Annotated in this window: 53 protein-coding genes and 1 pseudogene (1 of these 54 running past the window's edge); 23 read left to right on the forward strand and 31 right to left on the reverse strand. The window is 65.1% G+C overall.

What is annotated here, in order from left to right; translation table 11 throughout:
* Positions 1–127: 127 nt before the first annotated feature.
* The 3 genes from SAS01S_RS04335 to SAS01S_RS04345 are packed head-to-tail and all read right to left on the reverse strand — an operon-like array spanning position 128 to position 3,720.
* Positions 128–958: an FAD:protein FMN transferase gene (locus SAS01S_RS04335; RefSeq protein WP_066805411.1), complete on the reverse strand. Its 831-nt coding sequence runs from the start codon at positions 956–958 to the stop codon at positions 128–130.
* Positions 959–966: 8 nt separating this feature from the next.
* Positions 967–2,280 carry a Gfo/Idh/MocA family protein gene (locus tag SAS01S_RS04340; RefSeq protein ID WP_066805413.1) on the reverse strand — a complete coding sequence of 438 codons (1,314 nt, stop codon included), beginning with the start codon at positions 2,278–2,280 and terminating at the stop codon, positions 967–969.
* A 21-nt stretch (positions 2,281–2,301) separates the two neighbouring features.
* Positions 2,302–3,720, reverse strand: coding sequence for a 3-keto-disaccharide hydrolase (locus SAS01S_RS04345; protein ID WP_084238501.1), 1,419 nt, complete (start codon positions 3,718–3,720; stop codon positions 2,302–2,304).
* A 205-nt stretch (positions 3,721–3,925) separates the two neighbouring features.
* Between SAS01S_RS04345 and SAS01S_RS04350 the strand changes: the two genes are divergently transcribed.
* From SAS01S_RS04350 to SAS01S_RS04365, 4 genes are all read left to right on the forward strand, one after another.
* The gene (locus SAS01S_RS04350) at positions 3,926–4,669 is read left to right on the forward strand and encodes a FadR/GntR family transcriptional regulator (RefSeq protein WP_066805417.1); all 744 of its coding nucleotides are present in this window, start codon (positions 3,926–3,928) and stop codon (positions 4,667–4,669) included.
* Positions 4,670–5,085: 416 nt separating this feature from the next.
* Positions 5,086–8,094 carry a TonB-dependent receptor gene (locus SAS01S_RS04355; RefSeq protein WP_066805419.1) on the forward strand — a complete coding sequence of 1,003 codons (3,009 nt, stop codon included), beginning with the start codon at positions 5,086–5,088 and terminating at the stop codon, positions 8,092–8,094.
* 209 nt (positions 8,095–8,303) lie between these two features.
* Positions 8,304–9,509 carry a mannonate dehydratase gene (uxuA, locus tag SAS01S_RS04360; protein WP_066805600.1) on the forward strand — a complete coding sequence of 402 codons (1,206 nt, stop codon included), beginning with the start codon at positions 8,304–8,306 and terminating at the stop codon, positions 9,507–9,509.
* Positions 9,502–10,806: an MFS transporter gene (locus SAS01S_RS04365; protein WP_066805421.1), complete on the forward strand. Its 1,305-nt coding sequence runs from the start codon at positions 9,502–9,504 to the stop codon at positions 10,804–10,806. Before uxuA ends, SAS01S_RS04365 begins: the two co-directional genes overlap by 8 nt.
* Before the next feature lie 25 nt (positions 10,807–10,831).
* Here the strand turns inward: SAS01S_RS04365 and SAS01S_RS04370 are convergent, their stop codons facing one another.
* From SAS01S_RS04370 to SAS01S_RS04380, 3 genes are read right to left on the reverse strand one after another with little or no spacing between them, the layout of a single operon-like run.
* Entirely contained in the window at positions 10,832–11,536 is a 705-nt protein-coding gene (locus SAS01S_RS04370) for a gluconate 2-dehydrogenase subunit 3 family protein (RefSeq protein WP_066805423.1), read from the reverse strand.
* The gene (locus SAS01S_RS04375) at positions 11,533–13,233 is read right to left on the reverse strand and encodes a GMC family oxidoreductase (RefSeq protein WP_218016245.1); all 1,701 of its coding nucleotides are present in this window, start codon (positions 13,231–13,233) and stop codon (positions 11,533–11,535) included. The genes SAS01S_RS04370 and SAS01S_RS04375 overlap by 4 nt, the downstream gene beginning before the upstream one ends.
* Complete coding sequence (locus SAS01S_RS04380; protein WP_169804897.1) at positions 13,230–13,961, reverse strand: 3-keto-disaccharide hydrolase; 732 nt, start codon at positions 13,959–13,961, stop codon at positions 13,230–13,232. Before SAS01S_RS04380 ends, SAS01S_RS04375 begins: the two co-directional genes overlap by 4 nt.
* A 662-nt stretch (positions 13,962–14,623) precedes the next feature.
* Between SAS01S_RS04380 and SAS01S_RS04385 the strand changes: the two genes are divergently transcribed.
* The 3 genes from SAS01S_RS04385 to SAS01S_RS04395 all read left to right on the forward strand — a co-directional run bounded on the left by SAS01S_RS04385 (position 14,624) and on the right by SAS01S_RS04395 (position 17,724).
* Positions 14,624–16,123 (forward strand): S41 family peptidase, encoded by a 1,500-nt coding sequence (locus SAS01S_RS04385; RefSeq protein ID WP_174544934.1) that lies wholly within the window; start codon positions 14,624–14,626, stop codon positions 16,121–16,123.
* A gap of 96 nt (positions 16,124–16,219) precedes the next feature.
* Entirely contained in the window at positions 16,220–16,978 is a 759-nt protein-coding gene (locus SAS01S_RS04390) for an NUDIX hydrolase (RefSeq protein ID WP_066805427.1), read from the forward strand.
* Positions 16,975–17,724, forward strand: a complete 750-nt coding sequence (locus tag SAS01S_RS04395) for an extensin-like domain-containing protein (protein WP_084238504.1) — start codon at positions 16,975–16,977, stop codon at positions 17,722–17,724. Before SAS01S_RS04390 ends, SAS01S_RS04395 begins: the two co-directional genes overlap by 4 nt.
* Positions 17,725–17,751: 27 nt before the next feature.
* Here the strand turns inward: SAS01S_RS04395 and SAS01S_RS04400 are convergent, their stop codons facing one another.
* From SAS01S_RS04400 to SAS01S_RS04410, 3 genes are all read right to left on the reverse strand, one after another.
* Positions 17,752–18,306 (reverse strand): hypothetical protein, encoded by a 555-nt coding sequence (locus tag SAS01S_RS04400; protein WP_066591361.1) that lies wholly within the window; start codon positions 18,304–18,306, stop codon positions 17,752–17,754.
* Between the two features lie 231 nt (positions 18,307–18,537).
* Positions 18,538–18,825 (reverse strand): hypothetical protein, encoded by a 288-nt coding sequence (locus tag SAS01S_RS04405; protein ID WP_174544935.1) that lies wholly within the window; start codon positions 18,823–18,825, stop codon positions 18,538–18,540.
* 132 nt (positions 18,826–18,957) lie between these two features.
* On the reverse strand, positions 18,958–19,710 hold the full coding sequence (locus SAS01S_RS04410; RefSeq protein WP_066805432.1) for a Bax inhibitor-1/YccA family protein: 753 nt from the start codon (positions 19,708–19,710) through the stop codon (positions 18,958–18,960).
* Positions 19,711–19,841: 131 nt separating this feature from the next.
* Here SAS01S_RS04410 and thpR point away from each other — a divergent pair, with 131 nt between their 5' ends.
* Positions 19,842–20,384, forward strand: a complete 543-nt coding sequence (gene thpR, locus SAS01S_RS04415; protein ID WP_066805435.1) for an RNA 2',3'-cyclic phosphodiesterase — start codon at positions 19,842–19,844, stop codon at positions 20,382–20,384.
* A 207-nt stretch (positions 20,385–20,591) separates the two neighbouring features.
* Here thpR and SAS01S_RS04420 read toward each other — a convergent pair whose 3' ends face one another.
* Positions 20,592–21,128: a superoxide dismutase family protein gene (locus SAS01S_RS04420; RefSeq protein WP_066805443.1), complete on the reverse strand. Its 537-nt coding sequence runs from the start codon at positions 21,126–21,128 to the stop codon at positions 20,592–20,594.
* Positions 21,129–21,262: 134 nt separating this feature from the next.
* Between SAS01S_RS04420 and SAS01S_RS04425 the strand changes: the two genes are divergently transcribed.
* Complete coding sequence (locus SAS01S_RS04425; protein WP_066805447.1) at positions 21,263–22,765, forward strand: DUF4403 family protein; 1,503 nt, start codon at positions 21,263–21,265, stop codon at positions 22,763–22,765.
* A gap of 81 nt (positions 22,766–22,846) precedes the next feature.
* Here SAS01S_RS04425 and SAS01S_RS04430 read toward each other — a convergent pair whose 3' ends face one another.
* A complete protein-coding gene (locus tag SAS01S_RS04430; RefSeq protein WP_174544936.1) occupies positions 22,847–23,572 on the reverse strand; it encodes a VC0807 family protein in 726 nt (241 codons plus the stop codon).
* Between the two features lie 152 nt (positions 23,573–23,724).
* Between SAS01S_RS04430 and SAS01S_RS04435 the strand changes: the two genes are divergently transcribed.
* Entirely contained in the window at positions 23,725–24,114 is a 390-nt protein-coding gene (locus SAS01S_RS04435; protein ID WP_066805450.1) for a DUF6632 domain-containing protein, read from the forward strand.
* A gap of 94 nt (positions 24,115–24,208) precedes the next feature.
* Here the strand turns inward: SAS01S_RS04435 and SAS01S_RS04440 are convergent, their stop codons facing one another.
* Positions 24,209–24,730, reverse strand: a complete 522-nt coding sequence (locus SAS01S_RS04440; protein ID WP_066805453.1) for a hemerythrin domain-containing protein — start codon at positions 24,728–24,730, stop codon at positions 24,209–24,211.
* A gap of 258 nt (positions 24,731–24,988) precedes the next feature.
* Here SAS01S_RS04440 and SAS01S_RS04445 point away from each other — a divergent pair, with 258 nt between their 5' ends.
* Positions 24,989–26,005: an energy transducer TonB gene (locus tag SAS01S_RS04445; RefSeq protein ID WP_066805454.1), complete on the forward strand. Its 1,017-nt coding sequence runs from the start codon at positions 24,989–24,991 to the stop codon at positions 26,003–26,005.
* A gap of 4 nt (positions 26,006–26,009) precedes the next feature.
* On the opposite strand, the gene SAS01S_RS04450 is transcribed toward SAS01S_RS04445, so the two are convergent.
* Entirely contained in the window at positions 26,010–26,807 is a 798-nt protein-coding gene (locus SAS01S_RS04450) for an SGNH/GDSL hydrolase family protein (protein WP_066805456.1), read from the reverse strand.
* Between the two features lie 178 nt (positions 26,808–26,985).
* Here SAS01S_RS04450 and SAS01S_RS23310 point away from each other — a divergent pair.
* The 4 genes and pseudogenes from SAS01S_RS23310 to SAS01S_RS04465 all read left to right on the forward strand — a co-directional run.
* Positions 26,986–27,216: pseudogene (locus SAS01S_RS23310) on the forward strand (DUF6632 domain-containing protein); the annotation flags it as partial.
* Positions 27,217–27,281: 65 nt separating this feature from the next.
* Positions 27,282–27,620, forward strand: coding sequence for a hypothetical protein (locus SAS01S_RS04455; RefSeq protein ID WP_066805459.1), 339 nt, complete (start codon positions 27,282–27,284; stop codon positions 27,618–27,620).
* A 415-nt stretch (positions 27,621–28,035) separates the two neighbouring features.
* Positions 28,036–30,726 (forward strand): aconitate hydratase AcnA, encoded by a 2,691-nt coding sequence (acnA, locus tag SAS01S_RS04460; protein ID WP_066805461.1) that lies wholly within the window; start codon positions 28,036–28,038, stop codon positions 30,724–30,726.
* 443 nt (positions 30,727–31,169) lie between these two features.
* Complete coding sequence (locus tag SAS01S_RS04465) at positions 31,170–31,862, forward strand: hypothetical protein (RefSeq protein ID WP_066805463.1); 693 nt, start codon at positions 31,170–31,172, stop codon at positions 31,860–31,862.
* 37 nt (positions 31,863–31,899) lie between these two features.
* On the opposite strand, the gene SAS01S_RS04470 is transcribed toward SAS01S_RS04465, so the two are convergent.
* The 4 genes from SAS01S_RS04470 to SAS01S_RS04485 all read right to left on the reverse strand — a co-directional run bounded on the left by SAS01S_RS04470 (position 31,900) and on the right by SAS01S_RS04485 (position 36,296).
* On the reverse strand, positions 31,900–33,591 hold the full coding sequence (locus tag SAS01S_RS04470) for a putative bifunctional diguanylate cyclase/phosphodiesterase (RefSeq protein ID WP_066805465.1): 1,692 nt from the start codon (positions 33,589–33,591) through the stop codon (positions 31,900–31,902).
* A 73-nt stretch (positions 33,592–33,664) separates the two neighbouring features.
* On the reverse strand, positions 33,665–34,174 hold the full coding sequence (locus tag SAS01S_RS04475) for a Smr/MutS family protein (RefSeq protein ID WP_066805467.1): 510 nt from the start codon (positions 34,172–34,174) through the stop codon (positions 33,665–33,667).
* 25 nt (positions 34,175–34,199) lie between these two features.
* The gene (mltA, locus tag SAS01S_RS04480; RefSeq protein ID WP_066805469.1) at positions 34,200–35,453 is read right to left on the reverse strand and encodes a murein transglycosylase A; all 1,254 of its coding nucleotides are present in this window, start codon (positions 35,451–35,453) and stop codon (positions 34,200–34,202) included.
* A 195-nt stretch (positions 35,454–35,648) separates the two neighbouring features.
* The gene (locus tag SAS01S_RS04485) at positions 35,649–36,296 is read right to left on the reverse strand and encodes a Tim44/TimA family putative adaptor protein (RefSeq protein WP_157082659.1); all 648 of its coding nucleotides are present in this window, start codon (positions 36,294–36,296) and stop codon (positions 35,649–35,651) included.
* Between the two features lie 178 nt (positions 36,297–36,474).
* Here SAS01S_RS04485 and secB point away from each other — a divergent pair, with 178 nt between their 5' ends.
* Genes secB through trpS form a run of 3 tightly spaced genes read left to right on the forward strand, consistent with a single transcriptional unit; the run spans position 36,475 to position 39,634 of the window.
* Complete coding sequence (gene secB / locus SAS01S_RS04490) at positions 36,475–36,990, forward strand: protein-export chaperone SecB (protein ID WP_066805473.1); 516 nt, start codon at positions 36,475–36,477, stop codon at positions 36,988–36,990.
* A gap of 28 nt (positions 36,991–37,018) precedes the next feature.
* Entirely contained in the window at positions 37,019–38,617 is a 1,599-nt protein-coding gene (gene murJ / locus SAS01S_RS04495; RefSeq protein WP_066805477.1) for a murein biosynthesis integral membrane protein MurJ, read from the forward strand.
* Positions 38,618–38,626: 9 nt separating this feature from the next.
* Complete coding sequence (gene trpS, locus SAS01S_RS04500; protein ID WP_066805480.1) at positions 38,627–39,634, forward strand: tryptophan--tRNA ligase; 1,008 nt, start codon at positions 38,627–38,629, stop codon at positions 39,632–39,634.
* A 41-nt stretch (positions 39,635–39,675) separates the two neighbouring features.
* Here the strand turns inward: trpS and SAS01S_RS04505 are convergent, their stop codons facing one another.
* The 5 genes from SAS01S_RS04505 to SAS01S_RS04525 all read right to left on the reverse strand — a co-directional run bounded on the left by SAS01S_RS04505 (position 39,676) and on the right by SAS01S_RS04525 (position 43,981).
* Complete coding sequence (locus SAS01S_RS04505) at positions 39,676–40,380, reverse strand: hypothetical protein (RefSeq protein ID WP_066805483.1); 705 nt, start codon at positions 40,378–40,380, stop codon at positions 39,676–39,678.
* Positions 40,381–41,592, reverse strand: coding sequence for a toxic anion resistance protein (locus tag SAS01S_RS04510; protein ID WP_066805487.1), 1,212 nt, complete (start codon positions 41,590–41,592; stop codon positions 40,381–40,383).
* A 144-nt stretch (positions 41,593–41,736) separates the two neighbouring features.
* Positions 41,737–42,648 (reverse strand): motility-associated ABC transporter substrate-binding family protein, encoded by a 912-nt coding sequence (locus SAS01S_RS04515; RefSeq protein WP_157082660.1) that lies wholly within the window; start codon positions 42,646–42,648, stop codon positions 41,737–41,739.
* A gap of 5 nt (positions 42,649–42,653) precedes the next feature.
* Positions 42,654–43,223: an NADPH-dependent FMN reductase gene (locus SAS01S_RS04520; RefSeq protein WP_066805491.1), complete on the reverse strand. Its 570-nt coding sequence runs from the start codon at positions 43,221–43,223 to the stop codon at positions 42,654–42,656.
* Between the two features lie 65 nt (positions 43,224–43,288).
* On the reverse strand, positions 43,289–43,981 hold the full coding sequence (locus SAS01S_RS04525; protein ID WP_157082661.1) for a DUF6058 family natural product biosynthesis protein: 693 nt from the start codon (positions 43,979–43,981) through the stop codon (positions 43,289–43,291).
* A 164-nt stretch (positions 43,982–44,145) separates the two neighbouring features.
* Between SAS01S_RS04525 and typA the strand changes: the two genes are divergently transcribed.
* On the forward strand, positions 44,146–45,984 hold the full coding sequence (gene typA, locus SAS01S_RS04530) for a translational GTPase TypA (RefSeq protein ID WP_066805496.1): 1,839 nt from the start codon (positions 44,146–44,148) through the stop codon (positions 45,982–45,984).
* A 72-nt stretch (positions 45,985–46,056) separates the two neighbouring features.
* On the opposite strand, the gene SAS01S_RS04535 is transcribed toward typA, so the two are convergent.
* The 3 genes from SAS01S_RS04535 to SAS01S_RS04545 all read right to left on the reverse strand — a co-directional run bounded on the left by SAS01S_RS04535 (position 46,057) and on the right by SAS01S_RS04545 (position 49,247).
* Positions 46,057–46,725 (reverse strand): peptidylprolyl isomerase, encoded by a 669-nt coding sequence (locus SAS01S_RS04535; RefSeq protein ID WP_066805499.1) that lies wholly within the window; start codon positions 46,723–46,725, stop codon positions 46,057–46,059.
* A 184-nt stretch (positions 46,726–46,909) separates the two neighbouring features.
* The gene (locus SAS01S_RS04540; RefSeq protein WP_439646831.1) at positions 46,910–48,337 is read right to left on the reverse strand and encodes a GH1 family beta-glucosidase; all 1,428 of its coding nucleotides are present in this window, start codon (positions 48,335–48,337) and stop codon (positions 46,910–46,912) included.
* A gap of 97 nt (positions 48,338–48,434) precedes the next feature.
* A complete protein-coding gene (locus SAS01S_RS04545) occupies positions 48,435–49,247 on the reverse strand; it encodes an SDR family NAD(P)-dependent oxidoreductase (RefSeq protein ID WP_066805510.1) in 813 nt (270 codons plus the stop codon).
* A gap of 73 nt (positions 49,248–49,320) precedes the next feature.
* Between SAS01S_RS04545 and SAS01S_RS04550 the strand changes: the two genes are divergently transcribed.
* Positions 49,321–49,764, forward strand: coding sequence for a winged helix-turn-helix transcriptional regulator (locus SAS01S_RS04550; protein WP_066805523.1), 444 nt, complete (start codon positions 49,321–49,323; stop codon positions 49,762–49,764).
* A 56-nt stretch (positions 49,765–49,820) separates the two neighbouring features.
* Here the strand turns inward: SAS01S_RS04550 and SAS01S_RS04555 are convergent, their stop codons facing one another.
* The 5 genes from SAS01S_RS04555 to SAS01S_RS04575 all read right to left on the reverse strand — a co-directional run bounded on the left by SAS01S_RS04555 (position 49,821) and on the right by SAS01S_RS04575 (position 52,704).
* A complete protein-coding gene (locus SAS01S_RS04555; RefSeq protein ID WP_066805526.1) occupies positions 49,821–50,714 on the reverse strand; it encodes a hypothetical protein in 894 nt (297 codons plus the stop codon).
* Positions 50,711–51,310 (reverse strand): sigma-70 family RNA polymerase sigma factor, encoded by a 600-nt coding sequence (locus SAS01S_RS04560; protein ID WP_245656742.1) that lies wholly within the window; start codon positions 51,308–51,310, stop codon positions 50,711–50,713. The genes SAS01S_RS04555 and SAS01S_RS04560 overlap by 4 nt, the downstream gene beginning before the upstream one ends.
* Positions 51,311–51,373: 63 nt before the next feature.
* Positions 51,374–51,799 (reverse strand): DUF805 domain-containing protein, encoded by a 426-nt coding sequence (locus tag SAS01S_RS04565; protein ID WP_066805529.1) that lies wholly within the window; start codon positions 51,797–51,799, stop codon positions 51,374–51,376.
* A gap of 18 nt (positions 51,800–51,817) precedes the next feature.
* A complete protein-coding gene (locus SAS01S_RS04570) occupies positions 51,818–52,306 on the reverse strand; it encodes a P-loop nucleotide/nucleoside kinase family protein (protein WP_218016246.1) in 489 nt (162 codons plus the stop codon).
* The gene (locus SAS01S_RS04575; protein ID WP_066805534.1) at positions 52,303–52,704 is read right to left on the reverse strand and encodes an EVE domain-containing protein; all 402 of its coding nucleotides are present in this window, start codon (positions 52,702–52,704) and stop codon (positions 52,303–52,305) included. Before SAS01S_RS04575 ends, SAS01S_RS04570 begins: the two co-directional genes overlap by 4 nt.
* Before the next feature lie 136 nt (positions 52,705–52,840).
* On the opposite strand from SAS01S_RS04575, the gene SAS01S_RS04580 reads away from it, so the two are divergent.
* The 3 genes from SAS01S_RS04580 (at position 52,841) to SAS01S_RS04590 (ending at position 56,460) form a co-directional block, all read left to right on the forward strand.
* Positions 52,841–53,227: a hypothetical protein gene (locus SAS01S_RS04580; RefSeq protein WP_066805536.1), complete on the forward strand. Its 387-nt coding sequence runs from the start codon at positions 52,841–52,843 to the stop codon at positions 53,225–53,227.
* Between the two features lie 91 nt (positions 53,228–53,318).
* Positions 53,319–53,591: a DUF3297 family protein gene (locus SAS01S_RS04585; protein WP_066805544.1), complete on the forward strand. Its 273-nt coding sequence runs from the start codon at positions 53,319–53,321 to the stop codon at positions 53,589–53,591.
* A gap of 61 nt (positions 53,592–53,652) precedes the next feature.
* Positions 53,653–56,460: a bifunctional YncE family protein/alkaline phosphatase family protein gene (locus tag SAS01S_RS04590; protein ID WP_245656743.1), complete on the forward strand. Its 2,808-nt coding sequence runs from the start codon at positions 53,653–53,655 to the stop codon at positions 56,458–56,460.
* Between the two features lie 46 nt (positions 56,461–56,506).
* On the opposite strand, the gene SAS01S_RS04595 is transcribed toward SAS01S_RS04590, so the two are convergent.
* Positions 56,507–56,582: the final stretch of a DUF3142 domain-containing protein gene (locus SAS01S_RS04595; protein WP_066805548.1), read on the reverse strand. 635 nt of this gene lie beyond the right edge of the window; 76 of the gene's 711 nt are visible here — the last part of the coding sequence; the start codon falls outside the window, past its right edge — the gene reads right to left on this strand; its stop codon occupies positions 56,507–56,509.

The raw sequence follows: 56,582 nt of genomic DNA on the forward strand, positions 1-56,582 counted from the left end.
GGTGCCGGCGTCGCGCCCGCCGCGCCGACCGCCCAGGGCGCCGCCGCAGCGACGCCCGCGCCAGCAGTCAACGTCAGCACGCGATCGATGAACGCCCGGCGCGAAAGGTCGAAATGCTTGTCGGTCATTACGCAGCTACCCTGTCGTCAGAAGCGCGCCTTGGCGCGAAGCGAAAAAGCTGTTGGGGCCGCGCGGCGATGAGGTCGGCGGCCTGCCGTTCATCGGCGACCAGCAAAGCGGTGCTCACCATCTCGGCGAGCGCGCCCGAGCGATCAATGGCCAGCGTGCAGTGCGGCGTGGTGACCGGCGCGGCATCGCCTGGCCGGATCATCGCGGAGCGTTCGGGCGCAGCCGTGCCGGCGCCAACGGTGGAGGAGATCGACAATGCCTGGTCGATGATCTCGACTTCGATCAGCACACCATCGCCGAACGGATCGGGAAGCGCGAACGGCCAGCCACCGCCCAGCGGGTGCTCGCCGATCACCGTGACCGAGCTTTCGCCGGCGCTGAGCAGCGCTGACGCTACACCGCCCGCGCGCAGGATCGCGGCGGTGCGGTCGAGCGCGAAACCCTTGCCGAACCCGCCGAAATCGAGCGCCGACGGCCGCGTCGCCGACAGTCGTCCGCTCGCGCGATCGTACGAGAGGGCGCTCCAGCCCGAGCCGGCAAGACGGTGATCCGCCGCCGGATCGAACAGACCGAGCAATCGCGGATAGGCGGCGTCGATCGCCTCGATCGCTTCGATCAGCAACGGATCGTCGACCGCCGCACTTCTTCCAGCCATCAGCGCGTCGTTCAGGATCGTGGTCGGCGACGGCCGGTGGATCGTCAGCGCGTCGTCGACCGCTTCGATCGCTTGCCGCGCCGCCTGCACGACATCGTCATCGCAGCGGCCATAGAGATGCAGCTCGACCCGCGTCCCCATCGCGGCGAAGCGTTCGGCGCGGGTCATCGTCATCGTGCCGATCAGGCCTTCACTTCCCAGCCGGGCTCGTAATCGACCGACCACAATTTCATCGCCCCGGGGCTGGACGGCTTGCCGGTCGCCGGGTCGACGGTGAGGATCGAATTGGTCCGATAGGCCATATTGCCGAGATGGCAGAGGGTGGTACTGATATGCCCCTCCTGGATCGGCGAGGCGAGCGCACCGGCCTTGCCGCGGATCACGTCGACCAGATTGCCCATGTGCAGCACGTCGAGCGCGCCCTCGCCGACCGTATCAGTGGTCCCGGACGCCGCCTGCGCGCTGGCAGCGCGAGTCTGCTTGCCGGCCAGGTCATAGAGCTCGAATCCGTTGCGGTCGACCACCGCCGACCCCTTGGTCCCGAGCAGCAGGACGCCACGCCCGCGTCCGTAACGCAGCATGCCGTTGCAGCTGTTGCCGTCCCAGCGGATCTTGCGGCCGCCATCGTACATCAGGTCGAGCGCGAGCGTGTCGTACATTTCCCAATCGTCGCCGCGATAGAATTGGCGGGAACCCTGCGCCGACACCTTCTCGGGGTACGTCAGGCCCATCAGCCAGCGCGCCACGTCTAGCTCGTGCAGCGCATTGTTGCAGATCTCGCCGGTGCCGTATTTCCAGAACCAGTGCCAGTTATAGGGCACCAGATTGGACCGGTACGGCCCGCGCGGCCGCGGCCCCTGCCACATGTTCCAGTCGAGGTTCGGCGGCGGCGCGATCTCCTGCCCGTTGCCGATCGACTTTCGGTTGTTGGCGTACCAGGTCTGCGCCTCGTAAATGTCGCCGAGCTCGCCCGCCTTGATCAGTGCCGCCAGCTGCTGCGTCTCGCGGCTCGAGCGCTGCTGATCGCCGACCTGCAACTTGCGGCCGGTGCGCTGCTGCGTCGCGATCATCGCCTCGCCCTCGGCCGGGGCGATGCCGATCGGCTTTTCGCAATAGACGTGGCGGCCCGAATTCATCGCGTCGATCGCGACCTTGGCATGCCAGTGATCGGGCGTCGCGACCGTGACGACATCGACCGCCTTGCTGTCGAGCAGCCGGCGATAATCATGTTCGGTCCTGGGCGCCGGATTGCCCTTGGCGGTGAATTCGGCGGCCCGCTTCGCCAGGATGGCCGAATCCACGTCGACGAAATGGGTGACGGCGACGTTGGGCAGTTTCGAGAACCCACCCATATGGGCCTGGCCGCGCCCGTTGACGCCGACGATCGCGACGCGCAGCCGGTCGTTCGCGCCCTTGATCTGCGCGTAGCTGCGCGCGCTCATCGCCAGGCCGAGCGAGGCGCCGGCACCCTTCATCATCGTTCGACGGTCCAGCATCGTCACATCGTCATCCCCTCGTTAGTATTCGCGCAGCTTGATCGATCGGAAATCCACCTTGTCGCCGTGATCCTGCAGCAGGATCGGCCCTTGGTCGTCGCCGAATCCAGGAATGGAGGCGAATTTGCTCATCGCCACCAGTTTGCGGAATTCAGGCGAGCCGCGGTCATATTCGACCAGCTTGAAGCCGTTGAGCCAATGCTCGACATGGCGGCCGCGCACCACGATGACCGCACGATTCCACTCGCCGACAGCGTTGATGCGTTTGCCCGGATTGGCGGGATCAAGCAGGTTGCGCGGCGCGATCAGGTCATAGAGTCCGGCCAGCGTGCGGTCGCCGTCACGGCCCAATTTGGCATCGGGATGCCGCTCGTCGTCAAGCAGCTGATATTCGAGACCGACGTTCGAGTCCTTCGACAGCTTGGGATCGATCAGATACTTGATCCCGCTATTAGCCCCCGAGGTCAGGCGGAAATCGACCGACAACTCGAAATTGCGATAGGAATTGGCAGTCAGCAGGTCGCCGCCGCCATTGCCCTCTACCGACAGGACGCCGTCGCGGATCGACCAGCCCTTGGCGGGGAAGCCGCTGCCATGCGCCGTGCGCCAGCCGGTCCCGGTCTTGCCGTCCCAGATCAGCTTCCAGCCCGCGCGTCGCTCCCCGTCCGACAGACGGTTGGCCAGCCAGCCCTGCTGCTCCAGCCCGGTCGCCGGCAAGGCGTAGCGCGCTGGCGAATCGGTGATCACGCGGATCTTGCGGAAATGCACTTCCGGCCCCCTCACCGCTTCGGCGTCGGGCAAAGCGTGTACCTGCATCGCGATGAACCCGCGCGCATCGGTATCGTCGGCGATGTCCGCGGCCGGCACGCCGTTGATCCAGGTGCGCAGCCGGTTGCCGATCGCCTCCACACGATAATGATTCCAGTCGCCCGAACGGAAGGCGCGACGTGCCGGCTCGTTGGTGCCGAGCGAATAGAGCCAGTTGCGGCGCTGCTCGTCGTAAAGGCCGGCGCTCCAGGCGCGTGGCGAGGGGTCGATCTCGGCCTGGTAACCGAATACGACACCGTTGCGATAATCGGGGCGGCTCTGGCCGCGGATCATCATGCCCGAATTCAGCGCCGGGTCGGTCTTCGCGTCATATTCCAGAATGAAGTCGCCGTAGAGCGCGTCCGAGACCAGCCAGCTATTGCCCTTGCCGGGCACGGCCCGGCCGACCACCTCGCCATTGGCGGCCGTATACGTCGCTTTGCCACCGGTTACCCGCCAGCCCGCAAGACCGGGTCCCGGCGTCACCTCACGCCATGGGACGGCCTGCGGCGCTGCGGCCGGGGCGGGCGCGCCAGGTGCCAGCCAGAGCGCGATGGCGAATGCGGCAGCACATAGGCTCGAGGCGGTCGTTGAAATATATCGCGGCGGGGCGTGATCGTATACTGACGACATGGTTATGCCCTTTATGGTACCGCTTTATGCGGCCTCTCCGGGGACCGGCATTACTGGGCGGCCGGGCCGCATGCAAGATGTTGTCAGACCATTAAGTCGAAGTTTGCATGACATCTTGCTCGCAAGCCTTGCCAATGGCGAGGCGAGGGGAGCAAATGCATGAGGCGGTTCATCCCGCTAGTCGATTGGCGAATGAGGTTCGGGAATGGCGGCGGAACGTGGCGGCAAATTGTATCGCAAAATCGTCCACGCGATCGTTGCCGATATCTCCAGCGGCGTCTTCCCCGTAGGGTCGCGCCTGCCTGCGGAACGCGACCTGACGGAACGCTTCAAGGTCAGCCGTCCGACGGTACGCGAGGCGATGATCGCGCTCGAAATGCAAGGCCTCGTCGAAGCGCGCAAGGGATCGGGAGTTTTCGTCCTGGCGTCGTCGACCGGCGAGGTCGAGGAGGAGCTCGACATCGGCGCGTTCGAGATCATCGAAGCGCGCCGCCTGTTGGAAGGCGAGGTGGCGGCGGTCGCCGCCACCGAGATCGACGATGAACAGCTCGCCGAGTTGCGGTCGCTGCTGGCCAAGATGGCACAGGATGACGACGACGCGGCCGAGCGCGCCGATCGCCGCTTTCATATCGCGATCGCCGAGGCCACCGGCAATGCCGTAATTATTTCTGCGGTAACGGATTTCTGGGACATGCGCTTCCGCTCGCCGCTTGCGCGCGAAGTCTTGCTCAAGGCCGGCAGCCTGGGCACCGAATCGCGCATGGCCGAACACGGTAAAATCCTGGCCGCGCTCGAGGCGCGGTCGCCAGCCGAGGCCCGCAACGCGATGCGCGATCATCTCGGCCGCCTGATCGATCACTTGCTCGACGTGACGGAGACCGAGGCCGTCGAACGCGTCCGCGCCGAAACCGACAAGCGCCGCCGCGCGCTCGCCCGGCGCGCCGTCTGAACGGCCCGCCGCGCGCTCGCCCGGCGCGCCGTCTGAACGGGAATTAGGGCCGGACGTCCGCCCCACCGACCTCAACTGTGGCCTCGCCTATTGGCGGTGTATACGCCCATCGGAAATCCTTCGGGCGCGCGACTCTCCGCTTCGCACCCTGGCGCAGGCGATCGGAACTATCGCTCGCCTACCCCCCATCACGGAAATCGATCGTATCGGCCACGTTATGCCCCCTGCTGCAGCGGTGGTAGCTGGATCGCCGGCATGAGTGATTGCATGGCAGTTGCCTGACAGGCTGTCAGATAACTCTTGTCAGGTCAGACCAGTATTGTTAGCCAATCCATCACAACAAATAACCAGGATGTCCGACAGCCTGTTCGTGGGGATTGGCCGAGAGGCAGACCGGGTTCATCGGGAGAGGGACGATGGTTACCAAGGGCCGCTTTGCGCGCGGATTGCTTTTCTCGGCGAGCGTTATCACCCTGGTGTCCGGGAGTTCGGCCTGGGCGCAGGACGCGCCCCCGCCGGCCGGTCCGGCGCCTAGCACGCCCGCGGCGCCGGACACCCAGGATCAAAAGCAGGCCGATATCGTCGTCACCGGCTTCCGCGCATCGTTGAACAGCGCGCTGGCACAGAAACGGCAATCCACCGCTGCGATCGACAGCATCGTCGCCGAGGATATCGGCAAGTTCCCGGACTCCAACCTGGCCGAATCGATGCAGCGCATTCCCGGCGTCGCCTTGTCGCGCGGCGACGGCGGCGAGGGACGCAACATCTCGGTGCGCGGCCTGGGGGCGCAATTCACCCGGGTGCGCATCAATGGCATGGAAGGCGTGTCGCAGGTCAGCGGCACCGATATCCGCGGCGGCGTCGCCACCGGTAGATCGTTCGATTTCGTGACCTTCCCGACCGAGATCTTCTCGTCGCTCGCGGTGCGCAAGACGCTTTCAGCGGATGTCGAGGAGGGCTCGCTCGGCGCCACGGTCGATCTGCGCGCGCCGCATCCATTCGACCAGAAGAAGGACTTTACCTTCTCGGGCACGGCGCGCGGCATCTATAACAATTTGAGCAAGAAGGTCGACCCGCGCCTGTCGGCGCTGATCTCGAAGAAGTTCTTCAACGATACGTTCGGTATCCTTGGCAGCATCGCCTATTCGAAGCGCCATATCGACGAATATGCCTATTCGGCGGTCGATAACGTTCCGTCATACGTCTACGGCCTAGCGCAGCCGGCCGGCACCCCCAATGCGGGCGTCGTGTTCCCGTTCTGCACGCCCGTCGGCTACGTCTACAAGGGCGTCGCCGTGTCGAGTCCGGCGATTGGCTATAGCCAGCCCAACGGCGTGGCGATCGGTTCCGACGCCAACAACTGCAGTACCGGCAACCCGCGCACCAGCACCAAGGAAGCCTATGACTATGTGACGAGCCACACCGGCGTCTCCGGGAAGCCGGGCGGCGGCATCTTCCTGCCGCGCCTGCCGCGTCCGGTGCGGAGCCGCCAGGAACAGCAGCGCCTGGCCGGCACGCTTACCCTACAATGGAAGCCCGACGAGAATACCGACATTTCGATCGACGGCCTCTATTCGCGCTTCAAGGTCAATCGCCTCGATACCTATTTCGACGCACGCTCGTTCGGCCGCGCCATCTCGAACAACGGGCAACCGCTGACATCGGTCCGCGAGATCGAAGTCAATGAGAACGGGTCGCTGGTCCATGGCCTGTTCGATGGCGTCGATCTGCGGTCCGAGATGCAGAACGAAAAGTTCACCTCGACCTATCGGCAAGTGAACCTCAATATCGACCACCGCTTTTCGGATACCTTCCGGGTCTACGGTCTCGCCGGCATCAACGACTCCCTGCTCGATGTGAATCGTCTGCAGGTGGCGATCGACTCCAACGACACCCGTAACTGGTCGATCGATTTCCGCGACAATCCCAATATTCCGAAGATCACCTACGGCATCGACACCACCAACCCGGCGATGTTTCGCTATGGTCCGCCGCTCGCCAATGGCGACCAGCAAGGCCAGCTGTCGAATTTCATCCGCCGCAACCGGATCACCAGCAAGACGTTCGAGCTGAACACCGAATGGGAGGCGGCGCCGAAATTCACGATCCAGGTCGGCGGCCAGTACCGCACCAACAAATACACCGCGCGCGAGCGCCAGTTGGCGACCAACACGCCGCTCGCGCTGCCCGCCGGCGTCTCGCTCGCCGATCTCACCTTCACGACCACCGGGATCGGCAAGAACCTCGACGGCCAGCTGCAGGATTTCGTCTCGGTCGATCCGGACAAGTTCCGCTCGGCGGTGAATCTCGACAGCTATGTCTATTGCAGCATCGAGTGCGCGAAGGGCACCTATGGCGGCGTGAACGAGAAATACGGCTCGGGCTATCTGATGGTGAAATTCAACACAGAGGATACGATGCCGTTCACGCTGCGCGGCGATGCCGGCGTGCGCTACGTCCATACCAGCCTCGACACCTATGGTCCGATCACCACGGCGGCGCCGGCCGGATCGCTCTATCCGTCCCGCTTCGTTATCTCGCGCGTGAGCCGGTCCTATGACGACTGGTTGCCGTCGATCAACCTGGCGCTGGACATCACGTCGAAGCTCGTCGCCCGCGCCTCGGCCTCGCGCGTCATGTCTCGCCCGTCTTATGGTCAGCTGATCCCGGCGGGTTCGGCCAATCTCGTGATCCAGACGGCGTCGTTCAGCAATCCCTTCCTCGAACCGATCCGCGCCAACACCTTCGACGCGTCGCTCGAATGGTATTTCGCGCCGGGGTCGCTGATCTCGGTCGCCTATTTCCATAAGGACATCGAGACCTACATTCAGACCACTTCATCGAGCGTCCCGTTCCAGGATATCGGCCTGCCTTTGTCGCTGCTCAACGGCACCCAGTTGCGGCCGACCGACCAGTTCACCGTTTCGCGAAGCAACAACACGCCGGGCGGGCCGCTGAACGGCATCGAGGTAAATGTCCAACTGCCGTTCCGTTTCCTGCCGGGCTTTCTCAAGAACTTTGGCGCGCTCGCCAACTTCACGCGCGTCCGCTCCAACATCAATTACATCATCTCATCGACGATCAGCCGTAACGCGCCGCTCGTCGGGCTCTCGCCGGAAACCGCCAGCGGAACGCTTTATTACGAGGACAAGAGGTTCAGCATCCGCTCGACGGTAAACTACCGTTCGGGGTTCCTGACCGGCATTCCCGGTCCTCAGGACAGCGATGCCACCGGCAATGCCAAGTCGATCTTCGTCGATGCGTCGGCATCGTACAATCTCAGCGAGAATATCAAGCTGATCGCCGAGGTTTCGAACATTACCAACGAAACCAACCGGCTCTACACCGACACGACGCGGCAGGATCCGCTCTACACGTCCTATTTCGGACGCACCTTTGCCCTGGCCGTCAATTTCCAGTTCTGATCGACGGTTCCTCCCCTCGAGCATTGGCCGATTGCGTTCGGTCAATGCTCGCCTTTTCCGACTGGCCGCATCGGGCCGGTCGCCGGTAATGGCCTTACCAATAAATCACATTGGCCTATCATATTTCGCGGTGATAACGGGAGGGGAATTCAGTGGACTCGGCGGTCCATAGGACCAGCTTGATCAAGAAGGGTGTCAGACAAGTGCTCATGACCGAGACGATGCGGTGGTTCGGCCCGACTGACCCCGTATCGCTACGTGATATCCGCCAGGCCGGCGCAAGCGGGGTCGTCACCGCGTTGCATGAAGTCGCCAATGGCGACGTCTGGACGAAGACCGCGATCCAATCACGCAAGGCGCAGATCGAGGCTGCGAGTCTCGACTGGACGGTGGTCGAAAGCCTGCCTGTCCACGAAGATATCAAGACGCGCGGCGCGGACTGGGATCGGCTGATCCACAATTATCGCGAGAGCATCGCCAATCTCGCGGCGAGCGGGGTGCGGACGGTCACCTACAATTTCATGCCGGTGCTCGACTGGACTCGGACCGATCTCGCCTGGCCGATGCCCGACGGTGCGCTCGCATTGCGGTTCGAGCTGGAAGCGGTGGCGGTGTTTGACCTTCATATCCTCAAGCGCGACGGGGCCGCGCGCGATTATTCGAGCGAGATGGTCGACGGTGCGGCCCGCCGGTTCGCGGCAATGAACGATGACGACCGCCACGCCCTGGAGCGGACGGTAATCGCTGGCCTGCCCGGTAGCGAAGAAAGCTTCACTGTCGACCAGTTCCGCCGCGCGGTGAGTCACTATGACGGCGTCGATGCCGATGCCCTGCGCGCCAATCACATCGCCTTTCTCGAAGCCGTCTGCCCTGTAGCGGATGAGGTCGGCGTCCAGCTCGTGGTCCATCCCGACGACCCGCCCTTCCCGATCTTCGGCCTGCCCCGTGTGGTCAGCACCGAGGCGGACGTGAGGAACTTGTTCGACCGTGTGCCCAACCGTTCCAACGGCCTGTGCTTTTGCGCGGGATCGTTCGGCGTGCGCGCCGACAACGATCTGCCCGGGATGATCGATCGGCTCGGCGACCGGATTGGTTTCCTCCATCTGCGTTCGGTGCAGCGTGAGGAGAATGGCGCGTTCCATGAGGCCGATCATCTGGAAGGCGACGCCGGGATGGCCAGCATCGTATCGGCCATCCACGCGCTCCAGCAGCGCGAAGGGCGGTCGATCCCGATGCGCCCCGATCACGGGCACCAGATGCTCGACGACCTCACCAAGACGACCCTGCCCGGCTATTCGCTGCTGGGCCGGATGCGCGGCCTTGCCGAATTGCGCGGGCTCGAGCGCGGTATCGCCCACGGCGTCGTCAGCGCGTCGCGCACTGCCGACGCTTCGTCGTTGATGTCGGTTGGATAAGGGCAGCCCCGCATCGGAAGCCATCGCAGGACGGCCGGGCGGTAATGTCCGCTGGATCGTGTGCGCGTTGCTGTTCTTCGCCACGACGATCAACTATATCGACCGCCAGGTGATCGGCATCCTCAAGCCGACGCTGCAGGGCGAACTTGGCTGGTCCGAAATCGATTACGGCATGATCGTCTTCTGGTTCCAGGCGGCCTATGCGATCGGGCTGCTCGCCTGTGGGCCGATCATCGACCGGATCGGATCGAAGCGCGGTTATGCCGCCGCGATCAGCTTGTGGAGCGTGGCGGCGCTGGGCCATGCCGTGATGCGTACGCCGAGCGGCTTCTCGCTCGCGCGCTTCCTGCTGGGGCTCGGCGAATCCGCCAATTTCCCGGCGGCGATCAAGTCGGTCGCCGAATGGTTTCCCAAGAAGGAGCGCGCACTCGCGGCCGGCATCCTCAATGCCGGCGCCAATGTCGGCGCGATCGCGACGCCGATCGTCGTTCCCGCCGTGGCGCTGCGTTTCGGATGGCAAGCTGCCTTCCTCGTGACGGGCGCGCTGGGTTTCATCTGGCTGGTCTGCTGGCTGATCTTCTATCGCGCGCCCGCCGCGCACCCGCGCCTTAGTCGCGAGGAACTTGCCTATATCAACGCCGATCAGGGCGGGGCGGAGACCGGTACCCCGATCCCCTGGCGCCGATTGCTGTGGCATCGCGGCACCTGGGCGTTCGTGATCGCGAAGTTCATGACCGATCCGGTCTGGTACCTGTTCCTGTTCTGGTTGCCCGATTTCTTCGCCAAGCGGCACGGCCTCGACCTCAAGACCTTCGGGCCGCCGCTGATCGCGGTCTATCTCCTCGCCGATGTCGGCAGTGTCGGCGGCGGATGGCTTTCATCCGCGCTGATCAAGCGCGGCTACAGCGTGAATGCGGGGCGCAAGCTCGCGCTGCTGGCCTCCGCGATCGCAGTCTTGCCGATCTTCTTCGCCAGCACGGTATCGAGCGTCACCGCCGCGGTCCTGATCCTCGGCGTCGCCGCCGCGGCGCATCAGGGCTGGTCGTCGAACCTCTACACGATGGTGTCGGACACTTTCCCGCCCAGCTCCGTCGCGTCGGTGATGGGGATCGGTGGCGCGGCGGGTGCGGTCGGCGGCATGATCATGGCGCGCTGGATCGGCGACGTGCTGGAGACCACCGGAAGCTACCTGCCAGCCTTCCTCTGGGCCGGCGGCGCCTATCTGGTCGCGTTGCTGCTCGTTCACCTGCTGGTGCCCAATCTAAGCCGGCCGGCGCCGGAAGCCGCGCAACCATAGGCCAAGCGCTGGCCCGATCGAAAGATCAGGCCTTGGGCATTGCCAGGCCCATCTGGCCGATCACCTTCTCAAAATGCGCCAGCGCCTCGGGCGTGGGGCCGGGATAATCGCCCGGGGTCGGCTGATCGCCGATATATCCCATGTCGGCCTTGCCCTCGGGCAGGCTGTAGAAACCGAGCACGAACAGGTACCGCAGCTTGTCCATGAACTGGACGGGCGCCGTCATCCTGGCGACCGGATTGGCGACGGTGAGCGCGTCGAGCAGCTCGGCGCGCTGTGCGGGCGTGAGCGCGACGAAGACCGCGCCGTGCGTCGCCCAGCTCTGCGCATCGAGCCAGGTCAGCCCGCCCAGCACTTCCGCCCGATCCTTCAACTGGGTCGGATAGGGGGCGCTGATCCATTCGTCGATGAACGCCCCGACCCCGAGCTTGCCCGCGCCCGGCGACTGCGCGTCGGCGGGAAGGATCAAGTCGCCCAGCAGGTCGACCATCGCCCGCTGCGCCTTGGTGAAGGTCAGCGGCCACGGCACCACCGGCTTCGTCAGATCGGGATCGCGGCCATAACCCTTGGCGGGAGCTGGCGGCGGGATGGCCGCAGGCCAGTCGGCGATGACGTCGAAGGGCGGCGGCGTGCCCTCCCCAGCCGCCAGCGCCGGCGGCACCCAACGCGCGATCGGCAGGGCCGCGGCGGCCATCATCCATTGCAGGGTGGTGCGGCGCGAGAAGGTCACGCGAAAGCTCCCGACTTCATCTGGGCAGCGAGCCGCTCCGAAGCGCGGAGCGCCAGCGCGAGGATGGTGAGCGTCGGGTTCTTGTGCGCCCCCGACGCGAAGATCGAGCCGTCCATCAGCACCAGGTTGCCGACGTCCCAGGTCTGGCCATAGCTGTTGACCACCGACGAGCGGGCATCCGGCCCCATCCGTGCGGTGCCCAGTTCGTGGATGATCTCACCCCCGGCGGTGATGAGTTGCTCGGGCGGCAACTCCGGACCGAGGATGGCGGCGTTCATCCGCTTGAACACGGCGTGCGCGCTCCGCTGGCCATGCGCGACCTGGTTCAGCTCGTGCTGCGACCAGCGGAAGGCGAAGCGCAGCACCGGGATGCCGAACCGGTCCTTGGTCGTCGGATCGATCTCGCAGAACGTGTCCTTGTTGGGAATCATCTCGCCGCGCAACGTCAGGCTGATCGTCGCGCCCGAGGCGCTGCGCACCGCCTTCTTCAGACCGGCGCCCCATACTCGCGGCAGGGCAGCCGCCGGCGGAATGCCGAAGCGTCCGCCGATCTCGAAATGATAGCCGCGCGGGAAATCGAGCGTGCCGTTCTTCTGTTCCTTGTACAGCCAGAACGGGATGTAGATGTGCTGCCCGCCAATCCCGTCCTCGTTATAGCGCGGCCGGTTGGCGAGCGCGGGGACATAGGCGCGGAACGACGCGCCGGTCGAATCGGTGAGGTTGCGCCCAAGTTGACCGGAGGTATTGGCGAGGCCGCCGGGCGCGGAATTGAGCAGCAGGCGCGTGGTCTCGCAGGTCCCCGCCGCCAGCACCACGACGCGTGCCTTGGCCTGATGGCGCATGCCAGTCTTGCGGTCGACATATTCGACCCCGGCGGCGCGGTTGGCGCCTGCCATCACGACCCGCGCGACCATCGCATCGGTCACCACCGTCAACCGCCCCGTTGCCCGCGCCATCGGAAGGAAGGAGGTGGTCGTCTGGAACATCGCGCCGATCGTGCAGCCGCGCGCGCAGGGAGTCGCGTTGAAGCAGGCGCTGCGCGGCGCGACGTCGTTGGGCATGTCGCGAGTCAGCACCGCCGTGTGCGCCGCCCGCACCGGAATCCCGATGTTCTCGGCCGCCGCCTTGATCAACATCTCGGTGACGCGCGGCTTGGGTGGCGGCATCAGGCAACCGGGCGGTGAGTCCGGGTGATTCTCCAGCTCGATCCGCCCGCCATTGACGCCGATCATCTTTTCGACGCGGTCGTAGAACGGCGCGATATCGTCATAGCTGATCGGCCAGTCCACGCCATGGCCGTCGCGCGAGAAGGGCTTGAAATCGTATGGACCCCAGCGCGGGACGTGCCGGCCCCAATGGTTGGTGCGCCCGCCCAGCATGCGCGACCGGTACCAGCGGAAAGTAGTGCCCTCGCGCATCGTGTAGGGCTCGCCCTCGACTTGCCAGCCGCCGCCGACCGTCGCGTCGAAATAGCCGAACGGCTTGTCGGGCGTAGCGGCGCCGCGCAGCGGAGCATCGCTCTCCGGCGCCATCATGTTGACCTCCTTCTGGGGATCGTAGTCGCGCCCGGCTTCGAGCAGCAGGCAGCGCAGCCCGGCCTTGGTCAGGATAAAGGCGGCCATGCCGCCTGCCGCGCCCGATCCGACGATGATCACATCGGCCGTCGCGCCGGCCGGGTCGATCGCGCCGCTCGTCACTTGACGATCCGGCGGATTTTGATGTTGCGGAAGGCGACTGATCCGCCGTGATCCTGCAGACCTATGACGCCGCTGTCGAAGGTGCCGAACAACGGCATGGTGGCGAATTTGGATGCCGCCACACGCTTGCGCCAAGCATCGTCGCCAAAGCTCACGTCCGCGGTGAGCACGCCGTTCAGCCACTGCCGGATATGTCCCGGCTCGACCAGCAGCCGCGCGTGGTTCCAGCTGCCGGCGGGGTGCGCCGCGCCCGGCGGCGGCACCGTCATGTCATAGAGCGATCCGGCCCGATGCGACGGGATCTTGCCGTCGGGATGCCCAATATCGTCCAGGATCTGCATCTCCAGCCCGGTTTCGTAGATGTTCCTGGTCTGTGGCACGTTGCGCGCGAGATAAAGGACTCCGCTGTTCGCACCGGGCGCGACCTTCCAGTCGAGCGCCAGTTCGAACGTGCCGTAGGTGTCGGCGGTGACGAGGTCGTTGCCACTCATCTTGCCGCTGTTCGCGGTCAGCATCAGCGTGCCGTCGCGCACCGACCATGCCGGTGTCGGTGCGCCACCGCGATAGGATCGCCAACCCATGAGGTCGCGGCCGTCGAACAAGAGCCGCCAGCCTTGCGCACGCTCCCTGGCGGTGAGCGTGTTGGGCGCGTCACGCGACGGGCCGGCCTGAGCGGGAGCCGCTGCCGTCGCCAGAAGACAAAGAAACGCACAGCCAAGTCCACGCATCAGCTCTCTCCCAAGGCTCACCGCTCCCCGCCGGCTCGACGACATGCTCTAGGGCCTCGTCCGCTAATTGAACAAGTATCTTTATTTAATGCAATGCGTTGCGGCGGACTGATGCGCGTGCCCCCTTTTCTAACGGGGTACCGCAGCCGGTGCCCCTCGACATCCCACACCTCGACCGGGCCGAGGTTCAGCGCCTTCACCTTGGCCTCGATCTTCGGGAGGCTGAAGGGCCTGTCCTTCCGGAAAGGGGGCTTGCCGCTAAGAGAGCCTTGTCGTGCCGCGACCCCGCTCAGCGCCTAAGGTAGGGTAGCTTCTATCAAGTGCACGTGCCTTCGTTCATGTCGGGCTGAGACGAAGGCTGCGTAAGAAGTAGGTATAAAGCTGTCGGCTCATTCCCCTTACACTGATTGCTGTCTGATTGCTCCCTTGGCAAGGCGGCTAAGATGCAGGTCGCGCACCTTATAAGCCGTTATAACTGAAGCTCTAAATCCGTGGCAAAAGAGACTTACTCCTCCGATACATAGAAGGCATCCATGTCGATACGGATGATCTTACGTACCACAACGGACGAAATGACGCAGGGTCAGGCCCTTGGCAACTGCCGACGACCGGCGCAGGATGGCGCCGGGGCTCGCAAGGGGCGCCGGGTTGAGAGGGGTCGTATGAGGAATAGTCGCTTTGGCAGGGGCTTGAGCGCGATCGCCGCGCTCGCGATGGTTTCGAGTTGCGGTGGCGGCGGTACCGGCAGCATCGGGTCGGGCGGTGACGGCACGCCGACACCAACCCCCACTCCAACGCCGACCGCGACTCCGACGCCGACCGCGGGCTGCACGTTGCGCGAACGTCAGGATTGGGCCTTCGCGCAGCTCAAGGAATGGTATCTGTTCCCCGACACGTTGCCGGCCAGCCTGGACCCGACGCCCTATACGTCGGTCGAGGATTATATCGACGCGCTGACCGCGACCGCCCGCGCGCAGCACAAGGATCGCTATTTCACCTATCTGACCTCGATCGCCGAAGAAGACGCTTATTACAATTCCGGGTCGAGCGCCGGCTTCGGCGTCCGTCTCGGGCTGACCAGCACGAATCGCCTGTTCGTGACCGAAGCGTTCGAGGGCGGGCCCGCGCTGGCGGCGGGGATCGATCGCGGCACCGAGATCGTTGCGATCGGCACCAACAGTTCGAATCTGCGCAACGTCAGCGATCTCATCTCTGGTTCGGACACGAGCGCGCTGAGCAACGCGCTCGGCCCCGATACCGCGGGTACGTCGCGCGTGCTCCGAATAACCTCGCTGACCGGCGCGACCAGCACCGTCACGGTGACCAAGACCCAATTCGCGCTCGATCCGGTATCGAGCCGCTATGGCGCCAAGATCATCTCCGATGGCGGACAGCAATTCGGCTATATCAACCTCAGGACCTTCATCAATCCGGCCGAGCAGCCGTTGAAAGACGCTTTCCTGCGGTTCAGGACCAATGGCATCACCAACATCATCATCGACCTGCGCTACAATGGCGGCGGGTTGATCTCGGTCGCCGACCTGATGGGTGATCTGATGGGGGCCAATCGCGCGCCGACCGACGTCTGGGAATATATGACCTTTCGCCCCGAGAAATCGGCCCAGAACAGCAACCACACCTTCACGCCGATGTCGCAGTCGATCGCGCCGACCAAGATCGCATTCATCGGCGGCGGCGGCACCGCGTCGGCGAGCGAGCTGGTGATCAACGGTATGGTGCCCTATCTCCACGCCAATGCTGGCCTCATCGGCTCGAACACTTATGGCAAGCCGGTCGGCCAGATCGCGCTCGACAAGAGCGCGTGCGACGACCGCTTCCGCGTCATCGCCTTCGCGATCCAGAATGCGGCGCATAACGGCGCCTATTATGACGGCCTCGCCAGCTTCATGGAGGCGAGCTGCCAGGCGAGTGACGACATTTCGTACCAATTGGGCGACCCGAATGAGCAATCGACGCGCCGCGCGCTCGATTATCTCGAGGGCAAGAGTTGTACCCCGGTAACCGCAAGCGCCGGCACCAGCGCGGCCGGCGGACCGCCACATGCAGCCAAGGCCCAGCTGTCAGTGACAGAGCAGGCGCGCGAATTGCTGACGCCCGATCGGCCGTCGACGCCGCAGCGCGAAGTGCCGGGGCTGTTCTAGGTCCGGGCAGCGAAAGGACGCCATCCACGAGGGGTCGAGCAAGGGGAAGGTTGGCAAGAGGTTGCGACGGGCCGGCTATGGCCTAAGTTGGCCGCAATGCCCGAAAACCAGTCTCCTATCCCCGCCGCGACCCTAATCCTGATGCGCGATCGCGGCGGCATGCCGCCCGAAATTCTGATGGTCGAGCGCGCCAAGGCGATGGTGTTCGCTGGCGGCGCCCTGGTCTTTCCGGGCGGGCGAGTCGATCCGGGCGATCGGGCACTGGCGGCCGAACTGGGCCGCGATGCCGAGGATGCGCCGGCACGGATCGCCGCGATCCGCGAAACGATCGAGGAAGCGGGCGTCCCGGTCGGCCTCAGCCCGGCGCCCGACGCTGCGACACTGATCGCGCTGCGCGAGGGCCTTCATGCCGGCGAAGCGTTCGGGCTGTTGCTCGATCGCCATGGCCTGTCGGTCGATCTCGACGCCTTGATTTGGTTCGCGCGCTGGCTGCCCGCGCACGCCCATATGCGGATCTTCGACACGCGCTTCTATCTCGCGCGCGCGCCGGAGAACGCCGCGGCGGCGACGGTGGATGCGACGGAGAATGTGCGCCTATTCTGGGCAAGCGCGGCTGAGGTATTGGCGGAATGCGATGCCGGCCGCGCGACGGTGATCTTCCCGACCCGCCGCAATCTTGAACGGCTGGCGCAATATGGCAGCTTCGACGTAGCCGTCGCTGCCGCATACGCCTTTCCGCCGCGCACGATCACGCCGTGGAGCGAAGAGCGCGAGGGCGTGCCGCATCTCTGCATTCCCGACGATCTCGGCTATCCGGTGACGAGCGAAATCCTGCATTCGGCGATGCGGGGATGACACGCCGCCGCAGGCGCCGTGCGCGCCGGACGCGCCGAGTTGAGCGGCGCGGTTGGACCACGCTCGCCCTTTTCGCCGCATTGTTCGTGCTCGTGCTCGCCGTGCTCCATTTCCGCAACCGGCCGCAAGATCTGCCCTGGACTCCGCTCGATCTCGGCCAGCCGGTCGGGCTGTTCACCGGGAGCAAACTCGCCGCGCTCGACGCCGATTATCCGCAATGCCGCGCGCTGCTGGAACGTGCCGGCGTCCACTTCGCCGAACTCGAGCCGATCGAGAAAGGACAATGCGGCTATGCCGATGCCGTGCGGCTCGATCCCGGCGGCGCCCGCGCGATTGGGTTCGATCCGGCCAAGCCGGGCATGGCATGCTCGGTCGCCGCGGCGCTATCGATGTGGGAATGGAATGTCGTCCAGCCCGCCGCCTTGCGCCATTTCGGCAGCCGGGTCGCGACGTTCGACCATTTCGGAACCTATAATTGCCGCCCGATCGCGGGCAGTACGCATCTCAGCCAGCATTCCTATGCGCGAGCGATCGACATTGCCGGGTTTGTGCTGGCGGATGGACGGCGGATCACGGTCGCGCGCGACTGGCAGGGGGATGACGAAAAAGCGGGATTCCTGCGCGAGGTTCGCGATGGCGCGTGCGGGCTGTTCTCGACCACCTTGTCGCCTGACTATAACGCCGCGCATCACGACCATCTGCATCTCGACGAGCAGCCGCGCGGCGGGTGGCGGGCCTGTCGCTGAGCAGCGTCGGGCCCGCCTTAAGGGAGTTCAGTTAGGCAAAGCCGCCGAGGTGTCGACCTTTTCGACCCAGGCCGGGAAGAAGCTCGGCTGGCGGTTCGACCAGCCGGACGCGGTCGCCGCGGCCTCGCTGATCGACTGCAGCAGCTTGCGCCGCAGATCGGGATGAAGGTGCGGCAGTGCCGCCGCCGCGCAGAAGGCGCCGGGCAGCCATGGCCGGACCTCGGCACCGATCAGGCGCTCGTAGAGGAAGCGATAAGCCGAGAAGGTCGTCAGCCGTCCCTGCCCCAGGTCGAACGCGCTGACCGTGATCAGCGGCGCCATGAAAATCTCGACCGAGTCGAGGCCGCTATCGTCAGGGACGATCGTGCGGATCTCGTCGAGCCGGTCATAGACACGCGCCTGGGCACGAATCGATGCCGCCTCCACGGTATCGCGCGACCAGCGCGACAGCGCGTCCTCACGCTCCAGCCCGACATCCAGGCTACGGCGCACATAACGTTGCGTCGCTGCTGAAAAGCCCGCGAATTCTTTAATTTCGGCCAATGTCATCGCGCCGTCGGCCGGTCTCTTACTGGCACTCATCTCGAACACCCCACCCGCTTACCAATGGAAGGGCATGATGCGCTCATATGGTTAACGCCATGCTTAACGCCTCGTCGCCCTGCGTTAAGCATGGAATCATAGACCGTGCTGCGGCGCAACAAAGTTTGCGACGAAGCGAGCTCTACGCGCAGATCGGTAGGAAAGTGAGGGTTTTGGGCAACGCTTTGTTACGCAACCGGCGTCGGGAACGCCGGTTGCGGGATCCGCGGATCAGCTGTCTTCCTGACGCTCCGCCTCTGCGGCTGCGTCGAAGCCCGAGGATTTGGGCGGCTCACCCTTGTCGCCCGGCTGCGTCGCGGAGGGCGGGTCGGACGCATCCATCGATTCGTCAAGCCCGCGATCGAGCTTGGCGTCCTCATTCTCCGGATTCTTCTCGAGCCGCTTTTCGATCGATTTGTCCTGCCCGGCGTCCTGACGAGGGTCCTGCGCGACTTGCTCGACGCTATCGCCCTGCCGATCATTTTCCAGGTCGCGGTCGGTCGCTTGATTGTCGGTCACGTCACCCTCCTACACGGCCATCACCGGCCTGATGTTACGCAAGCAAAACGTCTGGGCGACGAGGGATGTTCCAACGAAAAGGCCTGGCGGATCGCTCCGCCGGGCCCGTTTCGTGTCGCTGTCGTTTGCCGGTTAGTTGCGGCTCGAGCCGAACAGCCGGAGAACGAATAGGAACATGTTGATGAAGTCGATATAGAGGCTGAGCGCTGCCATGATCTTGGCGCGTCCCTCATCCGCAGTCCCAGCGACGTAGCTGTAAATCGCCTTGGTCCTCTGCGTGTGCCACGCGGTGAGGGCAGCGAAGATCAGCACGCCAACGACGCTGATGACCTTCTCCATCGCCCCCGAGTGGAGCAGCAACTGGTTGACCAGCATCGCAACGATGATGCCGATTACGCCAACGATCATGAACGACCCGACTGCCGTCAAATCCCGCTTAGTCGTGTAACCGTACAGGCTCAGTCCCGCGAAGCCCGCCGCTGTGGCGAAGAACGCGCCGGCGATCGACGAAGCGGTATAGGCGATGAAAATCGTCGAGAGCGACGCGCCGAGCAAGGTCGCATACGTCCAGAACAGCGCCTGAAGCGTGCCCGCCGACATCCGCGACTGACCAAAGCTCATCGCGAAGACGATGCCGACCGGCGCCAGCGCGACGATCCAGCCGAGCGGCGACAAACCGCGCGTCTGCATGTTGATCAGCACCTGCCACGCGCCCGAATAGGCGACGCCCATCGCGACGACGCCCGTCAACAGCACGGCCGAAGCCATATAATTATAGACCGACAGCATGTACGATCGCAGCCCCGCGTCGTACACGGCGCCGCGCGCGTCCGTTGCCACGCCGAAGGGCGCTGCGCCGGACCGGGGATCAGACCAATTGGCCATCGAAAACTCCTTTGCCCGGCCACAACGGCCGGATGCGGCCAATATCGTTGGTCCTGGTGCGCTATTCAAGCGAAACACGACACCCAGCAACATTCGGAAACAATCGGCAAATGAGTTAAGGCCGTCGGACCATGCATCGCCTGTTCGTCGCGCTCCGTCCGCCGCCCGACATCCGCCGCCGTCTGACCGAACCGATGGGCGGCGTGCCGCACGCGCGCTGGCAGGATGACGAGCAGCTCCATTTGACCATCCGCTATATCGGCAAGGTCGACCGGCCGATGACCGAAGACGTCGCGCTGGCGCTGGGGCAGGTCCATGCCGCCTCGCCACGCGTGGCGATCCATGGTGTCGGCGCGTTCGACAAGAAGGGGCGAGTCGACGCTTTATGGGCGGGCATCACGCCGCACGACGACCTGGCGCGATTGCACAAGAAGGTCGACCAGGCGCTGGTCCGGCTGGGCCTGGCGCCCGAGGGACGTGCCTATCTGCCGCACGTCACGCTCGCCCGCATTCCGCGCAGCGCCGGCGTCGGGCCGACGATCGAGCGCTGGATCGCCGATCATGCGGCGTTTTCGAGCGAGCCGTTCGAGTTCGGGCATTTGACGCTCTACGAAAGCCATCTGACCGGTGAAGGCGCGCGGTACGAACCGGTCGCGCGCTGGGCGCTGGATTGAGGCGCTCACGTCAACCCCCGAGCGAGCGGGATGACATCTTAAACGCATCGACCACACCTTCAATTCGTCATGCCGGGCTTGTCCCGGCATCCACAGGGCAGCTAAGCCCGTTCATCTAGTCTCCTGTCCCGCGCTTGCGGCCCGGTGGACCCCGGCACAAGGCCGGGGTGACGGCTGGGGGTTAGACGCGGGGACGCCGTCCAAACCCTATTCCTTGGCCAGCACGCCGCAGGCGACCCGCGCGCCGCTATTGCCCGACGGATCGGTCTTCAAATCGTCGGCCGCCGCATGGATCACCATCGCCGCTCCATCTGCATCCATCAGCGCGTCGAAGCTCGCGGCCGCCAGCCGCGTGGTCAGCGTGCCGCGTCCGTCGGCGCCGATCATCAAATTGGGCATATCGCCTTCGTGCGGGCCCTGCGGGTTCATCGATCCGTGCTTCATGTTGGTCGGGTTCCAATGCCCGCCCGCGCTGGCGAAATCAGGGCCCTCGCATTTGCCGACCGTATGAAGATGGGCGCCGTGCATTCCGGGCGGCAGATCGCTTGCATCGACCGACACGCTCAGGCCGCCGTCGACCTCGCGCACCGTCACCTTGCCGACTTGCTTGCCCGCCGCGGTCATCAGGGTCGCGGTCGCGATCCGTCCCGCCGCCACGGGCGGGGTTTCCGTGCTCGTCCCGTTTGCCGTGCATCCCGCCAGCATCACCGGTGCGACCGCCATCATCGCCGCCAGTCCGCGCATCCCGTTTCTCCCTGTGGTCCGATCGCGACAAGTATCGGCGCGGCGGGATTGTTCCGCAAGCGTTGCGCGGCGGCGATTTTGCTCGCGGCCCGACCGCTCCATGCTATCGGAGCAGCGAACAGGGAGGACGAATTATGCGCGGCAAGTGGTTGCTGTTGCTCACGATCGCGCTGGCGGCATGCAGCCGCGACCATAACGATCCGCGGCCGCCACGGGTCGATTCGGCGCCGGTGATGCCAAAGCTCGCTTCCACTTTGGTCGTGCCGGTCGACGTGCGGCTCGCCGACCTGGAGAGCGAGCTCAACCGCGCCACGCCGCAGACGCTATGGTCGATCGACCAGCGCGAGGAGAAATGCGTGCCGGCGCAACGCCTGACCGCCTGTGCGATCAAGCGCAAGGACGGCAGCTGCCGGATCGGCATCAAGAAGCTGAAAGTCACGCCCGACCTGTCGTGCCGCATCGTCGGCCAGGTAACGCGCGGGCGCATCGCGCTGGGCGGTAGCGGGGGCAATATCGTCATCACCTTGCCGGTCCGCGCCACGGTCAGCGCGCAGGATGTCGGCGGGATCATCAAGCGCGAGACCGCGACCGGCGCCGCCAGCGTCCGCGCGGTGGCCAAGCTCGGCATGACTCGCGCCTGGCAGCCGACCGCGACGGTGCGCATCGCCTATGACTGGACCAACCCGCCCGGGGTCACGATCCTGGGCAAGCGCATCACCTTCGTCAGCAAGGCCGATGCGAAACTGGCGGGCGTGATCGCCGGGCTGGAACGCAGCCTGCCACAGCAACTCGCCAAGGTTCAGGTGCGCGACAAGGTGGCGGCGGCCTGGCGCGGGGCGTTCAGCACCCTGCTGCTCAATCGCGATAAGCCGCCGGTGTGGATGCGCGTCACCCCGCAGCGGCTGGGGGTACAGGGCTATAGCGTGCAGGGCCGCAACCTGCTGCTGACCATCGCGGCGGAAGCGAATGCGGAGACGTTTGTCGGGATCAAGCCCGACGCGCCGCCACCCGCGCCGCTACCCCCCGCCTCTCCCCGGATCGGGCAGCGCGGGCTCAGGTTCAACATTCCGGTGCTCGCCGATTATGGCGAGCTGGAGCCGGTGGTCGAACGCGCGCTGGCCAAGCGCGCCGCGCGCGGCATCACTCTGCCCAAGCTCGGGGCGGTCGACGTCAAGTTCGGCGACGTGACGATCTACGCGACCGACAATGGCCGGCTGGCGGTCGGCGTGCCGGTTCGCGCGAAGTTGCAGAGCGGCTATCTCGGCGAGCGGCGCGGCGAGGTCTGGCTGACCGGCCTGCCGTTCAACGAACCCGATTCCGAAGTGATCCGGGTCGATGCCCTGCAGATCAAGACGCGCAGCGACAGCAAGGCGGTCGACCTGCTGGTCGCCTTGTTCACCGATCCCGATACGATCGGCTCGATCCAGGCCGCGCTGACCGAGAATTTCGCCAAGGATTACGACCATGTCCTGACCGCGGCGCGGCGCGCGCTGGCCGAGCGGCGCGAGGGCGATTTCCAGCTCTCCGCCAAGATCGACGAGGTCCATCATGGGCGGATCATGGTGACCGGAGCGGGCCTGTTCCTGGCGGTCGAGGCGCGCGGAGCGGCGAGCGTCCTGTATCGCCCGCGGCGGTGAGTGGGGGTCCAACGGGAGGCAGGCCGAGAAGCTGGAGCCTCAATCCGATGCGGTAGTCCGCCACGGAGCTTGACCGTCACGTTATCGGATCGCCACCGACCCTTCCCCGCTGGCCTCGCCGCTAGCCGAAAGCTGCGCGGCGGCCGCCCTGCGCTCTTCCCCGCGGCGTCTCGCGCGCTGGCCGTAGAGGAAGGTCCATAGCGTCAGCGCGCCCATCGTGGCGTAGCCGACGATCGGTCCGACGATCAGATAGGTGCGGATGGTCAGTGCGAAGACCAGCGCCACCGACACCGCGACATTGGCGAGCAGGCCCAGGCCCCACACCAGGGTCATCACCGTCATCGTCCGGCGGAAACCGGCATGGACCTGGAGCGCCTCGAACGCCTGCGCCTCGTCCTCCGACTTGCGCCGCATGCTCGCCCGCGCGAGCTGGTAGATCAGCGGCTTGCCGATCAGCGCCGAGCCGAGAAAGACGAGCCCGATGATCCCGGTGACGAGGTTCTCGCGCAGCTGGAGGAACTTGGCCCCGCCGCCGCCGATCATCGCCAGCAGCGACAGCACGATGCCGGCCACCACCAGCACCGACAGCGCATCGACCCGGCGATGACGCGCGAACTCGACCAGGCTCCACGCGATCGGCGGCGCCGACGACGCAAGCAGCGCGCGCACCTCGCCGAGCGGGGCTTCGGCGTAGGAATAGATCACGAAGGGCAGGATGAAATTGACCAGCGCCTCGACGAGGACGTGGGCGCCGTTGGTGCGCAGGTGGGAGAAGAGGCGAGTAATCGGCTTTGTTTCGGTATTCACGCAGGCGTCCTTGCTGTCCGCGCAAGGATAGGGCCGTAGACGAATGGGACAAGACGGCTGGCGAGAGCGTCACCGCGAACAGGCAGTGGCCGGGCAACGGGCTTGCAAGGCTCGGCAAATACGGTCAGCCTGCCTGCGGGGAGGACCGTCCAATGATCGGCAAGTATAGCCTGTTGCAAATTGCACTGTTCGTGTTCGGGCTCGTGTCCTGCCTGCTTTATCCGCTATCGATCGTCTGGCCGTCGGGCTGGTCGTGGCACGCCGGAGCGCCGATGGCGTCGCATTATTTCATGATGATCGTCGGCGTGTACGCGACGCTGGGCGTCTTCCTGATGCTCGCGGCGCGCAATCCCGCCGCCAATGCCTCGCTGATCTGGTTCGCGGTGGTGTCGAGCGCGGTGCATGCGCTGATCATGGCGGTGCAAGCCGCCGGCGATCCGATGCAGCACGGCCACCTGCTCGGCGACGTGCCGGCGTTGTTGATGGTGGCGGTGGTGCTTGGGGGATTGATGGTGACGCAGGGGCGGCGCCTCAGCGCTTAATCGCACGCGTCTAGCCTCAAACCCAGACGCCGGGCCGTCGCGGAACAGCGGCCAGACAGCTGATGTGCTCCATGCCGCGGCAGATGTAGGTCAGTTACCGAGCAGGCTGGTGATCCTTGACCCATTCCTTCGGGTCTTTGTCGACAGGTGTCACACCCGTGATGTGATCGGCCTCGAACGAGGCGAAACGGATGCCCAGCGCATGGCGCTCCTCGACGCTGGCGTGGCGACGGAAATCGGTCAGTCCTTGCCGCTCCTCTTCCGCCATGTGCTTGCTGTTCGCCTCGTTGCACTTGCCGACCGCCGCGAACCAGTCGGCGCTGCCAACCGCATGCTTGTCTACTTCCTCGCCGGTGTCGCGGATCTCGTTATGGTCCTCGATCGCATCCTCGGTTTCGTCGGCCGCGCTGTCGGCGTCGTTTCCGCCGGTGCCGATCTCCATCAAGCGCGGATAGAAGAAGCGCTCCTCCGCCTCCGCATGCGAATCCAGCAGGTTACGCAGTCGCTTCCAGATCGCACCCAATGCCACCTTGTCGCTCGCATCGATCTGTTCGATCAGCGAGAATAGTTTGCGCTGCTCGGCATGCTCGTCGAGGATCAACTGCGTAATGTCCATGAGGGCTGGTTCCTTTGTTTCGGCATCAACGCCCGGCGATCGATTAGGCCGCAAAGCTTCTTGCGAGCCAGGGACGTGGGCGCACAGGCCCGCCCCACTTGGGTTCAGTTCGGCGCGATTGAGACATTGCGTTTTGCCCGAAGGCGGTCAGGATGAGAAAAACCGCCTTGGAGCAACAACATGATCCTGCGAGCAGCGACTGTACTTGGCCTTTGCTCGACGGCGGCCATGGCATCTCAGCAGGGGTTGGCGCCGGCTATGCAGCCGCCCAATGGCCTGGGCCGCGCATTGTTGACCTGGTCACCGGCCGAGGCACAATGCGGCGGTGCGGCGATCGCGCTGGGGCCATTGGTGCGGCGGCCGCTCAGCAATCTGTTCTGGCCGACCCAGTTCAAATTCAAGCCGGTGACGTTTCGCTTCACGATCGACGCGAGCGGCCGGCCATTGTCGATCGAACGTATCGATTCCGACTTCGTGTCCTTCGGCGACGACCTTGCCCCGGCGCTCGCGGCGAGCCAGTTCGCCAGCGGCGCGAAGGCGTCGTGTCAGATCACCTATACGCCAAAGATATTGTCGTTGGCGGAGGCACCGGTCGGCGACCTGATCTCGTATACGATCTCGCCGATCGGCGGCGCCCTGCCCAACGAGGGCTGGGCGCGGATCAAGCCGGCCGGCGATTGCGGAAAGGCGCCGACGGTCGCGCCGCTCCTGTCGGCATTCCCCAATTACGCCCGGATCCCCGGAACACCGGGCATCCGCGAATGGACGCTGATCGGCTATGACATCGATCGTCAGGGCAAGCCAGCGAACGTGCACATCATGGACAGCAACGGCAATGCGGCCCTGGCAAAGGCGTCGGCCAAGGCAATGCAAGGCTGGAAGTTCGACGATGGCCCGCGGACGGGCTGCATTTATGCGTATCGGCGCAACCCGCTGACCCTGGCGGCACCACCCGCCCCCGAGGAAGCGGCGTTCCGGCCCGCCGACGCTACCTGCGAAGAGCCGCACCAATGGACGCAACCGCTCTCGCTTCAGTTCCCGGAAAATTACCGGCGGCGGATGATCGAAGGGTGGGCGATCGTGCGATATGACGTGGCGCCATGGGGCGCGGTGGGCAATCTCAAGGTCCTCGCATCCCAGCCAAGCGAAGATTTCGGCAAGCAGGCAATCTTCATGCTGCAAGGCGCGACATTGCCGAAATCGTCACGCGGGCTGACCGGATGCGTGGATCGGGTGCGCTATGTGTTCGACCACAATGCACCGCCAGCGGAGTGAGGCGTCAACTCATCGCCTGAACATCGTGGACTTCCTGGCGGATCTTGGTGACGACTACCGGGTCGAGCCCGGGAGGCGCATAGGTCACAAGCCCGACATCGCGTCCCGACAGGTCGCCATAAAGCGCGAGCGCGAACAAATAGCTGCCCGCCAGGCTGGGATGGTTCCCGTCCTGGGTCAGCGCGATTTCGGGATGGTCGCGCTCGACCGCCGACCACAAAGTGGCGACATCGACCAGATGCGCGCCCGTCCGCTCGGCCAGCGACGTGGTGCCGTCCCGTATCTCGCGCTTCAACTCCGCGCGTCCGCTGCCATCCGGATCGCCATCGTCCCACAGGCGCGACTCATAGGACCAGTTGACCACCAGCCGCGGATGGCCGTTGGTGGGATGGAGGGAACCGATGAGGTCGGCGCCATAGGTCTGAAAGCTATGGGCGAGGTCGTCGGAGGATTGGGCGCGGCTCTCCGCCTGGAGCACGACGTCGTCCCAGCGTTGCGTCAGCAGGCCCTGCGTGGCGCCGTCTTTCCACAGGATCTCGAAGCTGGCGCCGTTGGGCGCATCGAGCGTGATCTCCCATTTCTGCGGATCGTGCGCCGAATCCGCCATGGCGCGGACCATGTCCGGCATGTCGTTGAACGAGGTACGGCTGTTCCCGAGGATGAGGATTGCGCGCTCCGGCCGGCGGTCGAATTTGTCCTCGGCGCGGGCAACCAGCGCCTTCGCGGAGAGGGGCTGGCCGAACTCGAACCAGCACAGGCCGCCGAGCAGCAACGCGACGAATAGAGACAGCAGCAAACGCATGTCGCTGTAGTTGCACGAGGAAGACGAAGATTCGGTTGATGTACGGTTTGCGCGAATTTCGACGTTGCCAACCATATTTAGGGGTTTTGGGACGCGCGACCGTAATTCCGGTATCCGGGCGACGGGCTTGCACGCCTTCGCTGACAGGTTCAGCCTGCCTGCCGGGGAGGATCATTCGATGATCGGCAAATATAGCCTGTTGCAGATTGCGCTATTCGGGTTTGGGCTCGTGTCGTGCCTGCTCTATCCGCTGTCGATCGTCTGGCCATCGGGCTGGTCGTGGCATGCCGGGCCGCCGATGGCGTCGCATTATTTCATGATGATCGTCGGCGTGTACGCGACGCTCGGCGTTTTCCTGATGCTCGCCGCGCGCAATCCCGCCGCCAACGCCTCGCTGATCTGGGTCGCCGCGATGTCGAGCGTGGTGCACGCGCTGATCATGGCGAGCGATACGATGGCAGCGGAGGTAAGGCGGTGGCACTTCACGAGATCGCGATCATTGCCTGCATCATGCCGGCCCAGTTCGCGCTGTTGCGGACGCATGAAGAGCTGCGGATGTGGAAACCGGGCGCGCGCGTCGCCATCGGGATGGCGGGAATCGTCGCTGCCGTCACATTGTTGATCGTGGGCGCGCGCTTCATTCCGCGACCGCCTGTATCGAATTCTTCCCTGCTGCAGGACCTGCTTCTGGGTGGGTTCATCGGGTCGATCGCCGTGATCTCGGTCCTGTCGGCAATGCAAATAGCTGGCGGATCGGTGCAGGGTTTCAAGCGCTGGCGCTACCGCCGCCGGGTGTTGGCCGATCAACCGTAAGGGTGCGGGCGTCGCCCCGGCTCAGCGGGGTACATTTTGGGGGTTAGTGCAGGCGTCACCGTAAACTCCAGCGCTCAGCTGCAAGGGAGAGCGGCGCGGTCGCACGGAATTGGTGCATTTAGCAAACGGTCACCGTAAATCACCTCTCGCTCGCCTCGGTCCTGCTACGAAGACTAGAGGATCACATCCTCTAATTGGTCTAGGCTCAAGGCACCTTGTGCATTTGCTAACTCATGCCGGGCAAACTCACTTGTCACCCCCACCCTTCCCCCACCCCCTCCCCCCTGCTATCGGCCTCGCGACTCACGCATTCGCCCGTCCGGGCGCGCTCGCGCGGGACGCCGGCCTTCTTGGCCTCAGGCGCCCGCCTCCCCGCCGCGCCCATGACCGGCCACACAGGGAAAGGACCCTTTGAATGACCGCCATCGGCCAGGACACGCTCGGCACCCGCGACACGCTTAGTGCGGGCGGCAAGAGCTACGATTATTTCTCCCTGGCCAAGGCGAGCGCCAAGCTCGGTGACATTTCCCGCCTGCCCTTCTCGATGAAGGTGCTGCTCGAAAATCTGCTGCGGTTCGAGGACGGCGTGACCGTCACGCCGGAGGATTGCCAGGCGATCGTCGATTGGCAGCAGAACCCGGTCGCGCCCGATCGCGAGATCCAGTACCGCCCGGCGCGCGTGCTGATGCAGGACTTCACCGGCGTGCCCTGCGTGGTCGATCTGGCGGCGATGCGCGACGCGATCACCAAGCTGGGCGGCGACGCGGCCAAGATCAATCCGCAAGTGCCCGTCCATCTGGTCATCGACCATTCCGTCATGGTCGACGAATTCGGCACGCCCAAGGCGTTCGGCGATAACGTCGACCTGGAATATGCGCGCAATTTCGAGCGCTACGAATTCCTGAAATGGGGATCGAAGGCGCTCGACAATTTCTCGGTGGTGCCGCCGGGCACCGGCATCTGCCATCAGGTGAATTTGGAGTATGTCGCGCAGGCGGTGTGGTCGTCCAAGGAAAGCGGCGAGCGCGCCACCGCGGGCGCGACGATCGCCTATCCCGACACCCTGGTCGGCACCGACAGCCACACGACGATGGTCAATGGCCTGGGCGTGCTCGGCTGGGGCGTCGGCGGGATCGAGGCGGAAGCGGCGATGCTCGGCCAGCCGGTGTCGATGCTGATCCCCGAAGTGGTCGGCTTCAAGCTGACCGGCGCGCTCAACGAAGGGATCACCGCGACCGATTTGGTGCTGACCGTGACGCAGATGCTGCGGCAAAAGGGCGTGGTCGGGCGCTTCGTCGAATTCTACGGCCCGGGCCTCGACAGCATGACGCTGGCCGATCGCGCGACGATCGCCAACATGGCGCCCGAGTACGGCGCGACCTGCGGCTTCTTCCCGATTGACGACAAGACGCTCGATTACATGCGCCTGACCGGTCGCCCGGACGAGACGATCGCGCTGACCGAGGCCTATGCCAAGGCGCAGGGCATGTGGCGCGACGCGGGCGCCGCCGATCCGATCTTCACTGACACGCTCGAGCTCGACATGAGCCAAGTGGTCGCCAGCCTGGCCGGGCCGAAGCGCCCGCAAGACCGCGTCAGCCTGAACAAGGTCGACGAAGTGTTCAACGGCGACCTCAGCAAGATCTACCACAAGGAACGCCCGGCACGCGTCGCGGTCGAGGGCAAGGATCACGATATCGGCGACGGCGACGTCGTCATCGCCGCGATCACCAGCTGCACCAATACCTCCAACCCGTCGGTGCTGGTCGCAGCGGGTCTCGTCGCCCGCAAGGCGCACGCCAAGGGCCTGATGCCCAAGCCCTGGGTCAAGACCAGCCTGGCCCCCGGATCGCAGGTGGTGACCGACTATCTGGTCAAGGCGGGGCTGCAGGCCGATCTCGACGCGATCGGGTTCAACCTGGTCGGCTATGGCTGCACGACCTGCATCGGCAATTCGGGGCCGCTCGCCGCGCCGATTTCGGCCGCGATCAACGAGAACGACCTCGTCGCCGCCTCGGTCCTGTCGGGCAACCGCAATTTCGAAGGCCGCGTGTCGCCCGACGTGCGCGCCAACTTCCTCGCCTCGCCGCCGCTGGTGGTCGCTTATGCGCTCAGGGGTACGGTGACCGAGGACATGGTCGAGACCCCGATCGGGCAGGACCAGCAGGGCGTCGACGTCTATCTGAAGGACATCTGGCCGACCAATCTGGAAATCGCCGACCTGATGGCGGCGAACATCGATTCCGGCATGTTCAAGCATCGCTATGGCGCGGTCTATGAAGGCGATGCCAAGTGGCGTGAGATCGACGTGCTGGGATCGGACACCTACACCTGGCGCGCCGGGTCGACCTATATCCACAACCCGCCCTATTTCGACGGCATCACGATGACCCCGGCGCCGGTCGGCGACATCATCGAGGCGCGGCCGCTGGCGATCCTGGGCGATTCGATCACCACCGACCACATCTCCCCGGCCGGATCGATCAAGGCCGACAGCCCGGCGGGCAGCTTCCTGCAGGAGCATCAGGTCAGCCGCGCCGACTTCAACAGCTATGGCGCGCGCCGCGGCAATGACGAGGTGATGGTGCGCGGTACCTTCGCCAATATCCGCATCAAGAACGAGATGGTCCCGGGCGTCGAGGGCGGCATGTCGCGCTACGACGGTCAGGTCCTGCCGATCTATGACGTGGCGATGAAGTTCAAGGCCGATGGCGTGCCGATGGTGATCGTCGCCGGCAAGGAATATGGCACCGGATCGTCGCGCGACTGGGCGGCCAAGGGCACCAATTTGCTCGGCGTGCGCGCGGTGATCACCGAGAGCTTCGAGCGCATCCACCGCTCGAACCTGGTCGGTATGGGCGTGCTGCCGCTGCAATTCGCGGACGGCGTCACGCGGCAGACCCTGGGGCTGACCGGAGACGAGACCTTCACCATCCGCAATGTCGCCGGGCTGCGTCCGCGCCAGGATGTCGAGGTCGAATTGACTCGCGCCGATGGCACGCAGACGACGTTCATGACGCGCTGTCGGATCGATACGGTCAACGAGCTGGAATATTTCCTCAACGGCGGGATCCTGCAGTACGTGCTGCGGAATTTGGCGGCGTAACCACTATCCCCCTCCCGCTTGCGGGAGGGGTTAGAGGAGGGCGTGTCGCGGCCGAAGATCGCTCCGCCCGATCAGCCACTGCGGCACTACCCATACTCCACAGTCACCCCGGCCTTGTGCCGGGGTCTGCGTCTCCACAACCGATGCCAGCCGTTGTTGCGCGGCGGATGCCGGCACAAGGCCGGCATGACGGTGTTGGATAGCGTGCGAGTCTCTTCAGACCGGACCGCTCGCGGTCCGGTGGATGCCGGGACCAGACCGGCACGACGGATTGTAACCTGGGCGGAAGCCCCCTCCGACACGCCCTCCCCTAGCCCCTCCCGCTTGCGGGAGGGGAATTACGGTCACCCCACCGACACCGCTGCCACGCCCCTGCACCGATTGACGGCGCGCGATCATCCCGGCCATAGGCCCGGCTTCGCCTCGGATGGGAGACGACGCGGATGGGTGCGGTATCGGCGGTCTTCTATTTCCTGGGTCATCATCCCTTTCTGGCGATGCCGCTGTATCCCCTGCTCACCCTGGCGATCGGCGCGTTGCTGGCGCGGTTGACGCGATGGCGGGGATGGCTGTTCCTGGGCGTGCCCGGCCTGATCCTCGCGGCGATGAGTCCGTTCTTCGGCTCGGCGGTGAACGCGATGTTCCTCAACGCGGTCGGGACCGTAGGCACGGCAGTGATCGTCCATTCGGAAGAGACCAGCTCGACGCTGAACGACAACAATATCTGGTATTACCAGGCCGTGGTGCGGACGGCGGACGGGCGCAATGTCGAGACCGATTTCGACACGATGACCGCGGCGCTCTATCCGTGGCGCAACGAGATCCAGATCCCGCCGGAAGGCGAGCGCTTCGTCGTCAAATATGTCCCCGCCTTCCCGCGCAACATCGCGATCATGGTCGACCAATCGCCTTATGGACGACAGCGCCTGATCGCCCGCGACCGGGAACCGGTAGAGACCACCACGGCAAAACTGGCGGCGGCGCCGGACGACCCGAAATTCCGCGACGACCTCAAACAGGCGCTCCGTGCGTTCATCGCCTTGCATGCCGCCGACGGCGACCCAGCGCTGCTGGCGACCTATCGCGCGCGGCTGGCGGCACTGGACGCAAAACCGGCGACCGCGCGGCACAACTGACGGATTTCCCGAAACGCCTGACGGTCGCGCAGGCCGCTCAGCCCACCGACACCACGCCGGTATCGCCATCACGCGCGGCGTTGCGGGACCAGGTCAGGAACGCTTCCTCGTCCATCGGCTGGGCGATGACATAGCCCTGGATGACGTCGCAGCCGATCACGCGCAGGACGTCGGCCTGGTCGTTCTGTTCGATCCCTTCGGCGACCGCTTCGCAACCCAGGCCGTGGATCAGGCCGATCACCGATTGCGCGATCAGCCGCGTCTCGCGGCGCGTGGTGACATGTTCGATCAGGCTACGGTCGAGCTTGATGCGGTCGATCGGCAATTGGCGCAGGCGCGACAGGCTGGAATGGCCGGTGCCGTAATCGTCGATCGCGATCGTCGCGCCGTCGGTGCGCAGCGCGGCGATCGCCTCGATGACGTCTTCCGAGCAATGCATCGCCAGCGTCTCGGTGATCTCGAGTTCGAGCAACCGCGCCGGCGCGTTGCTCGCCAGCATCGCTTCGCGCAGGCGGCGAAAGAACATCGCGTGGTCGAGCTGGCGCTGGCTGATATTGATCGCCAGCCGTTGTTCGACGCCCAGGTCCGCCCAATGGCGAATCGTCGCGGTGACGCGGCCGATCACCCACTCGCCGATCTCGACGATCAGCCCGGTCTCCTCGGCGCGGGGCAGAAAGCTGCCGGGCAGTTTGACGCCCTCGGTTGGGTGCTGCCAGCGCAGCAATGCCTCCGCCGCGACGATGCGGCCGTCCTTCAGGGACACCTGGGGCTGATAGACCAATGTGAATTGGTCGCGATCGATCGCGGTGCGCAAATCGACTTCGAGCTGGGCGCGGTCGGCGAGTTCGGCGGCGAGTTCTTCCGAGAAATTCTCGGCACGGCCGCGGCCGGTCGCCTTGGCATGGTACATCGCCGCGTCGGCGGCGCGCATCAGATCGTGCAAGGTGGTGCCGTGGTCGGGGCGGAGCGCGATGCCGATCGAGGCGCCGATCTCGATCTCCGCACCGGCGATGTCGAACGGCTCGGTCAGCGCGTACAGGACGCCGCGGCCGATCCGCGCCGCCTCGCGCGGATCGTCGAGCCGCGGGAAAAACATGGTGAATTCGTCACCCGCCAGGCGGCCGATCAGCGGCTTGTCGGTAACCTCTCCGATCGAGATGCTGTCGGCCACCGCGCGCAGGCGATTGGCGACCATGCCGAGCAGCATGTCGCCGGTGGCATGGCCCATCGTGTCGTTGACCGCCTTGAAGCGATCGAGGTCGATGAACAGCAAGGCGGCGATCTGGCCAATCGGCATTGTGGCGAGCTGGCGCTCGGCAGATCGCCGGAAATGGGTACGGTTGGGCAAGGCGGTGACGGGATCGAACATCGCCAGCCGGTGGACGCTGTCCAGGTTTGTCGCGACTTGCTGGAACAGGCCGTGCATCGCCTCCGCCAGATTCGGGACGGCGGCGCCGATATCCTCGGGGATAGGGCTGTCGAGATCGCCATGAGCGGCCTTGGCGATGCGCGCGATCGCGGAGTCGATCGCTGCCGCGGTCGAGGCGATCGAGCGCTCGGCAGCGGCCCAGGAGAGCGCCGAACAGACGATCGCCGGGATCAATGCGCGGCCCATCGTATCGGCGCTGAGCTCGCCATGCGCGGTCGCCAGCAGCGCGAGGATGAACACCATCGCACCGGCGCACAGTGCGAATGCGATCGCCCGGCCTTTCAGCGATGCTGATTCCATTGCGCCCGAACAGTCCCCGTCTGGTGGGCTGTCGAAGCGCCCCCGATGAAGACAACAATGTGACGGGAAAGGGTTAAGAAATTCGTGCCCTGCGGGGTCTGCGCAGCACAATATATAGGGCTCCCGACCCGCCATGGCGCGGGTTGGCGCCCCTTACCGCAGCGATCGCATCGGCATGGCGCGACGAGTGGAGCCAGTCGCCCACCGCCGCGCGGATCGCGCCACGTGCATGCGGCCGCTCGCTATCGGGCCGCGGCGGTTTTCCGGTAATCAACAGGATGACGCGATCGCCGCGCGCGATCGAACGGCCGAGCGCGTCGTCGAGCATGGCATAGGCCGAATTGAGCGTGTGGCCGTGCAGGTCGACGGTCGCGTCGGGCTGAACCATGCCGCGCGACAGCCGTTTGTCCCAGCTGCCGTCGAGCGTGGTGCCGGGTGTGGACCGTGCTGCGACGGGCGCCGGAGTCGGCGCGGCGGCTACACGACGAGCGCGAAGGCTCCTCGGTGGTTCAGCGGGCGCGGGTGGCAATGGCGCAGGGACGGCCGCCGCCCGGCGCGGGTCGATCGGCTTCACCGTCGCCATCACCCGCGCCCAAAGCGCGCGCTCCTCAGCGCTGAGGCGTCGTTCCACCCCTGCCTCCCTGCAGGCGAGCAAGCGTGCCGACCGGCACGAGCACGAACGCGGTGCCGCGTCCCGACATGCCGCCGGCGATCGCCTCGGCCTCCTTGCCCGCGCCCCAGAAGGTATCGACGCGATTGGCGCCCTTGATCGCGCCGCCGGTATCCTGCGCGATCCACAAACCGGTCGCATCGGTACGGTCCATCGACAGGAAGACCGGCGCGCCCAACGGAATGAATTTGGGATCGCTGGCGACCGTCACGCCACCGGTCACCGGCAAGCCCATCGCGCCCAAGGGCGGGCCATCGAGCAGGCGGAAGAACACATAGCTCTTATTGGCGCGCATCACCTCGCGCCCTTCGTCGGGATGCGCGCGCAGCCAGGCGACGATGTCCTGCATCGTGGCATGCCCCGGCTGGAGCATGCCGCGGTCGCGCATCAAAGCGCCGATCCCGGTATAATCGCGGCCGTTCTGGCTGTCGTAACCGATCCGGAAGGTCGAACCGTCGGGCTGGCGCAACTCGCCCGATCCCTGGACCTGGAGGAAGAACAAGGCGACCGGATCGGCGGCCCAGGCGATGATCGGCGCCTGGGTCATCGCCCCGTTCTCGATCTGCGTGCGGTCGTAATAGGGAACGAAATTCTTGCCCTCGACGCGGCCGCGGATCGACTTGCCCTTCAGCGCATCGGAGAATTTTCCGAGGTCAACGTCGATCAGATCGGCCGGGCGGCCGTAGATCGGCACGTCATACCCCTTGCGGCGATCGCGCGATCCGGCGATTTCTGGAATGTAATAACCGGTCGCGAACGCCTTGCCGTCGCCGACCTGGACGGTTTCGAAATTGGTCGCGAAGAAATCGGCGGCGTCGCGGTCGCTGACCGATTGCGCAGCATTGCAAGCGGGTGCCCAGTCGGCGCCACGGGTCAGCCCGGATTGATCGGTACGGCGGACCAGTTCGCGGCAACTCAAGCGGAACGCGGCGAGCGCGCGCGCGGCGCGTGATTGCCCGATCCCCAGGCTCGACACCGATGGTCCCGCGACGACGCCCGCTCCTGCCGCATTGGCGCCGGCCGGTACGATGGTCGGATTGGCGACGGGCGGCAGCGGCTTGGCGGGCGTCGGTTTGCGGACCGGTGCGGGAACCGACGATGTGGTGGTCGATGGCGGCACAATCCGCCCCCCACAGGCGGACAGCAGTAGCGCGAGCCCCGATATCACGATCAGCTTGCGCGTGACGGCCATGTACGAAACCCCTTTACTCGATTTCGGTATCGCTAATGACCGGTCCCTCTTCCGGAAACAAGCTTCGGGTAGCGAGGGTCAGCGAGGCGGGATTTGAATGCACCGTGTTCCTGCGAAAGCAGGACCCCAGGGTAACGCAGTACTTCAGCTACCCTGGGCTCCTGCGTTCGCAGGAGCACTATGGGTGAACAGCCCTCAGGCCTCGTCGGTGTCGGCCAGCTTCCAGTCGGGATCGCCACTGCGCAACGGGCGGGTGAAGGTCCAGACGTCGTGCGTCTCGACCGCGTCGGTCAGCGATCCGGCGACGACATTGCCATCGGCATCCCGCGTCACCGCGGCGATATCGGCGTCGAACGCCACGGTCACGCGCGCAATCTTGTTGTCGACCGACGCGTCGGTGATGATCGCGCGTTCGATCGTCACCAGCCGGTTGTCGAGCACGTGCCCTGCTTCCTTGCGCGCCTTGATCGCATCGACAAAAGCGTCGCGGACATGGTCCTCGGTCAGCCAGCCGAGCGTTTCCTCGTCGCCTTTCCAGAACGCTTCGAGCACCATGCGATAGGCATTCTTGGCGCCATCGAGGAAGCCGGCGACGTCGAACGAGGGGTCGGCGTGGATCACCGCGCGCAATCCAGTCTGCGCCGCGCTCTCGATCGTGCGCAGGCCGGCGTCGCGGAAATCGGGGCGCGGCTCGGCATTGCGGGCCAGGGTCAACGGAGGGCCGGGGCGTTCCTCGGCGGGATTGCGCAGCACCGGCTCGTGCCCGGTCCGCTTGCCGAGCACGGCGTACAGACGCAAGCCCAAGAACAGGGCAACCATGGCGAGGATAACAATATAAACCACCGGGCCTCCAATTTGACCGCTGTGCAACATAGGCACAAGAAACGCGCTATTCAAATGTTCCCGTATGCGACCCGCCGTTGAACTGCCACGATCCCCCTGCTAGTCGCCGCTCACCTCGCGCGAGCCCACGGGCCTGACCCACGCGAAATACCCATTCAAGACGAGAAAGCAGCTACTCATGGACGATCAGGATACTTCCGGCGCGATCGACGCCACGCTCCCCAACGGCGCCGATAACGGCCCGGCCATCGGCATGATTTCGCAATATGTGAAGGACCTGTCGTTCGAGAGCCCGACCGCGCCGGCGGTCTTCAGCTCGGAGAATCAGCAGCAGGCGCCGCAGATGGACGTCGAGTTCGGCATCGGCACCAGCCAGGTCGGTGACGAATTCCACGAAGTCACGCTGAAGATCGAGGTTCGCGCCAAGATGGGCGAGCAAACCGCGTTCATCGTCGAATTGACTTATGCCGGCCTGTTCGGCGCGCGCAACGTGCCCGAAGAGCATCTTCGCCCGTTCCTGCTCGCCCAGGCCCCGACTCTGCTTTTCCCGTTCGCCCGCCGCATCGTCGCCGACGTGACTCGCGACGGCAATTTCACCCCGCTGCTGCTCGATCCGATCGATTTCGGCACGCTTTACCAGCAGCAGCTCGAGGCGCAGGAACAGCAGGCCGAAGGCGTCATAGGCAACGCCTGACGCTCCCCGGTCCGGCGGGGACAACAAGATGAATCTTGCGAAGTCGCTGGGATCGGTCGGCGGGCTGACGCTCGTCAGCCGCATCCTGGCGCTCGTCCGCGATACGTTGCAGGCGACCTATGTCGGTGCGAGCTTCGCGTCAGACGCCTTTTTCGTCGCGTTCCGCCTGCCCAACATGTTCCGCGCTTTGTTCGCGGAAGGCGCGTTTTCCGCCGCGTTCATCCCGATGTTCAATCGCAAGGTCGGAGAGAAAGGCGAGTTGGCGGCGGGGCTCGCCTTCGCCGAAGCGGCGCTGGCAGTCCTCCTCCCCCTGCTCTCGATCTTCACATTGGTGATGCTTGTGGCGGCCTGGCCGGTGACCTGGGGCTTGTCGGGCGGGTTCAAGAACCCGACACACGACCAGTTCGCCTTCGCGGTCGAGCTGTCGCGCTACACCATCCCCTATCTGATGCTGATCTCGCTGGCGTCGCTGCTCGGCGGGATCCTCAATTCGCTCAACCGCTTCTGGGTCAACGCCGCCGCACCGATCCTGCTCAACATCTCGATGGTCGCCGCTCTGTGGTTCTTCCACGGCTCCGGCCCGGACGCAGCGTACGAGACGGCGCGCGCACAGGCGATCTCGGTGTCGGTCGGCGGCGTGCTCCAGCTCGCCTGGCTGCTGTTTGCTTGTCGCCAAGCCGGCGTCAGCCTCAAGTTCCGTAAGCCGGTGATCGACGACGACATGCGGCAATTGCTCAAGCTGATCCTGCCCGCGGCGATCGGCGCAGGCGCAGTGCAGGTCAATCTGGCAATCTCGACCGCGCTTGCCGGCCGCCTGCTCGATCAGGGCTCGATCTCGTACATCTATTACGCCGACCGCCTGAACCAGCTCCCGCTGGGCATGATCGGCATCGGACTCGGCACGATCTTGCTGCCAACCGTCTCGCGACTGCTGTCGACCGGCAAATATGACGAGGCGATGGACACGCAGAATCGCGGCATCGAGCTCGCGCTTTTCCTCACGCTGCCCGCTACGGTTGCGTTCATGGTCAGCGCCGAGCCGATCATCCGCGGGCTGTTCCAACATGGCGCCTTTACCGCGGCGGCGACCACCGCCAGCGCTGGGGCGCTCGCCGCTTTCTCGGTTGGGCTGCCATCCTATGTGCTGGTCAAAGTGCTGACCCCGGGTTTCTACGCGCGCGAAGACACCAAGACGCCGGTCCGTTACGCCATGATTTCGGTGGCGGTAAACCTGGTCGGCAATCTCATCCTGATCCCCACTCTCCATCATGTCGGGCCGCCTCTCGCCACCGCGATCGCGTCCTCGGTCAATGTCGGCATGCTGTATCTCACGCTCCGCAAGCGCGGGCATTTCGTCACCGATGCCCGGCTGCGCCGCCGCGTGCCGCGGCTGCTGCTCGCCGCGATCCTGATGGGTGTGGCGCTGTGGTTGGCCGAACGCTTCGTTGACCCCTACCTCACCGGCAGCCTGGTCCGCCGCGGTCTCGGCCTGACCGCGCTGGTCTCGGCGGGCGGCGCGGTGTACGCGGTCGCCTGCTTTGTCACCGGGGCCTATCGCCTCAGCGACCTCATGGCATTGCTCGGTCGCCGCCGTCCGGCCAAGGCGACCGGGCAGGAACAACTTTAAGGGATTTTCATGCGCGTCGTTTCCGGCATCCAGACCACCGGTCGTCTTCACCTCGGCAATTATCTGGGGGCGATCAAGCAGTGGGTCGCGATGCAGGACCAGGTCGCCGAGGCCGGCGGCGAGTCGATGTACTTCATGGCGGATCTGCATGCGCTGACCGACCGCGTCGCGCCCAAGGAACTGGCCGACAACACGATCGAGATGACCGCGACGATCCTTGCCGCCGGGCTCGATCCCGAAAAGTCGATCATCTGGAACCAGGCACGCGTGCCCGCGCATTGTGAGCTGACCTGGTTGCTCAACAATGTCGCGCGCGTCGGATGGCTCAACCGCATGACGCAGTTCAAGGACAAGGCCGGCAAGGACCGCGAAGGCGCCAGCGTCGGGCTGTACGATTATCCCGTTCTGATGGCCGCGGATATCCTGCTCTACAAGGCGACCCACGTGCCGGTCGGCGAGGACCAGAAGCAGCATCTGGAACTCACGCGGGACATCGCGGCCAAGTTCAACAGCGATTATGGGGTAGAGGTTTTCCCGCTACCGGAGCCGATGATCAGTGTCGCGGCGCCGCGCATCATGAGCCTGCGCGACGCGACCGCGAAGATGTCCAAGTCGAACCCGTCAGACATGACGCGGGTCAATCTCAACGATTCGGATGACGAGATCGCGCAGAAATTCCGCAAGGCGAAGACCGACGCGGAGCCGCTTCCCGCTAACGTCGACGGACTGGAGGACCGGCCCGAGGCGCGCAACCTGGTGACTATCTATGCGGCACTGGCCGATGTCGCGCCAGCCGACGTGCTCGCGCAATATGGCGGCCAGGGCTTCGGCCAGTTCAAGCCGGCGCTGGCTGAGCTGGCAGTTGCGAAGCTGGGGCCGATCCGTGATCGGCTGGTGCGCTTGCTCGACGATCGGGCGGAGGTGGTGAGTGTGCTGGAGCGCGGCGCCGAACGCGCGCGGGCGATTGCAGGTCCGGTGCTGCGTGAAGCGCAGGATGCGATGGGGTTGCAGCTCTAGGTTACGACTCTCCCTTGCCCCTTGTGGGAGAGGGAGAGTAATCAAACCGGGCTCTTGTCGCCCTGATATTTGATCTCGAGATAACGCCCACGCGTTGACAGTGCGTCGAGATCGCCTTGCGCCAGCTGCGCGGCCATCTCGTCAATCTCGCGGCCGATCACGCTTAGCCCTTCGACCAATTGCTGGTCGGGGCTCTTGCCGTTGCGTTCGACACTGCGCAGCGCGGAGGGGACGCGCTCATAGCCTTTGATGAATTCGGGCAATTGCTCGCCGACCAGCTTGCGGATTTCGGCTGCGGCCGGCTCATTCTCGTCGAGCCCGGCCAGTTGTGGCGTCAATGCATCGAGCTTGAGGCCGATCTGGTCGACCAAACTGATCGCCGGCGCCGGCAGCGCGGGCCGCTGCGAGTCGAGCCAGCGCCCGGTCTGCGCGGGCAGCGCCTTCAGATCGACCTGGCGCAATTTCTCGAAGGTCGGTGCGCGTTGCGCCGGTGTCGCCAGCAGCACCATCGTCGCCACCACCATGGCGACGATCATCAGCAGGAAGCCGAACATACCGATCGGTCCGACCACCAGGCCGAACACCACCGCCAGCCCGACGATCGCTGCATCGGCGATCGCCGCGCGCGTCAACCGCTGGCCGACATCATTGACCCGCACGCTCCGCCCGGGCCCGGCGCGATAGCGTTCGGACGTGCGGTCTAGCGTCTCGCGCGCTCGTGCGATCACATCGTCGGTAGAAGCCATTTACACCGCCTCGAGCTTGAAATCTGTCTGCGGGCCCTGCAGCGCGGCCTGGGATTGGCCCTCTGCCCGCGCGATATAGCCTTTCGACTTCTCGACTTCGGTCGACAGCGTGTTCACCGTGGTCTTCATCGAATCTAGCGCCTTCATCTTGAAGGCATCGATCGCGTCCATCGTGTCGTAGATATTCTGGAACGCGCGCTGCAGCGTCTCGACCGGAATGGTCGAAGCGGCCGCCTGCTCGTGAATCTGCGCGGTCTGTGACTTGAGCAGCTGGCCGGTCGAATCGATGATGTTGGCGGTGGTCGTGTTGAGCTGCGTGATCTGTTCGAGCACCAGTTTCTGGCTGGTCAGCGCCTGCGCGACTGTAACCGCGGTGCGCAGCGCCGAAACGGTGGTGGTCGACGCACGGTCGACGCCCTTGATCAGCTCGACATTGTTCTTCTTGACCAGATCGAGTGCAAGATAACCCTGCACCGTCACCGCCATCTGGGTGAGCAAGTCCTGAGTCCGCTGACGCGCGTAGAACAGCGCGCTTTCGCGCAGTGCCTTGGCCTTGGCCGGATCGGTCGCGTCGAGATCGTTGGCCTTGTCCTCAAGCTTGGCGTCCATCGTCTTGGCGAGATGAATCATCTGTTCGAGCCGGCCCATCGCCGCCCACAGATTGGCGCGCTCGGTCTCGATCGCGGCATTGTCCATCAACAGCTCGTCCTTGCCCGAGCCGAGGCTCTTGAGGATCGACGAAATGTGCGTCTGCGACGATTTGTATTTATCGAAATAGGTGTTGAGACCGCCGCCGAAAATCTTGTCGAGCAGACCGCGACCGCCTGAGATCAATTTGCCGTTCTTGCCGGGATCGAGCTTTTCGATCGTCTGGCGCAACTGGATCAAGTCGGCGCCGACGCCGGTGTCCTTGTCCATCGCGCGCACCGGACGGTCGAGGAACCGGTTCGATTGCGACGCCGCTTCGCGGATTTCCTTTTGCCCCATGCTGGTGATGGCATCGACACGCTTGCCGAATTCGGGCGAGTCGACGTCCTGTGCGACCAGGTCTTCGACGAACTGATCGACCCGGCGTTCAAGTTCGCTCCGCTTGGCGTCGTCGACCGGCACCAGCCCGGCCGCTTTGGTCGCCGCCACCGCGGTAACTGGCTCGGGCGGCGTCAGCACCAGATCGGGTTCGGCCGTGACGGTTTCGGTCGGGGTCGTCGCCATTCTCAGTCCCTCTTCGCGATGGTTCGTGGAGTCTGGCCACGAATGGTCGCGCGTTCAAGTGTGTTGCGCATGTAACACGCGTGGAAATAATGGCAAGATGTGCCGCGCTCCTCCTTCGACCATCGTGACGATGCAAGGAACCCGCTATTTGTCTCCGGCTGTCGCGGGAGCCGGCGGCGTGTCGCTTGTCGCCAACCAGCGCACAATGTTGCGGATGAACCGTTTGTTGCCCTCCGCGCCCGGTGCATTGAAACCCATTGGCCTTTTCTTGGGTCCCAAGAGCTGCGCCGACCAGGCGCCCGCCTCCGCCAACAAGACCGCCCGCCCCTTCCCGACCGCCAGCGAGGCGCCGCGCAAGTCGCTTCCCGACATCGGCCGTGGCGGCTTGTCAGTAACCAGCATGGTCCAACTCGAATCGAACCGCAGCAATGGCGTGGCGGCAGCGGGCGCGGTGAAAGCCGCGCCATAAAAGGTCTGTATCTGCGGCAGCCCGCGCGTCAGCGGGCCGTCGACCAGGCCGCCGTTCGCGAAGCTGAAGAATTCCTCCTTGGGAACATGCTGTGCAGCATACATCTCGATATCGAAGCCGAACGAGGCGGCCAAAGCACGCAGGCCGCCGGCGTAGGGCGGATGATCGGCGATCATCAGCAGCGCTCCGCCGCCTTTCACCCAGTCGGCGATGGTCGCGATTTCCTGCGACGTGAAGGCGGAGGTCGATTGGTATTTGGGCGCCTTGGGCGGATCCTTCGGGTTCACCGGATCCACGATCACCAGCACGTCCGACTTGGCCAGGCTGGCGGCGGAGATCGGCTGGTCAAAATCGCGCACGACATAGCCGTCATGCGTTAGCAGCGCCCCGAACGGCGCATAATCGGTCGCCAGCGTCTGGCGCTCGTCATGCCCCGAATCGACCATCACGACCGGCCCCTTGCCGGTCGCGAATGCGGGATTGGCGACCTTGGTATCGGCATCGGGATCGACGACCTGTTGCGCCAACGCTGGCATGGCAGGGTTCGCAAGCGCCGTGGCCAGCGCGAAATACAGGATCCTCCGCATCGGTATCAGCCCCCCTGTCGCGCCGCCTTCAGCGCGCTGCCCCACCATAGCAATTCGTCGAACAATACCGAGATCCGTCTGTCCTCTATTTCACCCGCATTGAACCGGTCGCCCTCGCGCAGCTTCGCAGCGCCCTGCAGATGGACTGCGCTGCTGAGCGGCGCCATTTCCATTGCAACGGTGACCTGGCGAAGTTGCTCGACCGATCGCGCGCCGCCCATCCCGCCATGCGCGACGAACGCGACCGGCTTGCGACCCCATTCGGCATAGACGGTATCGAGCGCGTTCTTGAGCACCGCACTCATGCCATGATTATATTCCGGCGCGACCAGGATATAGCCGTCGGCGGCACCGATCCTTGCCGCCCAGGCGCGCTGCTTCTCACTAGTATAGCGCCCGGTTGCTGGCGGATTGGGCTCGGCGAACATCGGCAGATCCCATTCGGCCAGGTCGAGCAGTTCGGCATCGAACTCGGCGCGCGCGGCGATCCGGTCCATCACCCAATGCGCGATCGGCAGCGAGATGCGCCCTTCGCGAACGCTGCCGACAACTACCGAAATCTTGAGCCGCGTCATGATCGCCTTCCCTGTATCGTCCGGTCATCGCCGGGCGTCGCGAAAGGATCAAGCGTCAACCGCAGTCAGGCATAGGGCCGGTCGTCGCCGAGGCGTTGTTCCCGCAACAGGCGATCGATCGTGCGCCCGGGCGTTCCGGTCGGACGCTGCCAAGGTGCGAAGGGCAGCAGCAGTCCCGCCAGTATTTCAGCATCGGCGAGCAAGGCGCCGGCATCGTAATCGGGCTCGGCCACAGCGACCTTCAGCCATGCGCCCAGGGCTTCCTTGGCGACGCACGTTTCCGCGGTGAAGATGCGCAGGCAGACGCCATAGCCACCCCGAAGCCACGACGCCCATTCGTCGCGCGCCGCAACGCGTGCCGCATCGGGATCGATCGTATCGCCCGAGAAGCAGCCGGCAAAGGCGAGGCGCGCATATCGCTGATGGCCGAGTGCCATCGCGAACCGATCCGCGAAACTATCACGCACCATGGCCGCCGCCTCCGGCGGCGAGTTCCCGCTGCGCGTCGCCAATTCCGCCTGGCGCAATCCCCAGGCGGCGCCGGGGCTGAACCAATGCTCGCCCGCAGGCGCTGCACCGGCCGCGCCGAGCGCGCTCCACCAGCCATCGGCGCCTCTGGCATAGATCGGCCCCGGGGCGCATCCGGCGGCGATCAAGTGCTCGATCCGCGCCGGCGTTACGCCCACTGCCTGAGCGAGATCATCGAGCGTCCAGAACCAGCGCTCGACATAGCGGCGGGCGTCGTCATCAGCATACATCGGCATCATCCTTCGAAATGCCCGGCGGATAGCGCCGGCCGACCGTTCGATGCTTCGGTGGTCGCCGAATGATGGCGCAGCTCCCCACGCCTCTTCCCGCACCGCACAAATTACGCTATGCGCGCCCCCGAACCCGCCTTCGGGCGCTCCAATCAGGATATCTCATGAGCCTCCGCAACGTGGCGATCATCGCCCACGTCGACCATGGTAAGACCACGCTCGTCGATCAGCTTTTCCGCCAATCCGGCACTTTCCGCGACAACCAGCGCGTCGAAGAGCGCGCGATGGACTCGAACGACCTCGAAAAAGAGCGCGGCATCACGATCCTCGCCAAGTGCACCAGCGTCGAGTGGGACGATCATGCCGGGCACAAGACTCGCATCAACATCGTCGACACGCCTGGCCACGCCGATTTCGGCGGTGAGGTCGAGCGCATCCTGTCGATGGTCGATGGCGTCATCCTGCTGGTCGATGCGTCCGAAGGCGCGATGCCGCAGACCAAGTTCGTCACCGGCAAGGCGCTCGCGCTCGGTCTCCGCCCGATCGTCGTGGTCAACAAGGTCGATCGCCCCGACGAGCGCATCCAGGAAGTGCTCGACGAAGTGTTCGACCTGTTCGTCAGTCTCGACGCGACCGACGAACAGCTTGATTTCCCGGTGCTTTATGCCTCGGGCCGCAACGGTTACGCGAACGAGGATCCGAGCTTGCGCGAAGGCACGCTCACCCCGTTGTTCGAGAAGATCGTCGAGCATGTCCCCGCCCCGTCGGCCGATCCCGACGGGCCGTTCAAGTTCCTCGTCACTCTGCTCGACCGCGACAATTTCCTGGGCCGCATCCTGACCGGCCTGATCTTCTCGGGCTCGGTCAAGACCAACCAGCAGATCCACGCGCTCGATAATGACGGTAACGTCGTCGAGACCGGCCGCGCGTCGAAGATCCTGACCTTCCGCGGGCTCGAGCGCGTGCCGACCGACGAGGCGCAGGCAGGCGACATCATCTCGATCGCGGGCCTGACGCACACCACGGTGTCCAACACGATCTGCGACCCCGAAGTGACCGAGCCGCTCCACGCGCAGCCGATCGATCCCCCCACCTTGTCGATGCGCTTCGCCGTCAACGACAGCCCGATGGCGGGCCGCGAAGGCACCAAGGTGACCAGCCGCATGATCCGCGACCGCCTGTTCCGCGAAGCCGAGAGCAACGTCGCGATCAAGGTGACCGAAGCCGCCGACCGCGACAGCTACGAAGTCGCCGGCCGCGGCGAACTCCAGCTCGGCGTGCTGATCGAGACGATGCGCCGCGAGGGGTTCGAGCTCGGCATCAGCCGCCCGCGCGTGCTGTTCGGCGAGGATGAGAGCGGCAAGAAGACCGAGCCCTACGAAACCGTCATCATCGACGTGGACGAGGAATATTCGGGCACAGTCGTCGAGAAGATGGCGATCCGCAAGGCCGAGCTGACCGACATGCGCCCGTCGGGCGGCGGCAAGACTCGCATCACCTTCTCGGCGCCCAGCCGCGGCATGATCGGCTATCACGGCGAGTTCCTGTCGGACACGCGCGGCACCGGCATCATGAACCGGCTGTTCGAGAAATACGGCCCGCACAAGGGCAATATCGAGGGCCGCAAGAACGGCGTGCTCATCTCCAACGGATCGGGCGAGGCCAACAGCTACGCGCTCGGCCCGCTCGAAGAGCGCGGCATCCTGTTCGTCGGACATGGCGAGGCCCTGTATGAGGGCATGATCGTCGGCGAGAACGCCAAGCCGGATGACCTCGAGGTCAATCCGATGAAGGCGAAGCAGCTGACCAACTTCCGCGCCTCGGGCGGCAAGGACGACGCGATCCGCCTGACCCCGCCGAAGAAGATGACGCTGGAACAGGCGATCGCCTATATCGACGACGACGAGATGGTCGAAGTGACGCCCAAGTCGATCCGGTTGCGCAAGCGCTATCTCGATCCGCATGAGCGGAAGCGCGCCAGCCGGGCGAAGCAGGCAGCGTAAGGCTGATCCTTCGATCCGACCTGTCGGTCAGCAAAGCCCCGCGCGGTTCGCATCGCGCGGGGCTTTTGCGTTTCACTTCATCCCGGCGAACAATTCCCACACTTTCGGGCGGCCGGTCGGTTTGGGCGTGCCGTCGAGCCGTTGCGCGCGGATGATCGTTACGGACTTTAGCAGCATCTGGCCTTTCATCGCGCCTTCGCCGCCGGGACTGGTCGGCATCGCCAGGATCCGCTTCACCACATCCATCCCGCCGACGATGCGGCCGAACACGGCATAGCCGGGCGATCCCGGCCGCGCGTCCATATTGGGACTGGCACCGACCATCAGCGAGAAATTGGCCGTCCCCGAATTGGGGCTGTCGTAGCGCGCCATCGAGATTGCGCCGTCGACATGGTGCAGTCCCGTCTTGCTGGTCGGCTCGAGCGGCACGGGCTCTAGCCGGCGCCGCGCATCGGTATCGATCCCGCCCTGGACGAAACCGAGATTGGGCGCCCCTTTGCGCCGCGCCGCGCGATAGAAACGGGTACCATCGAGACGGCCGTCATCGACATAAGCGAGGAAATTCGTCCCGGTCTTGGGCGCGTGCCGGACGTCGATCGCCATCGTGATCACGCCTGCCGAGGTGGTCATCCGGACACGAACGATCGGCGGCTCTTTAGGGGCGGCCGCTTTCTGCGGCGCCGCCGCCGACACAGTCGCGCCAAATGCCAAAGCCAGAACCGTCAGCTTCGCGAACCGCACATCACGTCTCCAAACACGCAGGAGCCGCCCGATAGCGTATCCGGCGTGCTCGGAAACCCCCGTTCGCCGCTAAAGTCGTTTGCAGCTTAGCTGAGACGGTGCCGGCCCGCTCCCCCACCCAACCTCCAATCAGGATATTCTATGGGAGGTCGGGTGGGGGAGCGGGCCGGCACCGCATGAGACTTCAAACGAGCGCATTGCGCCGGATCAGTTCACGATACCAGGCAGCGCTCAGCTTAGGGATGCGCTTCTGCGTCGCGAAGTCGACATAATGGATGCCGAACCTTTTGCCGTAGCCGTCGGCCCATTCGAAATTGTCCATCAGGCTCCACAGGAAATAGCCGGCCAGCGGCAATCCCTCCGAGGTGGCGCGTTGCGCTTGCCCGATGTAATTGCGCAGATACATCACCCGGTCGGCGTCATCTATCCGACCGTCGCTCACCGGATCGTCCGCCGAACAGCCGTTTTCGGTGATGTAGATCGCTTTCGGCTTCCACAAATCGGTCGTGTTGCGCACTGCCCAATATGCGGATTCAGGTCCGACGCGCAGCCAGGGCGAGGCCATGCGCGGCGACGACGCCAGCATCGGCAGGACCGAATAGCCCTGCGCATTATTGTCTGCCCGGACGAATTGCGGCGCGTAGACGTTGATCCCGACGAAATCGAGCGGGCTGCCGATCGCCTTCATGTCGCCCTCCTCGACCTTGGGCGCGGCCGCGCCCTGCGCCGTCAGGTAGCTGTCGATATAGCGCCCCTCCATCACCGCGGTCAGCGCGGCGGCATTGACCTCGCGCATCGCCTTGCGTGCCGCGTCGATATGCTCGGGGGTCTCAATTACCGGCACGGTGATGGAGGGATTGTCGGCGAGCCCGACCTTCGTCCCCGCCTTGGCGATCGCGCGGATCGCCTGGACGCCTAGGCCATGCGCCAGGACGCCGTGATGGCGCACCTGATTGACCCCGGCCGGATCGAGCTTGAGGCCGGGCGCGTGGATACCCTCTCTGTGGCCGAGATCGGTGAAGCAGGCGAATTCATTGGTCGTCATGAAATGCTTCACGCGATCGCTGAGTTTGCCCGCCACGAACCCGGCATAATCGGCAAACGCCTTGGCGGTGTCGCGCGACTGCCACCCACCAGGCAGCGCCGAGGGCAAGTCCCAGTGGAACAGGGTGACGTAGGGCGTGATGCCGTTGGCCAGCAGGTCGTCGATCACGCGGTTATAATGATCGACCCCGGCCTGGTTGGGCTGGCCGCGTCCTTCCGGGAAGATGCGCGACCAGGCGAGCGACATCCGGTAGGTCGAGACGCCGAGGTTCTTGAGCAGTTGGTGATCGTCGCGATAGCGATGATAGCTGTCACAGGCGACGTCGCCGGTGTCGCCATTCGCGACCTTGCCCGGCGTGTGCGAGAAGATGTCCCAATTGGTTTCGCCGCGACCATCTTCCTTGGCGGCGCCCTCGACCTGATAAGCCGCGGTCGCGCATCCCCATTTGAATCCCTTGGGGAAACGGCGCTCTTTCACCGCGCCGGCAGCCAGCGCCGGGTTGGCGGCCGCCATCGTTGAGAACGTTCCCAATATCGCGCCGATCTCACGCCGGGAAAACTCTGCCACGCGCCTCTCCTATTTCTGGAATCGCGCGCAGCTTAACCATGGCTGGCGGCAAATGCCAGCGTCGGCAGGGCGCCCGGCGAGCGGGCGCCCGTCCGGTTCAGACCAACGCAGGTTGGCGATAGCGGTCCGCCACCGCGCGATTGCTGAGCTTGCCGCCCAGGGCCACGCGCGATTCCTGCATTTTTTCCCATTGCGGCAAATCGGCGTCGGCGAGCGGCGGGATCGTCACGGTCTCGCGACGGTCGAACCCGGCCAGCGCCGCGTCGACCAGATCATCGACATCCATCACCCATTCGGGCGGAAACGCATTGACGTCCTTGCCCGACCGTTCCCAGATTTCGGTTCGCGTCGCGCCCGGCAGCACCGCCTGCACATAGAGCCCCTTGGCGCCATATTGCGCAGCGAGGCTCTGGCTAAGATTGAGCAGATAGGCCTTCGATCCCGAATAGACGCCGTCGAACATCTCGGTGACCAAGGCGAGGACCGAGGCCAGGTTGACGATCGACCCTTCTCCACGCGCGACGAAGGCCTTGCCCGCGGCGCCGGCCAGCACGGTCGGCGCGGTAATGTTGAGCGCGACCAACCGCTCGATCTCGACTGGATCGACCGAGATCGCATCCCCGGTCATCGACAGGCCGGCATTGTTGACCAGCAAGGTGATCGTGGGATCGACGGCGAACCGGCCCGCCACGCGCGCCAGGTCGGCGCGATCGGTGAGGTCGGCGCGAACCACCTCGATCCCGCGGCCGGTCTCGCCGCGCAGGCGCTCGGCCAGCGCCTCCATCCTGGCCTGGTCGCGTGCCACCAGGATCAAATCGTAGCCGCGATGCGCTAGGCGATCGGCATAAACCGCGCCGATGCCGGTCGACCCGCCAGTGATGAGCGCGGTCTGGTTGAGAGCTTGTGTCATCGAATTCCTCCTTCGCGCCCGGCACCGAGTCGAGCGGCTTGCATTTTGATAGTAACGTGACTATCATTTTGCAATGGACGCTGAGAAATTATCCTGGGGCATCTGCCCGGTCGGCCGCGGACTGGCACGCGCGGGCGATGCGTGGAGCATGCTGATCCTGCGCGATGCGGGGCTTGGCCAAACGCGGTTCGACGATTTTCAAAAGGGCCTGGGGATCGCCCCGAACATCCTGACCAAGCGACTGGCGGCGCTGGTCGAGGCAGGCCTGCTCGAGCGCCGACGCTATAATGACCGCCCGCCACGCGACGAATATGTCCTGACCGAAGCGGGGCGCGATTATCTACCGGTGCTGCAGGCGCTGGGGGGCTGGGCGCGCAAGCATTTCGGCGAAGGCGCGATGAGCGACCTGGTTGACGCGAACAGCGGGCGGACGGTCACGCCGCTGGTGGTCGACGCCGAAACCGGCGTGCCGCTGTCCGAGATCGCAGTGACTCTCCGCCAGCCGAGCGACGCCTGATCCGAAGCCGGCGACGGAGCTGCCGAAATTGGAGGAAGGCAGCCCCGTCTTTGCGTTCAACGCTCGGGCGCGCTTTGCCCTTCGTCGGGTCGATCGCCAGGCAACGGTTGGCCGGATCGCAACCGCATCGCGCGCCGCTGCATCCACCACTGGCGCCGCGCCTGGCGTCGTTCGAATCGCTCTTGCGGCGTAAGGGGATTGGCCATCGCCGCGTCGGGCCCGATCGTGCGGCCGGGAAGCGCGGCGTCCGGCTTGATCGGATCGCCCGCGGACGCCGCCAGCGCCGACCTCGCCTCCAGCCGTCTTTCCACTTGCGCGGCGACGCGCGGGTGGGTCGCGAGATAATCGGCCTTGAGCTTGGCGATCTCTGCCTTGCGTTCGGGCGGAGGCAGCGCCTTGATCCGCCGCCATTCGGCAACCGCCGCCTGACGCTGCGCGACAGGCATGGCGCGGAACCGGGCCATTAGCGCACGGCGCACCAGCGGTCGGTTTATCGGCAGCCCCGCCGCGATGCGCGCTTGGCGCTGCACGCGCCATTGCGGGAGCGGCGCCGATTCCAATGGTAAAACCGGTGCGGCCTCGGGTACCGCAGCCGCTACCTCAGCTTGCCCGACCGGCGCCTTGGGTTTTTCCCTGTGCACCAAATGCTTGGGCTTCTTCACCTCGGGCACGACGACGGTCCGCGTGATGCCGGGGATCGCGATCGGCAGCTTGCCGAACCAGCCGGTCGCCGCCGCGGTCGCGCTCGCCAGTACGAGCGCGCCGGCGCCGATCAGCATGCGGCCATGCGCGCGCCAGCCGCTCCGCACGGGCCGTCGCGGTGGCACACGGACCCCGGCGGTTGCCGCCGAGACGATCTCAGCAGCGAAACCGGGCCGCATCGCGGGCACCGAAACGCGGTCGAGCGCGGCACGTTCGGCGGCAGTGAAATCCATCTCGTTCGCGTTCATGACGCGACCTCCCCGGTCAACGAGGTCAGTCCCCGCGCCGCCAGCGCCGCGCGCATGGCACCGCGTGCGCGCAACAACAGCGACTCGAACGCCTTCAGGTTCAGCTCCAGCGCGTCCGCGGCCATCGAATTGGGTAACTCCTCATAATAGGTCAGCACGATCGCGGCGCGATGCCGTTCGCTGAGGTCGCCCAGCGCCGCCCTCGCCGCGCCGCGCAAGCGTCCTTCTTCGACCAGATCCTCCGCCCCCGGCGCGTCGTCGGCGCGTTCTGGCGGCTCCTCCTCGCTGGCGAAACGCCGTCGCCTGAGGCGATCGAGGCATTGGTTGACCGCGACCCGCGTCAGCCACGCCGCGATCCCCGCTTGGCCCGGCCGCCAGCGTTCGGCCGATGCCCACAAGCGCAGCAACGCTTCTTGCGCGACGTCCTCCGCCTCCGCCGCATCGCCGATCATGCGATAGGCAATGCGATGGAGCATCGCGGCATGCGCGTCGACCACGCGGCCGAACGCCACGGCGTCGCGTCCGGCGATGCGCGCCATCACCGCATCGTCGTTGTCAGCCGCCGCGGCCTCCCGCGCAGCGCTGGTGAACCTCATCAGCACGTCATCCAGTCTGGTCCTTGCCAGCTTAACGCGCGATGGCGCGATACCCTTCGCGCATCAGTTGAACACGCTGGTCAACCCTGGCCTCCCGGTGCGAGGATCAAGCCCATGAGCGTTGGGTCCACGCTTGCCGGGCAAGAGCATCATCGCCATCAGAATGAGCGAGCCGACCAGGGGCAGCGCGTGGAGAAGGACAAACCAGCCGCTCAGACTGAGGTCGTGCAACCGCCTGACCTGCACGGCGAGCATGGGCAGGACGAACAGGACGACCACGATCAGCATCGACCTGATGGCCCAGGTAAAGATTGGGTCCCGACGAGCTTCAGTAATCATCGGAGTCACGAATGCGGCGACTACAGCTGAACCGACGAAGATGCCGACCTGTAGCGTCGCGAACAGCAGGGTGAACGCCCACAGTTCACGGCGCGTCGCACGGCTGCGAAAATACATGCAACGCCGGAACGGGCCGAACAGATAGGTCATACCGCCGCTGCCTTTCGATCAATCGGCCGCGTATCGAACGATCCGGAAGCCTTCACTCCCTTCTGGCTGCGCGAAATGTGCCGTGAACTGGTCGAACTCGGCATCGCTCGCCTGGTAAGCGTGCGTCCCCGCCGCGTTTCGCGCATGGAGACGGGCGCGGCAAATATCGTCGGGCAGATCGAGGAAATGCAGCGTCGCAGTGATTCCCGCCGCATCGGCCAATCCGCGCATCCACGTCCTGCTGGCGACAGTGTTCGCCGGAAAATCCAGGATGATCGTCAGGTCACGCCGCAACAGATCGACGATCAATGGCGCGATCGCTGTCCGCAACCGCCCGCTATCGCGTCGATAATCGTCGAGCGAGGTGATCTGCGCGGGATAGAGCGTCGGCAGCCAATAGTCCTCGGCCAGCACCAACCCGCCCGTCTCCGCCGCCAGTTTCGCCGACAAGGTCGATTTGCCCGCAGCGATCTTGCCGGTGATCAGATGGAGGGCGCCTGTGCTCACCCCTGCGCCATTTCCGTCAGTACCGCCCATTCGTCATCGCGCACCGGCGTCACCGACAGTCGCGACTGGCGCAGCACCTCGATCTTGGCGAGGCGTGGTTCGGCCTTCATTTCGGCCAGCGTGACATGGTGCTTCAATGGCCTGACCGGCTTGACCGCGACCGACGCCCAGTCGCCTTTTTCGCCATCGGGTTTCCAGGTGCGCGTGATCTCCATGATCCCGGCACAGGCCTTTTCGGTGTTGGAATGATAGAGGATCGCTTGATCGCCGACCTGCATGTCCTTGAGGAAATTGCGCGCGGTGTAATTGCGGATGCCGTCCCATTCGGTGCCGCCGTCACGGATCAGATGATCCCAGCCATAGACTTCGGGCTCCGACCGCAGGAACCAGTACGCCATCCGATATCTCCCTACCTAAATCCCAAGTGAACGCCCGTCTCAGCGGCCATTCAGACCGACTCGCATAGAAGGATGCAACAGGCTCGGACAGTCTGCGTTTAGTCTGTCGGAACCGAGTGATGATTGGAGGTTCGAAATGAACAAGCTTCTGACCAAGGCCGTCCTGGGCACGACGCTCGCAGCCACCGCGCTGACCGCGGCAGCCCCGGCCGATGCCCAGCGTTATTATCATCGCTGGCACCGTGGCGGCGACAGCACCGGCGCAGCGATCGCGGGCGGCGTTGTCGGTCTGGCACTGGGCGCGGCGATCGCGTCGTCGGCGAATGACCGCTACGACCGCGATTATTATTATCGTAGCCGCGGCTATCGCGCTGATTACGATGACTATTATTATCGCGAGCGCGGCTATTATCCGACCGACGGCTATTATGCCTATCGCTATCGCGACTATCGCCATTGCTGGGTCGAGCGCCGCTATGACCCCTATTGGGATCGCAGCGTACGGGTACGCGTCTGCAACTAAGCAGCCGCCGAACTGAGCGGAACGACGCGGGAGGCTTCGGCTCTCCCGCGCCGTTTGCATTTTGGGCGCGGTCGCGGCAATAGCCCGCGCCATGACCGATACGCCCCCCGATCATTTGTCGAGCAATCCGCGCAGCCCGTTCTTCAACCAGGACGCGTTGCAGCGCGGCGTCGGCATCCGCTTCAAGGGTGCCGAGCGCACCGATGTCGAGGAATATTCGATCTCGGAAGGCTGGGTCCGGGTCGCGCTCGGCAAGAAAGTCGATCGCCACGGCAACCCGCTGACGATCAAGCTGTCGGGCCCGGTCGAGGCCTATTTCCATACCGGCGCGGACTCAGACGAGGGCTCGGACGAAGCCGAATAGGGCTACGTCATCGAAGCGTAGCAACCGCGTCCTATCCGCCCCGGATGAACGGGAGACGTGAATGAGGATGCGCGCGCTAATCGGACTAGTCGCCGGGCTTGGCGCGGCGGCATCCGCGCAGCAATTGCCGACCGGCCAGTCGCTCACCCCGCTCGCCGCGCCCGGTGCGGTGTTCCGTCCGCTGGTGTCGCGGGTCGGTCCGCATCCCGATTATGTCGCCGACGGTGCTGCGGCGATCGCGGTCAGTCCCGATCGTCGCGAGATGCTGGTGCTGACCAGCGGGTTCAATCGTTTCAACGGCCCCGACGGCAAGATCGTCGACGCCCAATCCGGCCAATATGTCTTCGCCTACCGCATCGGCCGGGCCGGCGCGCGGCTGGAGCAGACGTTGGTCGTGCCCAACGCCTATTCAGGCGTCGCCTGGATGCCCGACGGGCGAGGCTTCGCGGTCGGCGGCGGGGTCGACGACGTCGTTCATCTGTTCCGCCGCGGCAAGACCGGGTTCGCGCCCGCGAGCAGCCCAATCAAACTCGGCCATCCGACCGGCAACGGCGTCGACGTCAAACCACAAGCAGCCGGGGTCGCGATCAGCCCCGACGGCAAGCGCTTGCTGGTCGCCAATTATTATAATGATTCGGTCACGCTGATCGACCTCGCGACCCATGCGATTATTGCCGAACAGGATTTGCGGCCCGGCAAGATCGACCCAGCCGCGGCGGGGCAGCCCGGCGGCGAATTCCCCTTCGCGATCGTGTGGCGCGATAACAACCGCGCCTATGTCTCGGCACCGCGCGACCGGCAGATCGTCGCGCTCGATGTCCCCGGCCGGTCGATCCGCGTCGTCAAACGGATCGCGACGACCGGCGAGCCGACCGCGTTGCTGATTGCGCCGCGCACCCGCCGCCTCTACGCCACCGAGGACAATGCCGATCGCCTGGCGATCGTCGATCTGGCGACCGACACGCTCGCCGGCGAGCCACGGCTCGGGCTGCCCGACAGCTTGTCGTCGGGCCAGCTCGGCAAGGGGCTGAACCCCAATGGCCTCGCGCTCACGCCGGCTGGGACGTTGCTCGTCACTTATGGCGGGATCAACGCACTGGCGATGGTCACCCCCGGCGCATCGACCGCCGAAGTGGTCGGCGTCGTGCCGACCGGCTGGTATCCTAGCGCGGTTGCCACCAGCGCCGACGGCACGCGCGTCTTCGTCGTCAACCGCAAGAGCCCGCCCGGCCCCAATCCGCGCGGCTGCGCGCCCAAACTGGCGGTTGAGAAGGCGCAGCCGAGCGCATGTGGCGCGGCCAATCAGTACATCTTCCAGCTCGAAAAAGCCGGGCTGCTGCAGTTCGCGATGCCCGATGGCCGTGCGCTGGCGAAGACCACGCTGCAGGTCGCCGACAATATCGGCCTGTCGAATGCCACTGCCCGCCGAGCCGCCGAAGCGCGGATGGTCGAGGTCGCCAAGCGCATCAAGCATGTCGTCTTCATCGTGAAGGAAAACCGCACCTATGATCAGGTGCTCGGCGACCTCGAGGTGGGCAATGGCGACCCCAGTTTGGCAATCCTGGGCGAGGCGCTGAGCCCGAACCATCACGACATGGCGCGCGACTTCGTCACGCTCGACAATTTCTACGATTCAGGCGAGCAATCGAGCACCGGCTGGACCTGGACCACCGCCGGACGCGTCCCCGATCTGCTCGAAAAGACCGCGCCGGTGAACTATGCGGCGCGCGGGCTAGCCTATGAATCGGAGGAAGCGGATCGCAACGTTGCGACCAGCCTGACCCTCGCCGAGCGCCGCAAGGCCGATCCCCGCCATCCCGACGATCCCGATCTGATGCCAGGCCCCGCTCTGCTCAACGCGCCCGATGCCGATGACGACAAGCTCCCGGGCCAAGGCTATTTGTGGAACGCGGCGATCCGCGCCGGGCTGACCGTGCGCAATTACGGTTTCGCCGATGCCTCGGTGTACGACAGCGAGTCGCCCGGTTTCGTCCCGCTGTTGCGTGAGCCGTTCAAGGACAAGCGCACGATCTGGACCCCCGCTGACCGCGACCTCGCCAGCCGCAGCGATCCCTATTTCCGCGGCTTCGACCAGAAACTCCCCGATTATTGGCGCATGCTCGAATGGCGGCGCGAATTCGACCAGCAGGATAAGGCGGGGACGATGCCTGCGCTGACGCTGCTGCGGCTCAGCCACGACCATTTCGGCGACTTCAAGGAAGCCGTCGACGGCGTGAATACGGTCGAGACTGAAATGGCCGACAATGATTATTCGCTCGGCATGGTGCTCGAACGCATCGCCAACAGCTCGTTCAAGGACTCGACCCTGGTGTTCGTGATCGAGGACGATGCCCAGAATGGCGGCGATCATGTCGACGCGCGGCGCAGCATCGCCTTCGTCGTCGGGCCGTATGTCAAGCAACACGCGCTGGTCACCACCCGCTACACCACGGTCAGCATGCTGCGCACGATCGAGGCGGTGCTCGGCCTGCCGCCGCTCGGGCTCAACGACGCGCTAGCGGCGCCGATGGCGGATGTGTTCGACCTGAACCAAAAGGACTGGGACTTCCGCGCGCGCGCCGCCGATGTGCTGCGCGGGACCAAACTACCGATCCCGGCCGACCGCTTCGCCGCGAAGACAACCGCCAATATCTGCCCGCCGCGCGATGCCGGCTGGTGGGCGGCGGCGATGCAGGGCCAGAACTTTACCAGCGAGGACCGGCTCGACACGCCGCGCTTCAATGCGGCGCTGTGGCGCGGGCTCGCGGATGGGCCGGAGCCGCAGGCGCGGAGCGGCGCGGATTTGCGGGCGAACCGCGCCGGCTTGCTGCAGAAGGGTCTGGCTAAGCGAGCGTGTCCGGTGTCTTAAGTTAGAGCCCCTCTCCTGAAGGGGAGGGACTAAACAGCCCAAACGCCTAATCCGGATTCCGCAGGAAGATCACATACCCCCGAAACCACGGATTGGCCTCCAGCCCAGGCGGCGGCTGCCAC

Source organism: Sphingomonas asaccharolytica NBRC 15499 (assembly GCF_001598355.1).
GTDB lineage: Bacteria > Pseudomonadota > Alphaproteobacteria > Sphingomonadales > Sphingomonadaceae > Sphingomonas > Sphingomonas asaccharolytica.

Coding starts and splice junctions, on each gene's coding strand:
- SAS01S_RS04510 (WP_066805487.1), bottom strand. CDS start 41,592: ATGGCGACGACCCCGACCGAAACCGTCACGGCCGAACCCGATCTGGTG.
- SAS01S_RS04525 (WP_157082661.1), bottom strand. CDS start 43,981: ATGTATGCTGATGACGACGCCCGCCGCTATGTCGAGCGCTGGTTCTGG.
- SAS01S_RS04550 (WP_066805523.1), top strand. CDS start 49,321: ATGGACGCTGAGAAATTATCCTGGGGCATCTGCCCGGTCGGCCGCGGA.
- SAS01S_RS04590 (WP_245656743.1), top strand. CDS start 53,653: ATGAGGATGCGCGCGCTAATCGGACTAGTCGCCGGGCTTGGCGCGGCG.
- SAS01S_RS04450 (WP_066805456.1), bottom strand. CDS start 26,807: ATGCGTTTGCTGCTGTCTCTATTCGTCGCGTTGCTGCTCGGCGGCCTG.
- SAS01S_RS04425 (WP_066805447.1), top strand. CDS start 21,263: ATGCGCGGCAAGTGGTTGCTGTTGCTCACGATCGCGCTGGCGGCATGC.
- SAS01S_RS04560 (WP_245656742.1), bottom strand. CDS start 51,310: ATGAGGTTCACCAGCGCTGCGCGGGAGGCCGCGGCGGCTGACAACGAC.
- SAS01S_RS04565 (WP_066805529.1), bottom strand. CDS start 51,799: ATGACCTATCTGTTCGGCCCGTTCCGGCGTTGCATGTATTTTCGCAGC.
- SAS01S_RS04545 (WP_066805510.1), bottom strand. CDS start 49,247: ATGACACAAGCTCTCAACCAGACCGCGCTCATCACTGGCGGGTCGACC.
- SAS01S_RS04340 (WP_066805413.1), bottom strand. CDS start 2,280: ATGCTGGACCGTCGAACGATGATGAAGGGTGCCGGCGCCTCGCTCGGC.
- acnA (WP_066805461.1), top strand. CDS start 28,036: ATGACCGCCATCGGCCAGGACACGCTCGGCACCCGCGACACGCTTAGT.
- SAS01S_RS04350 (WP_066805417.1), top strand. CDS start 3,926: ATGGCGGCGGAACGTGGCGGCAAATTGTATCGCAAAATCGTCCACGCG.
- secB (WP_066805473.1), top strand. CDS start 36,475: ATGGACGATCAGGATACTTCCGGCGCGATCGACGCCACGCTCCCCAAC.
- SAS01S_RS04335 (WP_066805411.1), bottom strand. CDS start 958: ATGACGATGACCCGCGCCGAACGCTTCGCCGCGATGGGGACGCGGGTC.
- SAS01S_RS04555 (WP_066805526.1), bottom strand. CDS start 50,714: ATGAACGCGAACGAGATGGATTTCACTGCCGCCGAACGTGCCGCGCTC.
- SAS01S_RS04345 (WP_084238501.1), bottom strand. CDS start 3,720: ATGTCGTCAGTATACGATCACGCCCCGCCGCGATATATTTCAACGACC.
- SAS01S_RS04395 (WP_084238504.1), top strand. CDS start 16,975: ATGACACGCCGCCGCAGGCGCCGTGCGCGCCGGACGCGCCGAGTTGAG.
- murJ (WP_066805477.1), top strand. CDS start 37,019: ATGAATCTTGCGAAGTCGCTGGGATCGGTCGGCGGGCTGACGCTCGTC.
- SAS01S_RS04410 (WP_066805432.1), bottom strand. CDS start 19,710: ATGGCCAATTGGTCTGATCCCCGGTCCGGCGCAGCGCCCTTCGGCGTG.
- typA (WP_066805496.1), top strand. CDS start 44,146: ATGAGCCTCCGCAACGTGGCGATCATCGCCCACGTCGACCATGGTAAG.
- uxuA (WP_066805600.1), top strand. CDS start 8,304: ATGACCGAGACGATGCGGTGGTTCGGCCCGACTGACCCCGTATCGCTA.
- thpR (WP_066805435.1), top strand. CDS start 19,842: ATGCATCGCCTGTTCGTCGCGCTCCGTCCGCCGCCCGACATCCGCCGC.
- SAS01S_RS04470 (WP_066805465.1), bottom strand. CDS start 33,591: ATGGAATCAGCATCGCTGAAAGGCCGGGCGATCGCATTCGCACTGTGC.
- SAS01S_RS04420 (WP_066805443.1), bottom strand. CDS start 21,128: ATGCGCGGACTGGCGGCGATGATGGCGGTCGCACCGGTGATGCTGGCG.
- SAS01S_RS04520 (WP_066805491.1), bottom strand. CDS start 43,223: ATGACGCGGCTCAAGATTTCGGTAGTTGTCGGCAGCGTTCGCGAAGGG.
- SAS01S_RS04440 (WP_066805453.1), bottom strand. CDS start 24,730: ATGGACATTACGCAGTTGATCCTCGACGAGCATGCCGAGCAGCGCAAA.
- SAS01S_RS04380 (WP_169804897.1), bottom strand. CDS start 13,961: ATGCGTGGACTTGGCTGTGCGTTTCTTTGTCTTCTGGCGACGGCAGCG.
- SAS01S_RS04515 (WP_157082660.1), bottom strand. CDS start 42,648: ATGCGGAGGATCCTGTATTTCGCGCTGGCCACGGCGCTTGCGAACCCT.
- SAS01S_RS04465 (WP_066805463.1), top strand. CDS start 31,170: ATGGGTGCGGTATCGGCGGTCTTCTATTTCCTGGGTCATCATCCCTTT.
- SAS01S_RS04385 (WP_174544934.1), top strand. CDS start 14,624: ATGAGGAATAGTCGCTTTGGCAGGGGCTTGAGCGCGATCGCCGCGCTC.
- SAS01S_RS04475 (WP_066805467.1), bottom strand. CDS start 34,174: ATGGCGACGGTGAAGCCGATCGACCCGCGCCGGGCGGCGGCCGTCCCT.
- SAS01S_RS04400 (WP_066591361.1), bottom strand. CDS start 18,306: ATGAGTGCCAGTAAGAGACCGGCCGACGGCGCGATGACATTGGCCGAA.
- SAS01S_RS04575 (WP_066805534.1), bottom strand. CDS start 52,704: ATGGCGTACTGGTTCCTGCGGTCGGAGCCCGAAGTCTATGGCTGGGAT.
- SAS01S_RS04435 (WP_066805450.1), top strand. CDS start 23,725: ATGATCGGCAAGTATAGCCTGTTGCAAATTGCACTGTTCGTGTTCGGG.
- SAS01S_RS04585 (WP_066805544.1), top strand. CDS start 53,319: ATGACCGATACGCCCCCCGATCATTTGTCGAGCAATCCGCGCAGCCCG.
- SAS01S_RS04580 (WP_066805536.1), top strand. CDS start 52,841: ATGAACAAGCTTCTGACCAAGGCCGTCCTGGGCACGACGCTCGCAGCC.
- trpS (WP_066805480.1), top strand. CDS start 38,627: ATGCGCGTCGTTTCCGGCATCCAGACCACCGGTCGTCTTCACCTCGGC.
- mltA (WP_066805469.1), bottom strand. CDS start 35,453: ATGGCCGTCACGCGCAAGCTGATCGTGATATCGGGGCTCGCGCTACTG.
- SAS01S_RS04355 (WP_066805419.1), top strand. CDS start 5,086: ATGGTTACCAAGGGCCGCTTTGCGCGCGGATTGCTTTTCTCGGCGAGC.
- SAS01S_RS04505 (WP_066805483.1), bottom strand. CDS start 40,380: ATGGCTTCTACCGACGATGTGATCGCACGAGCGCGCGAGACGCTAGAC.
- SAS01S_RS04390 (WP_066805427.1), top strand. CDS start 16,220: ATGCCCGAAAACCAGTCTCCTATCCCCGCCGCGACCCTAATCCTGATG.
- SAS01S_RS04445 (WP_066805454.1), top strand. CDS start 24,989: ATGCAGCCGCCCAATGGCCTGGGCCGCGCATTGTTGACCTGGTCACCG.